We start from the raw sequence: 57,671 nt of genomic DNA on the forward strand, positions 1-57,671 counted from the left end.
CTCTGCTAAAAAGAGATATCACCATCCATAATGAAATACATGATGAGATATCCATTGAATATTACAGTGCATATCAAGCAAATGCAATCATCGGTCTAATTATTCAATGGTATCGCCAGGATTTTGTGGACAGCGCAAGTACCTTAAATAAACAACTGGCTGCTATTTTGCGAATTGGTGAAAAGTAATGAATGATGGCATAGAAGAGTGGAACAAAATAGGCGAGTTAATGAGCGATATACTAACTAAATGTCAATAAAATTTAGGTATCATAGTAAATAATGTATAGCTCTCGGCAAAATGAGAGGTTGATTTCCGTTCCGACTGAGCGCTTTCCTGGGGGCGTCCGATGAGCCGCTTGGGTCAACAGGATGTTGGTCACGAAGGCGTTATCACAGGATGTGATGCTCTTAGCCTTCGTTCCTCTATTTGCTCGCTCCAGGGTCTCATCTGTGACGCTAATCCCCAAGGAGTCGCTCAGTCTCCACTCCAATCAACCACTTCGCAAAGTATGTGTCTTCTAGCATGTATTATGTCACTGTTATAAGTCTATTCTGATTGATTATGCTGAGTTTTAATAGCGTTCACTTTTGACACACACATAAAATTTATAAAAGTTATTCGTTATTGTTGATGGGCTAGCCTGGAACGGAAATCATCTTCATTTAAAGCTCCATAACATACACAAAGATATCCTTTATCATTTTGTTTTTTAACTCTATCAGCGATGTACTAACTCATCATTAGTACATCGCTTTTTTGACAATTTTATTGAACAGTAGCAGGGACTATTTGCTCGCTTTCGCTTTTTACTTTTGATTTTTTAAAAGCAACGACGATGGCGGAAATGGCCAATGTTACTGCAATGATCATTCCTAACGAGCTACAATTACTCATTAAATTATCAGTGCTTCCACCAAAAATAATTGTGTAATAGCCATCTGCTCCGTAACTAGCTGGAAGAAGCGACGCTAGTTTGTAGTAAAAATCAGATAGCATCGCTTGTGAAACAAGAGCACCTGAAGTAACAAGCTGCATAGAAAGAGCGCAAATATTAAAAATCATACCCAAGTTACCAAAAATGATGATAAAGGCTTGTGCTAGGCAGAGGAAAGCCCAGAACATTAATGCTTGAAAAAGATATACTGTTAAAAAATTTACTTGACTTGAAATATTAAATAGATGCATTAAGCCAATCGTTAATAGCGGAAGGGCAAAGGCGACACTAGCATAGAGTCATTTCATATGCAATATAAATACTGAAGGACAGTGGAAATCAATAAACGTTTGGATGACCAAAGATTGCTTTTGTTAATGCCAAGAACTGCTTAGATGTTCAGTTATCCAGGAAAATCACTCGTAGTGAATCAAAACAACCTCATAGTGCTACACTAAGAATATAATAACTTTTTATGGAAAAAATAGCGTTGACAACTATATCGTCAGCTGATATATTTTATATGTATCAGCTGACGATATATTGTTAGACGATATAAAAGGGGGATTCGTATGACGCAAGAGCATCCGCCATTAACAGAAGGCGTTTATTATATTTTATTAGCGTTATTTGATGCTAGGCATGGCTACGGCATCATGCAACTGGTAGAGGAAATGAGTAATGGTCGAGTTCGTCTTGGAGCGGGAACGATTTATGGAGCAATCAAAACATTGCTCGAACGAGGGTGGATTGAGGCGCTAGATGGTGACGGCCGAAAAAAAGAATACATCATTACAGAAAGTGGAAAGAAAGTTATTAAATACGAAATTTTGAGATTAAGGGAACTTTTTGACAATGGTATCCGTATAACAAAGGATGATGGAACAAATGGATAAATATCGATGAGTCTTTAACCCGTATGATATTGAGAAATGAGTTAACGATATGGCAAGCCAAGGTTGGCATTTAAAAAAGTTCACTTGGATACGTTTTACGTTCGAAAGTGGGGAACCAGGTAGCTATATTTATCGGCATGATGAATTGGAGCGATTTGGTGCCTCATACGAAGATGAATACTTAGAATTTCTAAAGTCCTCGGGAATTACAGGTAGATCGTTCTGGCTGTATCGTATTCTTCAGGAAGCCAGATGATGGACCTTTTGAACTTTACTCTGATAAGAAAAATAAAATTAGTAAGTTTTCTCAAAAAAATTCGGTGCTACTATCGCTTATCCTTCTTAATTTGGTTTTGGGATTAATTGGTCTGAGTGGGATTTTTTTAACACAGGCAATAGAATGGATTAAATTATCAAAGAATATCAGTAATATTCTTTTGGTCGTGTTATATTTTATACCATTCTTAAAACTTGTGCGTGTGCGTAATAAATTGAAGAAGGATTTGGATTTGTTCACAGATTAGTTTAGGAGATGTCTGAGAAGGGTAGTTACAATAGAGCTAATTTTATAAGAAAGTTACTTTTTCTTCGAATTATTTTCCGGGAAATCAGAAAAATTAAATAATTCAACAGGGAAAAGGTAACGTTATTATGACTACTATAGTAAGACGATATTTAACCATGAGTTCGCATCAGTTGCATAAGATTAATAGATGGGAGGTGGAACTTTATGAATAAAAGAGTGTATCATTTTTTTTTCGATCATGAAAAAGAAGAAGCATGGGTTAATGATATGGCGGAACAAGGTTGGCATCTAAAGCGTACAATGGTGGGTTACTTTATTTTTGAAAAAGGGGAACCTGGTCAATACATTTATCGCAATGAACTAGTTAAAGGTAAAAAGCAGGACTACTATGATTTTTTAGAGACGATGAATATTGAGTTTGTTTCAAAATTTGGATGTTGGGCATATTACCGAAAGAATAAATCAGAGGGGCCATTTGAATTATTTTCAGATAGTTCTTCGAAAATAAAGTATTTAAAATCAATAAGCCGTCTTTTTATAGCAGCAACATTGCTAAATCTTTTTTTTGGATTTATCAATCTTTATATTGGACTTGGTGAATCTACAGAAAGATTCTTAAACATGGGAGTATCATTCATAAATTTTGTAGTCGTAATGATCATGTGTATACAGATTATTAAAAATGAAAGGCGTAAAAAAGGACTGCAACGAGAATTACATATATTTGAAGCGTAAGGGGGAAAAAAGATGACATTACAATTAGAACAAGTCACAAAGAAATACAAAGATTTCACAGCGGTCGATAATCTGAATTTTACCATAAAAAAAGGTGAGATTTTTGGGCTGATTGGTCAAAATGGAGCCGGCAAAACAACGACATTCCGAATGATTTTAGATTTACAGGAGACAACGGCTGGAACGATTACATGGGATGGCAAACCCGTTAATGCTATCAACCGTGATGTACTCGGCTATTTACCAGAGGAACGAGGCATTTTTCCGACGATGAAGGTGGAGGATCAACTTTACTTTTTTGGCGAGCTACGTGGCATGAAGAAGTCGGAGTTAAAGAAGGAGATTGACTATTGGATTAGCCGATTTGAGCTCGAAGATAGAAGGAAAGATAAGGCTGAAACTTTATCAAAAGGGAATCAGCAAAAAGTACAACTGATTGCTAGCTTTATTCATAAACCGCAGTTCTTAATACTAGACGAACCATTCAGTGGACTTGATCCTGTGAATAAAGATTTACTGAGGGATGCTATATTGCTTTTAAAAGAACAGGGCACAACGATTTTGTTCTCCAGTCACCAGATGGATAATGTAGAGGAGCTATGCGATCATCTTTGTCTATTAAAACGTGGAGTTTCTCTATTTTCAGGTAGTCTACTAGATTTAAAGAAACAATACGGAAAAACTAGATTGGCAGTACGTACAGAGTGGTCGACAACTCAATTGTTGACACTTGAAGGAGTCAAAGATGTCAGAGTGGAGAAAGAGCAAACTGTGCTCACTCTGGAGGATGAGAGCTATGCACAAAGTATTTTCGAGAAGCTTTCCAATGGTAAATATATAGAAAAATTCAGCTTAGATTATTTATCGTTAGATGAAATCTTTAAAGATAAGGTAGGTGGCAACGTTGTCGAAGTTTAATTTATTAATGAAACAGCTTTACAAATCAAAAATAAAATCAAAATCCTTTGTTGTAATGACAGTCATTTATATACTCGGGATGTCCGTTGCAGTTTTTTGGTCAGATATTAAAGAGCTTTTTACAGGTGATGATCATGTGCAACAAATTGCGATTGTCAACGAAACAACAGCCGATTTAAGCAGTCTCTTTGTATCGAATGGCGATATGGAATTTATACAAAATGAATCGAATATATCGGAGCTAGAGAAAAAGGTCAAAGACGAAAAGCTAGATGCCGTTGTTAAAATAACAGATCAAGATGGACAACTACATGCTGAAATTTCTACTTTCACTCCGTTGAAATTAAATGATCAAGGTGCGATAAATTCGATACTGCAACTTGCTGGCCAAAATTATGCTGTACAACAGTTATCATTAACGCCCGACCAAGCAGCTCAAATTATGAGTGCAAAAACGATTATCGGTGAGAAAAACTTAAATAAAGAGTCTAATGGTGGTAAAAGCGAAGAAGAAAAACAATCAGGACTAGTGGTATCTTATGCAGTTGGAATTTTAATCTATTTCTTTATTTCTACATTCCTATCTATGATTACAACGGAAATTGCTACTGAAAAAGGTTCACGTGCAATGGAAATGCTACTAGTTAGTGTAAAGCCAGCTACCCATTTTAAAGCAAAAATTGCTGGTGTGCTTTTACTCGCATTAACACAGATGGGTATTATTACAGTTGTCTTCCTAATCTATGCGAAATTTGCGAAGAACGGTTTTGTTTGGGATATGGCAGCTAGCATTGTTAAAGAATTATCGATAGGTTATGTGATATACGCCATTTTATTCTTACTACTAACAATTATTCTTTACTTAATTGTAGGAGCATTATTCGGTTCTTTAGTGTCTAAAGTTGAAGAATCAGGTCAAGTATTAATGCCAGCCATGATGATTACTATCATTGGTTTCTATGTTATGATAACGGGAATGGGTAATCCAGATACAATGATCATTAAGGTATTCTCTTATATTCCATTTACGTCTGGAATGATCATGCCGATGCGTATCGGGGCTACTGATATAGGTGTAACGGTACCACTTTTATCGTTAGGTATTTTAATCGCAACAATTATTGTGACTTACTTATTCAGCATATCATTCTATAAACGCAGCGTGCTAACTTATAGTTCAGGTGGCGTTATCCAAAAAATTAAGACAGTACTAAAAGTGACAACATGATGATGAAAGCAGCTACATGAAGTAGCTGCTTTTTCAGTTCTAACATTCCAATAATAGAAAATGGTGTAAAGTATTTCGTGTGTACAGTCGAATTTCCTAATGAAACAAGCTATAATTTATAGTAGAGAGTGACGTTTTGTTATCTCAAACAAGGATTGAAGCTTTATTAACAAAATCATCTATATAACGTCTTGCAACATAAGAGAATCAACTAGAGCATCACGGGGGTTCCCCTATATTTAGCAACTCTTATTTGGCAAGGCCCGACTAAAATGAAACTTTTTCAGCTTGGAATCGTATGTAAGTAAAAGAGATAAATCGCAGGGGGTAAAACTTTATGTCTGAATTCGACAACGACCTATTAAAATCAAAGGATCCATTCGCATCAGAAAATCCATTATTACAACCCAATCCATTATTACAGGTGGAGCAAGAGCAAAAACCAGTACTTGTTTCTGAGCAGGAGCTATCACAAATTGCACAGAACCAACTTAAATTAAAGCAAGATCCTGAGGTTCATTCATTAGCACAAAAAATTGATGTGAAAGATCAAATTGCTATGCTAGAGCTTGGAAAAGAAACAGCGAATGGTATTTCTACCTTTTCAGATAAAATGCTAGCAACGATGAAAACAAGTAAGCTTGAGGAATCAAGTGTATTATTAAATAATTTAAATAGAATTATGGATAAATTTGATCCTCAAGATTTTGCGGAGGATAAAAAAGGTGGCTTCCTTACGAAGCTGTTCAGTAAAGGAAAGGAACAATTAGAAAAGTTTCTATCCAAATATGACAGCATGAACAAGGAAGTTGATGTCATTTTCCGTGAGGTTCAAAAATACGAAGGTGAAATGAAACATAATACAGTTGATTTAGAAAACTTATATGATCAAAACTTAAACTATTTCCAAACGTTAAGTAAATTTATTGCAGCAATTGAAGTAAAAACAGATGAAGTACGTTCATCATTACCAGTACTAGAACAAAAAGCGCAAACAGGCGATCAATTAGCAGCAATGGAATATGAAACAATGGTACGTGCCGTTGATTTACTAGAACAACGTCGTTATGATTTAGAAATGGCGCAACAAGTGTCATTCCAATCTGCTCCACAAATTCGATTAATGCAGCAAGGAAATAACCACTTAATTGCTAAAATTAACTCTGCATTTGTGACAACAATTCCTATATTCAAGCAAGGGCTTATTCATGCGGTGACGTTAAAGCGCCAAAAGCTTATTTCTGATTCAATGAGTGAATTAGACCGTCGTACAAATGAAATGCTTGTCAAAAATGCAGAAAATATTAGTAAAAATAGCGTTAATATCGCGCGTGCGGCTGGTAGCCCAAGCATTAAAATCGAAACAATTGAAACGACATGGCAAACAATTATGTCTGGTATTCAAGAAACGAAGCAAATTCAAGCAGAAACAGCTAAAAATCGTGAGGATGGCCGTAAACGTATTGAACGTCTGCAGCTAGAATACGAAAAACTGAAAAAAATGTAATCGTGAAACTTCTTGCAATCTTACTTTGCAAGAAGTTTTTTTGACAAATCAGAAATTCTTCATTATGATAAGGTAAATGAGAATGATTATCAAATGAGAAGGAAGCGGAAAAATGCTAAACAATGCAATTCGATTACATAAAATAATCAATCATGGAGTAAATAAAAGATGATGAGCAAAATGAATCCAACTTTATTATCCTGTGAGCCTTTAAAGGATGGAACACTTGCGATTAATACGACAGAAAACCTAATGCTCGTGTTAAAAAGTCGCTACCATGAATTAACGCATATTGAAGAGCTGTACAATGCCATGCATATAGATTTAGATGAAAAGCACACTATTTTAGAGCAAGAGAGAAAAATTTTAAAGAAACAAAATTTAGAACTTGTGGAAGACATGCAAAAAATAAAGCAGCAAAACGCCGTCTTACAAAAAAAGTTGACAGAATATAATTGTGTCGTAAATGAGCTAAAGGAGCATCGTCGACAAAATACAGAGCTACTAATTGAGCTGAGTAAATACACTACCTTGTCGAGGGAAACACTTTCAAGCCCATTAAAATCTATGATTCGTGATATGCGAGAGCAGGGAGTAGGGATTAAGGAAATCCATATTCGTATAAAACGACAAATCAATCCAGATATCAGCTATAGTATGGTACGTAAATATATCTCAGAGCTTGAATCCAAGAATAAAGCATAGCACCCAAATCAAATTCGTCATTTACAGTTAACAATCAAAGCCCTATAATTAGTCTATTCTTTAATTAGGTAAATTTTATCGATTTCAACAAGAGTAGGAGAGTTAGAGGCAATGTCAAATGAGAAAAAAGGGGTTTTGGCGGCATTTTTTGCCTATGCTTTGTGGGGTGCATTTCCGCTTTATTGGAAATTACTTGAGCATGTGCCGAGTTTGGAAATTTTACTGTCACGCGTCATTTGGTCCTTTGTCTTTACAGTACTAGCAGTAATAGTATTTGGAATGCGTAAGGAACTTCTCGCAGACTTAAAATATTTGTGGTCACACCAAAAGCATTTTTGGCAACTTGTTGGGGCTTCATTTGTTATTTCAATGAACTGGTTTTTATATATTTGGGCAGTTACTCATAACCACTTAATAGAAACGAGCTTAGGCTATTATATTAATCCTTTACTGTCAGTGATATTTGGGGTTGTTTTCTTTAAAGAAACACTTAGTCGTACGCAATGGGCGGCTACCGGAATTGCCTTTATTGCTGTCATTATTTTAACGATTAATTATGGATCAATTCCATGGGTAGCACTTCTTATTGCTTTATCCTTCGCCATTTACGGTGTTCTGAAAAAGAAAATTAAGCTTGATGCGACAAGAGGTCTAGCCATTGAAACGTTATTTATTCTACCGTTTGCATTAGGCTACTATATTTACCTTTTTACAACGAATCAAGCATCATTTTTACATGTTGATGTGCAAACAGACATCCTCATGATTGTGAGTGGTATAGTGACAGCCGTGCCATTAATTTTATTTGCAAAAGGTGCACAAAATATTCCACTCTATTTATTAGGCTTTATTCAATACGTATCACCAACGATTGTGTTAGTTTTAGGGATCGTGCTTTATAAAGAACCGTTTAGTCAAATAGAACTATTAGCATTTAGCATTATTTGGGCAGCCTTACTACTGTTTTCGGGCTCGAAAATCATTGAAGTGAGAAGAGCACATCATAAATCAGCCTAAAAAAGGACTTGTAGACATTTTCTACAGGTCTTTTTTGCATAGCTGAAAGGAATTATATAAGGGGACGGGACCATCGTTACTGTATAACTATGAAATATTTGTATGGTAATATATTTTGGGTATTTAAACTAGAAGGAATAAAAAGTAGGAATTAAAATGAATCACCCGTATAAAAAGTATGCAACTACAGAATTATGGCACGTTATTTAGGAAGCTATAGAAGACTAGTTGTTAATCAAGATGTAGAAGAAATGACAAGAAGAGAATATATAGTTGGTTATCTTTGTGCAAAACTTAGTCATATGGAAGGAGATTGAGCACGGTACGGTTGAGATTTCTTTTATTGTAAGACAAAAATAAGTAACTTTACTTTTTTGGCAGCATATAGTAATATTATGTCAATCAATTAGATAACAATGATGAATATTTTAAATTAATGAGAGGTGCTTTTGATGAGTGCGGTAGGCTCTAAATAGGAACAACTAAATGAAATAAATTTAATGACGACGGGGGATTTACGTCATAAAGTGACCCCTTATTTAGTCGTGGATTTATTTCGATACCTATGAAGATACCTACAATACTTTATAAAGCGTGGAATGCTCTGAATGTACTTCATTTTGTTGAAGTTTTTTCACGATGCTTCTTACACATGCCTTGTAATGTAAAAAGCTGTGGGATCCCCACAGCTTTTTTGTCTTTTTTAATTGAATAAAAAATCATTGATATCTAAATGAGTAGGTATCTTCATGAACGATTATGGAAAATCAACGTGAGGAGAATTTAGAATGAATCATACTACTTTTGAGAAGTTACAATACAATGAATTGAAGGATATCGTTAAATCATACTGTGTCAGTGGGTTAGGGAAACAGTTATTAGATAAATTAACGCCGAGCTCAAATTTGACAGTTGTTAAAAATCGTTTGAATGAAACGACTGAGGCACGAGCAATTTTAGATGCGGAAGGTCATGTCCCGTTTTTAGGGGTATCTAATATTGACAATACGATTAAAAAACTTGAAAAGGGCATTATTTTAGACCCTAGTGAGTTAGTAAGCATCTCAGACTTTTTAAGAGGCTGTAGAAAAATTAAAAAATTTATGCTGGAAAAAGAATTTTTTGCACCAGTACTTGCATCCTATGCTATTTCGATGTCTGAATTTAAAAGTGTGGAAGAAGAAATTAACTTTGCGATTAAAGCTAATCGTGTTGATTCAGCTGCTAGTAGAGAATTAAAGCGTATCCGAAATCATATCGAAACAACAGAGGAAAAAATTAAAGACCGCTTAGCAAAATTTTTAAATAATAGTGCAAATAAAACATATATCCAGGAATTTTTTATAAGTAAAAAGGATGATCGATACACGATTCCTATTAAGGCTTCCTATAAGAATCATGTGCAAGGGACGGTAGTAGAAATTTCATCAAAAGGTGCTACGGTCTTTATGGAGCCAAGTGCTGTCGCTAAATTAAATGTGGAATTGGCCACTTTGAAGGCAGAGGAAGCGGTGGAGGAATATCAGATTTTAGCGACGTTATCAGGATTACTGATGGAAAATATTCGTGAAATCAACATCAACATGGAGTTAATTAGCCAATATGATATGGTGTTTGCTAAAGCCAAGTTTAGCAAGCATATTGGAGGCGTAGAACCGAGTTTAAATGATGTTGGCTATGTGAAGCTCGTCAATTGCAAGCATCCACTGTTAATAGGTGAGGCGGTGCCACTTCATTTTGAAATTGGTAAAGACTATCGCAGCTTAATCATTACAGGACCGAATGCTGGCGGAAAAACAGTTGTTCTAAAAACTATTGGCTTGTTAACATTGGCTACAATGTCAGGCTTCCATATTGTTGCGGATAAAGGTACTGAAATAGCTATATACGATCATATTTTTGTAGACATTGGTGATAATCAAAGTATTGAAAATGCACTTAGTACGTTTTCATCCCATATGAAAAACCTTTCAGATATTATGAGGGCATCCAATAATAATACTCTTTTGCTGTTTGATGAAATAGGTAGCGGTACGGAACCAAATGAAGGAGCAGCGTTGGCGATTTCCATTTTAGAGGAGTTCTATCACATGGGCTGTATAACAGTAGCAACAACTCATTATGGAGAAATTAAGCGTTTCTCAGAAATGCATAGTGATTTTATGAATGCGGCGATGCGTTTTAATAGTGAAACATTAGAACCATTATACAAATTAGTGATCGGAACATCTGGAGAAAGTAATGCTCTATGGATTTCTAAGAAAATGAATATACGTGAAACGGTATTACAAAGAGCGAAAGGCTATATTGACAATAAGGATCATCATTTAGAACGAGTAAATGACAGAAAAATCAGGAAGGCCAAGATTGAGAATGAGAAAACTGCAGTAAAGTGTGAATTTAAAAAGGGAGATCGTGTGAAGTTGTTAGATCATGATGACGTTGGAGTCGTTTATCAAGAAATGGATAATTTCTATAATGTTGTCGTGTTATATGAAAGAGAATTCATAAAGGTAAATGTTAAGCGCTTGGCATTAGACCTACCAGCAACAGAATTATACCCAGAAGGATATGATTTAGAGAGTTTATTTGTGGATTATAAAGATCGAAAACTTCAGCATGATATAGAGCGCGGTTCGAAAAAAGCCCTTCGCAAGATTCAGAAGGAAATTAGAAAAGATAAATTGAGCTAATAAAAAAGGGATTGCACATAAATGTATGTTTAATGTGCAATCCTTTTTATTTATTGAACCGAATTTATTTGTGCTTTAATTGAATAATAAGTTTCTTCAATTTTTTGTTTATAAGGTAGATCGATTAAATCCTGAGAATCCTTATAGGCCCTTTTGGCGATTTCGTAGGCAGTTGTTAACTCACCGAAATGTGCATAGCAAAGTGCTTTATAGGAAAAGCACTCATTTAAACTTAATATGTCAAAGGGATGTAAGATGAATGGAGGATTATTTGTAAACTGTTCAAATGCTTCCTTAGCTTCTTCATATTGACCTAGTAAATATAAGGATTTTCCTTTTTCTGAATAGTAAAAGTTTTTTTCGAAAATAACCGAGCTATTATGCATAAGTGTACCAAAACGCTCTATTTCTTCTAGGGCCTGCTGATAATCGTGCGTGTAATTGTTATAATAATGCGCTCTTAATACGAAAATCAAAGCATCCACACTCAGTTGTTCGGCAAAAATCCGATACTGCTCAAGCTTCTTCAGCATATGCTCTACTTGCTCGAAATCATGGTCAATCATGGCACAAAACGCCCCAATACGATACATATCATCTATATAAGAGTAAAATTGATTTTTATGTGCATTGGTAATGGTCTCATATATAAGCTGTTTACCTTCTTCATATTCGCCAATTGCTAACTGAAAAACGCTAATATAATAAGCCATTTTCACAGTATCTCTCGAATCTAATTGGTAATTTTCCTGCTCAACTTCTTCTTTCGCCTGCAAAATACAAGAATAAGCCATTTTGTACTTTCGTTCTTCCGATAATATGCCCAACTGTAATATATAGGTTTCAAACCAATGACTTAGTAAATTAATTTCTTTAAACATAATGCGTGCCTGTTGAAGCGGTGATTCCCAGGTAGTTAATCTCGCATGATGTTGTGCTGCTGCATATATATACAGTAAACGCCCTGCCTCATAACTAAGCGAAAGCTCTTCTACATAAGGCTTAATCATCTCTACAATTTGCTGTACATTATCTGTATTACCAAGTTTTAATTCAGCAAATAAAATTTCTACCTGCTCTAAAAGATGACGTATGGAAGAGGGGGTTACTTGTTCAAGCAATTCACTAGCTTTTACGCCTAAACGTTCCGCTATATAATCGAGACTTTCCATCGAAGGCTTGGCCTTATCATTTTCAATTTGGCTTAACATACCTTTTGTTAGACGATCACCAGCAAGTGCCTCTAATGTTAATTTTCGTTCCTTCCTTAATTTGCGAATTCGTGTGCCTAAAGAGTCCACTGCCTTGCCTCCTTTTTAAAACATGTCCTTTGTTTAATTATATTAAACTTTTTGTTGCGTGAAAAGAGGAAGATATGTTATATTTTGTTTAATTAAATTAAACTTTTTAACCTAATTAAAAATATGGAGGGATTTTAGATGAATGAAGCGGAAAAATATAAAAGGGCGACGTATCATTTATGGACATTTACAGCTAGTAAAATGATTTCGTTGTTAGGGTCTCATGTATTATCATTTGGAATTGGTTTATATATTTTAGCACTGACAGGGTCAGCGATGAGTTTTGCGACAACGATGATTTGTTCCATTTTGCCTCGTGCATTAGTCGCACCTCTGGCGGGTTATGTAGCTGATAATTATTCAAAAAAACGCACAATTTTATTAGCACAAGTAGGTACAATATTGACCGTTGTTGGGTTACTACTCTATACAGAAATGGTCGGTTTGTCGGTTTATGCTATTTATATTGCAACAGTTTTTAATACAATATGCTCAGCCTTTTCAAGTGTAACGTTTTCTTCGTCAATCGCTACACTAGTAAATCCAGAACGCCTACAAAAAGCAATGTCATTTAATCAAATGTCAGTGTCGATCGCAGCAATTGGAGGACCAGTAATCGGGGGAATGATGTATGGATTTTTCTCCATGGAAGCATTTTTACTTCTACACATGGTGGCCTATGTGATTGCATTCTGTTTAGAAGCCACAATGAATTTTACTCTCTATAGTACAAGAAATCAGAGTGCAGAGAAGGAAAAAATGTGGGCTGGGCTAGTTAGTGGCTTTCATTATATTAAGCAACAAAAAGTTGTTAAAACAATAATGTGGATTTCATTATGGATTAATTTGTTTTTCTCTGCCATCGTTGTAGGGGGGACTTATATTATAATTGAATTATTAAAAGTTAAATCAACTCATTTTGGTTTTATAGAAGCTTCAGGTGCAGTTGGTATGCTTGTTGCTTCCGTCTATTTCGCAACACGGGCAGAGGTCAAGGCCCCACTACGTTTTTCTAAATTTAGCCTATTACTGTTGGCTAGCAGTTTAGGGTTGGCAGTTGTCCCATTAGTAACGAATTTCTCCTATTTAACCATTGTGATCTTTTATCTTGTCATCTATTTTATTTTCGCTATTTTTGAGATGGGGATTAACATGCCAATTATGGTTTATATGCAAAAGTTAATTTCAGAAGAATACCGTGGACGTGTGTTGGGATTAATGGAAACAATGGCAATGTCAATGATGCCGATTGGAATGGTTGTTTACGGCATTTTGTACGATTCATTCCCAGCCACGATTATTTTACTTGTCACAAGTGTGATTATCGTGACGATATCACTAGTTATGCTACGAACATCTGTCTTAAAAGAAGCACATCCAGAGTTTTATGAACAAAAGGTAGTGACTGAGAGTGTAGCGAATTAATGTCTCGCTTTGAAGGTAAGGGTGGTAACAGCGATTCATAACCATTCATCAGCTGAAGAAGAAGCTGAAATTGGCGGTATATGTATATTGGATGTGTTCAGAGGACTATCGCTTGCAAATGAGTTAGTAGATTACTTAGTAAAAGAAGCTAAAAAAAGTAATTTAAAAGAAATCTACTGTCTACCATTTGAAGAGTTAAAGTGTTTTTATGGGAAATTTGGTTTTGAAGAATTTGACTATGAGGGAAAACAAATTAACAATCATATATTAAAGAAGTATCAATGGTGCTTAGACAACTATGAGAAAAAGGTTTTATTACTTAAATTATAATACTTCCTCTTCAAGAAACGGATGCGATTCTTCATTATGAGGGGCTTTTTCTTGTGCTGCTATCGGAGCAGGCTAGTGAAATAATTAAAATCAACTTTTATACATTATTAAATTTTAATCTTAAAATAATTGGAGAAGTTAGGATGTCCATAATAGAATTTTTATATAACGTCGCTTATTATTAATTAGAGGACACCTCCTAATAAAAATGGGTATTACGAAATTAATTATTTAGGAGGAGAAAAAATGCGTTCAGAAAAAGAAATGATGGAATTAATATTACGAGTTGCCGAGAAAGATGAAAGAGTACGAGCTGTCGCAATGAATGGTTCTCGAACAAATTCTAATGTGCCTAAAGATACTTTCAGAGATTATGATATTGTTTATCTTGTATCTGACTTACAATCGTTTCTAATCAATCCTAATTGGGTTAATGTTTTCGGGAAAAGAATAATAATGCAAACACCAGAGGATATGGCAATGTTTCCACCTGAATTGGGTGGAAGATTCACCTATCTAATGCTATTTGAGGATGGTAATAGAATTGATTTAATGCTGATTCCGAGTGAGGAAAAAGATATTTATTGTTCTGAAGATAGATTAACAGTTATTTTATTAGATAAAGATGGCAATATGCCTAAGCTTTCTGAACCAACAGATAAAGATTACTGGGTAAAAAAGCCTTCTGCTGAATTTTTTGCTGATTGTTGTAATGAATTTTGGTGGGTTTCTACTTATGTCGCAAAAGGATTATGGAGACAAGAAATACTTTACGCCTATGATCACTTAAATAGTGTAAGAGAAATGTTACTAATAATGCTTGAGTGGAAAGTTGGTATAGAAACCAATTTTTCTTTGAGTGTAGGAAAAAACAGTAAGTACTTAAAGTCCTACCTTGATAACGAAATTTGGGAAAGATTGATGAAAACATATCCAAATGGAGATTACGAACAAGTTTGGAATTCGTTGTTTGAAACAATTGACTTGTTTGAGCAAGTAGCTATTGAAGTAGCAAGTATTCTCGAATATCAATACCCTTTTGAAGATGCGAAAAAGGTAAAACAATACCTTACCAAAAATTAAACTTAATATTTGTGAAGGTATACACTTAAACTAATGGGGCTTTACTTCAATAAGAGGTAGAGCCTTTTTCTACTTAAACTAAAGACGCAATTTAGTTGAATAAGAAGGACATATATATGGTAATATTTATTTGAAAAATATGGAGGGAATTATGAGTAATTCTATTAATTATAAAATATGGACTGTTTGTATGATTCAAAGTGAAGAGAAGGTTTTACTTCTGGATAGACAGTACGACAATTTCAAAGGGTTTATTCCACCGGGTGGTAAAGTTGAGTTTCCTGAAAGCATTGTAGAGAGTGCTATCAGAGAAGTAAAAGAAGAAACTGGGTTAGAAGTTAGAAACCTTATTTATAAAGGGCTTTATGAATATGTTAATCCAGTCGCTAAAGATAGATATATGATATTTAATTACATAACAAAGGATTTCGAGGGTGAACTCTTGGAAGATGCTCCAGAGGGGAAAGCGGTTTGGGTAGATATAGAGAGCGCATATAAACTTCCTATGCAGACATCGATACGGAGAAGATTTCCTTTATTTTTTAAAGATGGAACATTTGAGATTCAAGTTGAATGGAACCACGAAGAAAATAAAGAAGGGAAAGTTACTATACATAACACATAAAACTTCTTATTAAACTAAAGGGGGCGTTACTTGAAGACCATTGAGCCGTTTAGACAGTTCTTTTTTCTTATTGAACTAACGGAACAGAATAGTTCAATAACTACTTGAGAGATTATGAAAATAATGGGTAAGGTTATTTTTAGGAAACTTCGTAATATATGTAAACGTTAAGTCTAAAAAGGGGCTGATTTAATGTTATTAGATGTTTTTAATTATCTAAAATTTTCAATGGGTGTTTTTATTTTTAGTTTGTTAGTTACATTAATTTTAATATTATTAAAAAAATCTGTTGTAAATGGATATTCGGTCATTATGTTGGCCTTTGTTTCTTGTATCGTATCAGGGGTACTTATGATTATTGCGGGATACATAGCTGATGAAGTTCCATCGGGTGGAGACCCAATCACCTTATATATGTTTTTAGTTGTTCTATTACTAAGTATGGTGAATATGATTTTTGTTTCAAGAAAACGAAGGGAAATATAGTAAATAAAATAGTAGATAATCAACAAATTTTGTGAAAAATTGTACTTAAACAAACGGGATGCGTTAATTAAAGATCATAGAGTTGCATTGGCAGCTCTTTTTTCTTTATTGAATTAACGGAGCAGGTTAGTTGAATAGAATTAAACAATTTTATTATTAAATTTTGAGTGCAAACATATTTAAATGGATAAGAATTAAACAACTTTAAAGAGCCTTACTACAATTTAGCATGTAGCAAGGCTCTTATATTTTTATAAGAAAATTAAATAACTTTATGCGACAGCTACAAATGATTTCTGCGCGAAAGCGAAGCGACAGCAGCAATTACACCAAGGCGAAATTGATTTACTGATCCTCAATTACTATATAAGTGGCTTTCATTGGCCCATGTACACCAACAATAAGAATCATTTCGATATCTGCTGAATTACTTGGTCCTGTAATAAAGTTGATACAGGAGGCAATTTGCTCGCCATTTCGGATTTTTTCGCTAATTAAGCGGGCTGCTTGAGTCATTCGTGGAACGATCGTACTTTTAGGGATTAAAATAATAGAGTTCTCGGGTAAAAAACTGACGGATCTACCTTTATCCTTACTACTAAAAAGTACAGCAGTTCCTGATTCTGCTAATGTTATTTCACTAATCGTAATGCCGATGTTAGCTTTTTCAGCCTGTCGAATATTTTCCTCTGGCTGCTCGGAATTCCATTCGTACAGCTGAATATTTACTTGAGGCCATTGCTCGGTCATTAGTGATGATAGACCAAAGCTCTTAAACCGCTCATCTTTCCATGTTATAACAGATTGACTTCCATAATTATCAACTACTTTTTGTAAGTCTGTTGGAAGATTTGCTGTATTTGAAATGACAATATCCGTATGAATATTTTTGCATTGTTTAGCTAAAACCTCTACTAACTCATCTTTTGTTTTATCTTTTAGGACGCGATCTTGTGGGTGATATTGCCATGTAGGACGCGCAATTTCTGTTTTTGGCGCACGTCCAAGCTGTTTCGCAATGTTTGCTAAAAATACATCTCTATTTTCAATAGTACCTGCCATTATTCATCGCCTCCTCTTTGGCGGTGTTTAAACCAGTTACGGAAATTATCTTTATTTGGTGCTGGAAAATCCCTTGCTTCTGTCCATGCTTTTAGTGGGCCTGGGCCATTTGAGATTTTCTGATCTTTTGTAAATGGCGCCATTGCTGGTGAAGCCATTTTTGTAGCCATTTTATATAAGGTAGGGGAGGAAGCTCCTAAACCAAAGGCCTTCATTAATAGCTTTTCTGATACAGGAGCTTTCCCTTCGTTTTCAACAATTACTTGGCGATGTCTATGAATAAGCTGATGTAACGGTATTTTGACAGGACAAGCATCAGTGCAGGCGCCGCATAATGTGGAGGCATATGGTAACTCTTTAAAATCCTCATAGCCGCCTAATAATGGTGAAAGAACGACACCTACTGGCCCAGAATAGATAGAACCATAAGCATGCCCACCAACATGACGATAAACAGGACAAGCATTAACACATGCTGCACAGCGAATACATTGTAAAATAGGCTGGAACTCACTCCCTAAAATATCAGAACGTCCATTATCGACGATGACTAAATGAAATTCCTCTGGTCCATCTGTGTCACCATCATCTTTAATCCCCGTTAATGTTGTAATATAGCTTGTTAATTTTTGTCCAACTGCGCTTCTAGTTAATAAGCTGACTAGCACTTCCATTTCTTCAAATGTAGGAACAATTCTTTCCATCCCCATTACCGTAATTTGCGTTTTCGGCAAGGCTGTTACTAAATCTGCGTTCCCTTCATTCGTCACGAGTGTTATCGAGCCGCTCTCTGCAATAGCAAAGTTACAGCCTGTAATGCCTATATCTGCTGTTAAATATTCATGCCTTAATTTTTCACGTACATATAAGGCTAAATCCTCAGGTTTTTCACTTTTCTCATAGCCTTGTTTTTCTTTGAAAATATCACGAATCTGTTCTTTATTTTTATGCAAAGCTGGAGCAACGATATGAGAGGGTGGCTCGTGATCATCTACTTGCAAAATGTATTCTCCTAAATCTGTTTCAATGACTTCGCACCCGATTTCTTCTAAAGCTGCGTTTAAATCAATTTCCTCAGTCACCATAGATTTGGATTTCACTATTTTAGCGGCATTTTTCTTTTTAGCTACACCTTGAATATAGTCTGTCGCTTCTTTCGCGGTTTGCGCAAAGTAAACATGTCCACCTCTGTTAGCGACATTTTCACTCAGCTGATATAAGTAATAATCTAAGTTCGCAAGCACATGCTTTCGAATTTCTTCTCCATGAGAGCGCCATTCCTCCCAATGTCCGAGCTCATCAGCCTGTTTTAGCCGACGTGTTTGAAAGCGTTCCTGTGCGCTTGACACAGCTCCGCGCATAAATGTATTTTCTAATTCTTTCGATACTCGATCATTAAATCGTTCATCACTTGTTTTCATGGACATTTCTTTTACCTCCCTCTTAGCGGCAATTTAATACTTCCGCAATATGCATGACTTTAATAGGCTTACCTTGCCGATTAATTCGGCCACCGATATTGATTAAGCAACCCGCATCGGCACCGATTAGAATGTCTGCCCCTGTTTCTTCAACATTCTGTACTTTCTCATTGACCATTGCGCCTGAAATATTGCCCATTTTTACTGAAAACGTTCCGCCAAATCCACAGCATCGATCTTTTCCTGGAAGTTCTACATACTGTAAGCCTTTCACTTGATTTAATAATTTTAACGGTGCTTCTGTAACACCGAGTAGACGTGTCATATGACAGGAGGTATGATAAGTAGCCTTGCCCTCTAAATGTGCACCTACATCCTCGACCTTTAATACATGTACAATAAACTCTGTAAATTCATATGTTTTATCTGCCAATGCTTGCGCTTTTGGCTCCCAAACAGGATCGCCCTTAAATACTTCTGGATATTCCTTAAACATATAAGCACAAGAACCAGAAGGGGAGACGACGTATTCGGCATGTTCAAATGCTGTGATCATTTTTTTTATAGCATTTTTAGATTCTTTTACATAGCCACTATTGTAGGCAGGCTGCCCACAGCAAATTTGATTTTCAGGAAAGTCTAGGTCACAGCCAAGCCTTTCAAGAACTTCAACAACAGCTTTGCCTACATCACCTTGAAACATATCAACTAAACAAGTCGCAAAAAGTGTTACTTTCATGAGTATCGCTCCTTTTTGTCTCTATTACTCCTCAAATAACTAATCAACAGGTCATCTGATGACTTGGTGATAAATATTTTATTTTTATAATACTACAACTTTTCAGACGAATGAAAGGTGTTTGTTGAAATTTTCAAAAAATAAATAGCTGCCTATTATAAAAACTAGGCAGCCATTGTTATTTTATGGATTCAGTTGTTTCGAAATATTGCAATAAGACCTTTTCAACATTATTTAAATGCGATGCCATAGCATGTTTTGCAAGTTCTTCATTTTGCTGTTTTATTGCGAGGAAAATTTGCATATGTTCGTCATATAGCATTTCACTTGTTATTTTTTTTGAGTACAACCAAATTCTACGTGTCTCTTTCATCGTTTCGATCATTAAAGCTGAAACCTGGTCTAATATAGTTGCCAGCAAGGGATTTTGAGATGCTGCAGAAATGGCCGAGTGAAATTGAAAATCCGCTTTTTCACCTAGCTCTCCATCACCTTGTACATGTTTCATCTCATCTAAAATTTGCATCATTGACTGTAGGTCCTCGTCTGTTCGATGAATGGCTGCGCTAGCCGCTGTGCCTACTTCAATAATTTTGCGTACTTCTAACAAATGTGAGATATCTTGCTTATTTGTTAAAATGGCAGTTGATAATGGAAAATCGAGCTGATTGAATTGATTACTTTTAACAAATGTACCTGAACCCTGTTTAATTTCAATAAGCCCCATTGCTTTTAAAGCGGAAAGAGCTTCTCGGATGGCTGATCTACTTACTTGTAATTGTTCGGAAAGTTGTTCAACTGAATCGAGTCGGTCACCAGGCTTTAGTTCGCCAGCTCTAATTTTTTCATAGAGGATTTCGGACACTTCCTCATATATTTTTTTCGGTTTAATTTTTCTTAATTCCAAGGACTACACCTCATTTATCTCTATCAATGGCTCTATTGTTTTTTTATTATACATGAAGAAAGGAAATTTTCTCACTATTTAACCGTAAATACTTTTTGTAAATAAAAATAGGTTCTTCATGTCGGAATTTAATACTCTACAAAAAAGCTGTGCACCTGCATCATAGCTCTGCGCAATGCAGAATAATGATGAATTTTGTTGACAGATAATATAAGGGGGGCGCATAATGCAAAAGTATATGAACAACTACTCGTTGATATAATAAAGTTTGAACATTAAATTTGTATGAAAATATGATGGAACTTCACTTTTTCAACACCTTTTTGCCATGAAACGTTCACAAACAAGAAGGGCGCAATTTACAGTGATTTTTGGTACGATGGAGACAGTAACTGTAAGGAGCGAGTGAGAAAATATGGAAACTGATATTAACGTATTTCTAGCTTTAGGTGCAGGGTTTTTAAGCTTTATTTCACCATGTACTCTACCGCTGTATCCAGCATTTTTATCATACATAACAGGTATGACATTAGACGAGCTAAAATCGGAACGAGGTATGATGCAAAAGCGTGCAGTTTTGCACACCCTGTTCTTTTTACTAGGATTTTCAATCATCTTTATTTTGATTGGTCTAAGTGCATCATTAGCAGCCGAGTTCTTCCTTAATTATAAAACATTATTACGTCAGGTTGGAGCCATTTTAATCGTTGTATTTGGATTAATGATTGTGGGATTACTACAAATTGACTTTTTAATGAAGGACCGAAAATTCCAATTTAAAAACCGACCATCTGGTTATTTTGGATCGGTATTAATCGGAATAGCCTTTGCGGCTGGTTGGACGCCTTGTACAGGTCCAATTTTAGCATCGATTATTGCATTAGCAAGTGCAAATCCAACAGCAGGATTTAGCTATATGTTAGCTTATTATTTAGGTTTTGCGATTCCGTTCTTTGTGTTATCTTTCTTTATAGCACGTATGACTTGGATTCGTACACACAGCCAAAAAATCGTGAAAATCGGCGGCTATATTATGATTGTCGTTGGTGTATTGTTATTCTTTGACGGATTATCGTATTTAACACGCATTTTACAGCCTATTTTTGGTGGATTTACAGGCTTCTAATCTGCTAAACTAAAGAGGCAATACCGTACTTTAACGTGGAGGGAGATGAACATGTGCCTACAGTTTTAGTAGTGGATGATACGCTTTTTATGCGTGTTGCAATAAGTAATATGTTTACTGAATGGGGTTATGAGGTAGTCGGCAAGGCAGTGAATGGTAAAGAAGCTGTGGCGATGTATCGTGAGTTACAACCAGATCTAGTAACGATGGATGTAACAATGCCCGTTATGACAGGTATAGCAGCAGTAAAAGAAATCATCCCTGAATTTCCAGATGCAAAAATAATTATGATTACAGCTTTAGGACAACAGAAGTTAATCGTAGAAGCAATTGAAAGTGGTGCAAAGGATTTTATGACAAAACCTTTCGAGCCAGAAAGATTAAAAGCTGTAGTTGATCAATTACTTGGATAAAATTGTTAACGACATTAGAGGAGGAAATTTTATGTTTGACAATATCCCTTCTCAATATTATGTAATAGGTTCAACCATAATGGCCATTTTTATGGGTACCTTTGTCATGGTTATTCGTATGCGTGCATCTAAGAAACCGACAAATGAGAAGAAAATTATCATTCCACCTATTGCGATGTCTTCAGGTGCGTTAATGTTTTTATTTGAACAGTTTCGAGTGCCACCCATGCAAATTCTTGAAGCGGTAGCAGTCGGCGTGGTGTTCTCAACAATCTTAATTGCCACTTCTAAATTTGAAGTAAAAGGTCAAGATATTTATTTAAAACGTTCAAAAGCATTCGTTTTTATACTAATCGGACTATTAGTGTTCCGTGTAATTGCAAAAATGATATTAAGTAGCTCCATTGACGTTGGTGAATTAGCAGGAATGTTTTGGATTTTAGCATTCGCTATGTTACTCCCTTGGCGAATCGCAATGCTTATTCAATTTATAAAAATCAAAAAAACAATTCCGCTGAAGAATATTTAATGGAAAACTACACTAGAGATTTTATCTAGTGTAGTTTTTTTATTGAACGCAATTTGGCTGATGGATAGAGCGGTTCGAATGACGGAATGAAAGATCCAAAGTGAAGGATATAAAACAGAGCGGATCGAATTGCCAGAGTGACGGAAAGAGTTGTCCGAGCGACGGAATGAAAGGCAAAAGCGACGGATGAAAGAGTCAAAGTGAAGGATAGAAATCAGAGTGACGGATAGAATCGTCGAAGTGACGGAAAGAGTCGTCCAAGCGACGGATAGGATTGCCGAAGTGACGGAAAGAGTCATCCGAGCGACGGAAAGTAAGACAAAAGCGACGGATGAAAGTGCCAAAGCGAAGGATATAAAACAGAGCGACGGATAGGATCCAGGAAAAACTTATTGAAAAAACTTATCTAAGGGCAGAAAAACGCTGCACATCTAAAATGTGCAGCGTTTCTTTAATCAAATAGATGTTCATATGGGGCGATGTCAATTTTCATTTCATCTAATTTTTTACGTAAAAATTTATGGTCACGCTTTGGCGTTGCTTGAATGTAGCCACGAATAATCAAATCGTGGTTAATAGAAGGTGCTTTTTCTTCTAAAGCAAGCTCGCCAATTTTTCCTGCTATTTTTTCCTTTGCTACTTGTCTAAATAGCTCAGGTACAGGGCTTACAAGTTCATATAAAAGCTCCTTCTCAGGTTGTCCCCATAAATGAATGGTTTTATCTAAATAATACTCTTGCCAATCTAAATCGGATTTACCATCCTGCTTCGGTAATGCCTTTAAAAATTTGCGGAACATGAAAAATCCGCCTATCGCCATAAATGAAATAAGTACAACTACCCAAAATAGGATAAACCATAAAAACCAACCATTTAACAAATCGTTCACCTCTTTGCCTTCTCTCACTCTATTATAAAAGCTTACATAAAAAAATTCATCCTAAATGTCCCTTTTTTAGCAATAAGTCAGTATATATTGAGTAAGAAAGGAGGTGACCTCCATGGCAAAAGTCAATTTCTTAGGTGCTACACTGCGTTTAAAGTATGTCGCTGGACACAATGCCCAAAACGAGCCCATGTTCACAACAAAAACGTACCGCAATTTAAACAGCTCGCATACGGCAGAGGATTTAGTAGAAGTAGCATATGCCATTGCAAGTCTATCTTCACACGCACTAGACAGCATTGTAAAACAAGAAACAACAGATTTATCCTAAGGAGGGAAAGCTATGACACAAGTTTTAGAGCTGCAATTTGAAACAGCGGCAGGGAAAACGGCAACATTTGCGATTGATGCACCGAAGCCAAAGGTAACAGCGGAAGAAATTCAAAAAGTAATGCAAACGATCATCGCTAAAAACGTTTTTGATGGACAAGCTGGCACTCTCGTTGCGATGAGTGGGGCTCGCATCGTTGATCGACAAGTAACAGAATTTGATTTAGAGTTCGAATAACCAAAAAAATGGTCTTTGCAGAATGTACTGCAAGGACCATTTTCAGCAATGTCAGTCTTATGTATCTTGCAGGGAAGGAGGGACCAACATGGAACAGTGGTTAAACATGATATCGGATATCGGTTTTCCTATCTTAGTGTCGTTTTATTTACTGCACCGGGTAGAAGTGAAATTAGATGCAATTCATGATGCGCTTGTTTCCTTAAAGTGAAATCGATTTCACAAAGATGTACGAAAGCTGTCACTTGAGTGTCCTTGTCAATATTTACATCGTACGATAGGATGGGGATAGTGTAAGTAGGGAGCGTGTTAAAGATGAGAAATAAAATAATTGGACTTGTTCTACTTTTTGCATTAGCAGCTGTGCTTAGTGCATGTGGAAATTCAAAGTTTAAAGCAGATTATAACATGGAATTACCAGATTTTGAACATGTCAATCAACGTGGAGAAACAGTTTCTTTAGAGAGTTTAAAAGGAAAACCATGGATTGGTATGTATATTTTCACGAATTGTACATCAATTTGTCCACCAATGTCTTATAATATGACGCAAGTTCAAGAGAAGCTGAAGAAAAAAGGTGTGGAAGATTATAATATTGTTGCGTTTTCAGTTGATCCTGACGTAGATAAACCACAAGTATTAGCTGATTATTTGAAAAAATATAATGTTCCAGATCAATCAAAATGGAATCTACTTACTGGTTATTCACAAAAATATATCGAGCAGTTCGCTGTAAAATCAACAAAAATAATCGTCAGAAATGATCCTAACAGCGACCAAGTCGTTCATGGGAATCAATTTTTCTTAGTCGATAAAGATGGTGTAATCGTAAAAATGTATTCAGGATTTGCGGAGAATCCAGAGGATGTCCCAATTGACACAATTGCATCAGATATAGAAACATATATTGATGAAAATTTATAATGGATAGAAGGAAACCGTCTCAATTAATGAAGAGACGGTTTTTTTTGTTGAAATTTAATCTTTTATAACTGTAGCCTCGTTTATAGTGTAGAAGGAGGGAAAGATTTTGTCTGATACAGAATATTTAGAGCAACTAATGGAACTACATACAGATCATTTATTTCGAATCGCTTACTACTATACGAAAGATCTACGAATAGCTGAGGATATTGTTCAAGATGTATTTATTAAATTTTATCATCACCAAAAGCATTATGAAGAAAGAGGAGAAATGAAGGCTTATTTAGCACGCATGACCATTAATAAATGTAAGGATTACTTAAAAAGCTGGGCTTATCGAAAAATTACATTTCAGCATAATTTTTTTGCCAAACAAAAAACTGTTTTACAAGATACACTCATTCGTCAAGATGAACAAGCTCTTTTAGATGAAGCCATTTTACGGTTACCAATAAAGCAACGTGAAGCAATTGTCTATTTTTATTTGGAGGAGATGACGATCAAGCAGATAGCAGAACTACTGGCAATTCCTGAGGGTACCGTTAAATCTCGTTTAAAGAAAGGGAAGGAATTATTAAAAGTAGACTTACAGCATATTGAATGGGAGGTACTTTTCCATGGATAAGCATACAATGCACGTATTGAAGGATGTCTCAGCACATAAAGAAGCAATCATTCAAAAGGTTCGACAACAGGTTCGGCAAGAGCCGTATCCATCAAAAAAACTTTGGCCGCATCGTGCACTGGCGGTCATGATGACATGCTCTATCTTACTATTTATTGCATGGCAAGCTTCGAAACCGATGGATCATTTAACGACAGAAATACTTCATGAAGAAGAAAAACAATCATTCACTGATTTATTTAAAACAGAAGTTGAAGGAACAGAGACAACGTTCAGTCAGTATTTTCAAATAGCAGATCAATTTATTCACCGCGAAAATATCAAATTTTATGCACCGCTTCAAGGCTTCGAGGCTATGCAAGCAGTGGCAGCTACTATGGGGAATGCTGTCCATTTAATAGACCCTGAAGATCTTCCGTTTAAATCAAATCTACAAGAGGTCTATGCGGTAACATCAGAGATGCAAGATGGTAGCCTGCAAAAGCAATTTCAATTTAGTTATAAAGAAAAGTCTCTCACTGGAGTGGATCGTCAATATATTATTTTGACAGTAACAAATGTAAATCATAATCCAGTAAACTATAAAGTTACGGAAGATAGTCAGGAGTTTTCAGGGGAAATCACGAATGTAGGTTTGAATTTTATGGATCCTTTGTATTATCATGCGATGACACCGGATAAAGGTTTCGCGTATGTATACTATAATTATGATGAGGCAGACAAGCGTATTTATCAAATGAGTACAAAAGCCAATGAGTTTTATACGTATTATAATGGCTATGCATATCAAATAGGCTATCAATTAAATGGTGATCAACAGGAAGCACAAGAAAAAATGGTTGCTCTTGCGAGGGAATTTATCTCGCACATAAATTCAGCGAAAGCAAAGAAGTAATGTGGAAAATAACTGCCTGCTAAAGCTCGATTGGTGAGGGGGGAGCGATCAGTGGTGATAAAGAACCCCTCGTGAGTAAGTAATACTTTATTTTTGGCAACAACTAGTTACCAAAATGACACATCTCATTCAGTCTATATTAAAATAGTAGAAAAGGGATGGGGGGTTCAACAATGACAGTAGCGCAAACGTATTTAAATGTTGTCCAGAAAAGATTTAGAAGTGTCAAAGAGCTAGGCGATAAAACACTCGACCAACTGGAAGAGGCCCAATTGCACTGGGCGTATAATGAAGATTCAAATAGTATCGCAGTGATTGTAAAACACGTTAGTGGAAATATGATATCGAGATGGACTGACTTTCTTACGACAGATGGTGAGAAATCAACGAGAAATCGTGATGATGAATTTATGGATAGCCTTCAGACAAAAGAAGAGGTAATGACAGTATGGGAAAAGGGCTGGCAAGTATTTTTAGATGCTTTACAAAAATTAACGGAAGCTGATTTACAAGGGTTTGTAACGATAAGGGGAGAACGACATTCCGTGATAGATGCGATTGAAAGACAAATGTCCCATTATTCACAACATGTCGGTCAAATCGTTTGCATTGCTAAGCAAGTAAAGGGTTCTGAGTGGCAAACAATAAGTATTCCAAAGGGACAATCTCAGCCTTTCACAGAATCAATGTTAAAAAAACATCAACAATAGAAATGGGGCCGTCTCACTAGTGTGAGATGGCTTTTTTGATGGAATATACATACATATCTTTGTTTAAAAATCGCAAAACTTTATTATATTCAGAAAATAAAATTGACGTGTATCTTTGAAGCGTGTTATGTTTAATACAAAATTTAATATGTAACATTACAAGTTTGAGTGAAAAAACTTTTTCACTTAATTTAAAGGAAAATGGGTGTAAATCCCATGCTGTCCCGCAGCTGTAAATGAGGAGTTTTGTTTCAAATACCACTGAGTAAGTACTCGGGAAGGTGAAGCAAAATGAAGATTCATAAGCCAGAATGCCTGCTTGTAGTATGATTCATTGTAGATCTACGAAAGATAGGGAGATGGATGGAAGGCTTTTAATAATGAGTTTTTCTATCCTTATTCACGTGGAATAAGGATTTTTTTTATGCCTTTTTCTAATCTAAGTAATTTACATCAAAGTGAGGTGTAAATAAAGAGAGAGCAAAGTAATGACGATTACTTTGTATTTCAAGTTAGAAGTATAGTGGAGAAACATATATATTTTAATTTTCTAACACCCAAGAATAGACAGGAGCAATCATAATGATATTTTTTAAAAAATTATTACCGTTCATTCTAATACTGATGTTAACGATTTTAGCAGGCTGTTCAAGCTCGAGTGAAGGTAATGGAAGTAAAACTTCTAGCAAAAATAATAATGAAGGAAAAATGATAACAATTGGCTGGCCGCTAGATATAGGGCCTTTAAATCCGCATACCTATTTACCAAACCAAATGACTGCGCAAGCAATGGTATATGAATCATTAGTAGAATATAACGATGACGGGACAATATCGCCGAAATTAGCGGAGAGCTGGGAAATTTCTGACGATAAAACAGCTTACATATTTCATCTTAGACAAGATGTAAAATACTCTGATGGGACAGTCTTTAATGCAGATAATGTTATTCGTAATTTTAATGCAGTTTTAGCAGATCGTGATACACACTCTTGGATGGGAATGGTGAATCATATTGTAGATGTTGTGAAAGAAGATGACTATACAATTCGTCTTCAATTAGATGCACCCTATTACCCTGTATTAAATGAACTGGCTTTTGTGCGACCATTTCGCTTCTTAGGGGATAACGGATTCCATGAGGGAGATGCAACAAATAAAGGTATTAAAGCTCCGGTTGGAACAGGTCCATGGGTATTAACCGAATATAAAAAAGATCAATATGCACTTTTTAGCCGCAACGAACATTATTGGGGTGAAAAGCCACTAGTAGACAAAGTAAAAGTGAAAATTATACCAGATTCAGAATCTATTTCACTGGCATTTGAAAATGAAGAATTAGACTTAATTTATGGTCGTGGCATTATTAGCTTAGATAACTACACTTTCTTAAAAGACAGCAATCAATACAAAACGGCTGTATCTGAACCTTTATCTACACGTGCATTACTTTTTAATACACAATCTGGTCCTTTAGCAGAATTAAAAGTACGTCAGGCTATTCAATACGCTGTTAATAAAGAACAAATGGTTGAAAGTATTACCCATGGTACAGAAAAGGTTGCCAATACACTGTTTTGGGATGCTATTCCATATGCCAATATTGAGTTAAAACCAATCCTATTTAATCCAGAAAAAGCCGAGCAGTTATTAGATGAAGCAGGTTGGACATTAAAAAATGGTGATAAAATCCGTTCTAAAAATGGGCAACCTCTTACATTAGATTTAATCTATATTGCCACAGATGCTATCCAAAAACCCATGGCAGAATTAATGCAAGGGGAATTAGCTAAAATAGGCGTTCAATTAAAACTTGAAGGCGCTGATGTAATGGTAGGGCTCCAAAAATTAATGGATAATCAAGTAGATATTAATTTCTGGCGCACAAACGGTCCACCAACAGACCCACACAGCTTCGCAAACGAATCAGCAACACCGAATGCAAATGGTGTTTATGAAGCGAAATTAGGCCTAGAAAATGCAACACAAATTGATGACAAAATACATCAATTATTAATTGGGACAGATGAAGCGGAACGTGTGCAATTGTATAAAGATATTTTAACAATGTTCCATGACCAAGCATTATTTTATCCAATTTCATATGAAACGAATAATGTTATTTACCATAAATATTTGAAAGATTTTAACCCCCGTGCATCTGAATATGATATTCCTTATGCTCAAATGGATGTAAAGTAAGAGAATGAAAAGAGAGTGGGTCTATTATGACTCCTCTCTTTTTGCACTATGAAGACTAGGGAAGTGATGAAAAAATGTACGAATCAATTTGGCTTTTTTGTCTAAAACGAGTAATTACATTACCATTTGTTTTACTAGGAGTTTCAATCATGACCTTTTTATTTATTCGTTTTGTTCCAGTAGAGCCAGCGGAGGTCATACTTAGACTGTCAGGAGTCGCCCCGACAGCAGAAGCAATACAGGCGCTACGATCGGAATTAGGCACTGATCAATCTTTGTCTATTCAATATTTTATATGGCTAAAAGGTGTGTTACACTTCGATTTTGGTACATCGTTTGTGAGTAAATTACCCGTTGCTCAAGAAATAGTAGAAAAACTACCGGCAACTTTTCAATTAGCCCTAGCTGCATTTGTATGTATTCTTTGCTTTAGTATTCCTCTTGGTATTATAAGTGCTCTTTATAAAAATTCCGTATTTGATAGGATTGTAGGCTTATTATCTATTATCAGTGTATCCATCCCAACTTTTTGGGTAGGTTTTTTTCTTCTGTACTTATTTAGTTTGAAGCTTGGCATTTTCCCGACAAATGGTAAAGGGACGATGTTACATATAATTTTACCAGCCGTATCTTTGGCATTACCAACTCTTGGGTTGTTTGTTCAAGCAATTCGTACAAGTGTCATAGAAGAATTACAAAAATATTATGTTCAGTATGCACATTTACGGGGGTTAAAACAATCTGTTATTCTCAGTCGACATGTCTTCAAAAATGCTGCTATTCCACTGACGACGATGCTTGGTATGACACTTGGGAATTTATTGGGTGGGGCAGTTATTGTCGAGCAGGTATTTAGCTGGCCTGGTTTAGGTCGCTACTTAATAGAATCAATTATTAATAGGGATTATCCAGTTGTGCAATGTTATGTTCTTATAATTGCTATCATCTATGTTTTTGCTAATTTATGTACAGATATATTACATCGAGTTCTTGACCCGCAGCTAATGATGGTGAGGGGGAGAGAGTAGAGTGATTAAATTACATAAAAGTTTAAACGGTAAACAATTGACTAGTATATCTCTTCTTACATTTATTGGGATAATGGGGCTTTTTGCGCCGTTGATCATGCCGAATGATCCTTTTTTAGTAGACGTCTCTAAGAAGTTTTTAGAACCATCATGGGCATATCCTCTCGGCACAGATCATTTAGGTCGATGTATACTTTCACGTATACTGTTAGGTATTCGCTATTCTTTAGGGTCAGCTATATTCATTCAATTAATAGCAAGCTTTTTTGCTATATGTATCGGGGCAATAGTGGCTTTTAAGAGAGGGATCATTGATTATTTATTTATTCGCATCTGTGATGTTTTATTAGCTTTCCCAACGCTTGTTCTTGCATTTGGACTACTAGGTATTTTGGGTCCAAGCTTAAGAAATGTCTTATTGGCCCTTATTGTTACTCAAACTATTTATTATTCAAGAATTTTAAGAGGCCTATTTATAAGCGTTCGTGAAAAAGAATTTATAAAAGCTGCAAAAATTAGTGGAACTTCAGGAGTGAAGCTAATCCTACGTCATTTCGTGCCAAATATAATGGCGCCGATGCTGACTATTATTTCTTTCGATTTAGGAAAAGTCATTTTAGAAATTGCTGGCTTTTCATTTATTGGATTAGGTGTTCAAGCTCCTACTCCTGAGTGGGGAATGATGATTAGTGAGGGCAAACAGTATATTCGACTACATCCTGAGCTTATGCTTTATCCAGGTGCGGCCATAATCATCGTAGTCCTATTATTTACTATTTTATCTGGTCATAACAAGAAAGTTGGTCATTGAAAGGGATAGCTATGGAAAGAAAAATCTTATTACAAGTCAAAGATTTAAATGTGCAAATAGGAGAGCAGGAAATCCTATCTGCTATTAATTTAACTGCAAATAAAGGACGTATATTAGGGCTTATCGGTGAAAGCGGTAGTGGTAAGTCAATGTTATGTCAAGCAATTATGCAATCTCTTCCGGCTATGGCAAAATCGACGGGCCAAATTTTATATCAAAATACTGATTTAACATCTGTAACCAAAGAAAGATTAAGAGATTACCGAGGAAGGCACATATCGATGATTACACAAAATCCATTGGTAGCGTTTGATAGTAATCAAACAATAGAAAGGCATTTTCGGGAAACAATAAAAGCGCATTACGTCATGAATAAAAAAGAAATAAGACAGGTAGCTATTTCCGCAATGAATAAAGTAAATTTACCTAATCCGGAAAAGCTATTGCAATATTATCCTTTCCAATTAAGTGGAGGGATGTTACAACGTGTTATGATTGCTCTTTCTTTTGCGATGCAACCTAAATTATATATTGCCGATGAACCTACAACAGCTCTTGATACAGTCAATCAAAAGAAAATACTATCATTGTTCAATCAAATTCGAAATAACACCGATGCAGCGATTATTATCGTCACACATGATCTTGGTGTTATTGCTGAAATTGCCGATGAAGTTGCTGTTATGTATAAGGGAGAACTCATCGAGCAGGCGAATGTCTTTGATTTTTTTGACGCGCCACAGCATTGGTATACAAAGAAACTTTTACAATCGAGAATCACTTTTTAGAGGAGGTAGTAGATGGCTCTATTAGAGGTGACGAATGTTGAGAAGTACTATCATCAGAGACAGTCATTTATACAAAAAAAGCAAGAAGCACCAGTATTACAACAGGTTACATTTTCACTTCAGGAAGGCGAATGCTTAGGAGTGGTCGGTCAAAGTGGCTCAGGAAAAAGTACATTAGCTCGGATCATTTTGGGCATAGAGAATCCAACGAGTGGGATTATACGATTTAATAATGTGAATTTATATCAAGCTAGCTCTAAAGAAAAAAAGGAAATTCGCAGAGATTTACAAGCTGTTTTTCAAAATAGCTTTAACTCCTTTAATCCAAAGCAAACTATTGCAGAGATAATAGAAGAACCATTTCTTAATTTCGAGAATTTTTCCAAAAGCGAAAGGCAACGTAAGGTCGAGGAGCTACTGAACTGTGTTGAGTTAGAAAGCAATAATGCCAATAAATATCCTTCACAGCTTAGTGGAGGTCAACAGCAACGCGTAAATATTGCTAGAGCAATTGCTATAAACCCCAAACTTATTGTGTTAGATGAGGCTATCAGTAGCCTCGATATGATATTGCAGAAAAATATATTGCAACTACTACAATCACTACAAAAGCAACTGAAGCTATCTTATATTTTTATTTCTCATGATTTACATGTAACACGCTTTATATCAGATAGAATACTAGTGATGCATAAAGGTCGACTTGTTGAGGAAATAAACAAGGACGATCCATTTAAACACCCCGCTTCACTCGAACTATTCAACGCTATTCTGCCTATGCATCCCAGGGACAGACAAAAGACGTGCTAGCCTAAGAGAAGAATCAAAAAAATAAAAATCGTAGCCAATTTTATAGCTACGATTTTTTGCTGTTTTTCTATGCAAAATAAAGCTGATACATCGAAGCTTCTTCGTCAATAGATGTTGTGATTTCAAAGGCTACTGCTGTGTTCGCTCATTAGCAATGATTTCGTACATAAATCGTATGAGAACCATTAATTTGCATTACCATCTATGTATTCATCCGAGGCCAAATAGGAGTGGCAACCGCTTTTAATGCAGTCACTATCTGTTTTTCTTCTAAAATGCAGCTAGAGGAATAACCTTCACATCTAGATTGGCTATATTAAAAATATGGCATCTCTAATCTAGTGATGTGCCAAAAAAAGCCCCATTAACTACTAAAAACAGCCATATAGAATTTACAGAAGTCAAGACATTTGGAGATGTGTTTTAATTTTTGTAAAATTTTAGTGTTAATTTATGAAAAAAGACGCACTTCTTATAGGATAAAAGGTATGATTAGGCTATACTTAAGAGGATTAATGTTAATAGTGGAATAGAGGGAGTCGTATGAAATCAACGGTAGAACGAAAACTGCAATTTGCTTTTGGTATAGTTTTAGTATTTCTATTACTAATTACTAGTATTGCCATGTACTTTTTAAATGATAATAAACACACACTTGCGGAAATCGAAAAAAATACGGAATTAATGAACTTGTATAATGATATTTCCTTTCAAACGGTTCGTGCAAATGCTGCCATTCGAGGGTATATGTTATATGGTAAAGAAGACATGCTCAACAACCATCTTGAAATACGAGAAACTTTACATAAATCTATTCAGCGTATTGAAGAACTTGAACATAAAAATACGGACTTTGAACAGTTTTTAAAGCAGTTAGAGGCATGGGAAGAGCCTTTAGATGAACAAATTGTACCGCTTTTTCAAAGTGGTGAAAAACAGCAAGCCCAGCAGTTGGCATTACCGGTTTTAGGGAAAGGTTCTCTAAAGCTTGTTGAGTTTGGGAAAACGATGGCAACCGTTCAGCAGGATGAAATGCAGGCTCGTATAGAGGCTACAAAGCAAAAAGGCGACAGAAGTGGCAAAGAGATTGCTGTACTAGCAATGGTCTCCTTACTTATAAGCATTATAATTGCGACAGTTTTTGGTCGAAGAGTAGCGAAAAATATTCAACAAACAGTAATAGAAATGGACAAATTCTCAACTGGCAATCTACAAACGCACCTGCAATTTAAAACAAAAGATGAGTTTGCCCAGCTGGCAGCTTCCTTTAATTCAATGGCGGAAAAACTTAGACATACGATGAAGCAAGTTGGTAATTCATCTGAACAGGTAGCAGCAACATCCGAGCAGCTCACAGCGAGTAGTATGGAAGTGACACAGGCAACAGAAGTTGTCTCAGAATCGATCCAAGATATTGCACACGGTATTGAAGAACAGGATACATTGACAGGTGATGTACGAAACTTATCCTCACACATTTTGAAAAAAATGAATGACATATCAACAAGTATTGATCATGTGAACGATGCAACGGTGGAAACTAAAAATATGGCTAGCATAGGACGTTCTTCAGTTCGTAATGTCATTGAACAGATGAATGACATTGCGGATAATACAGCAGAGCTAAGTACACGTGTTAAAGACTTAGATGACAATACAGCAGCAATCGTCTCAGCAGTCAATGTTATTAAAAATATTGCTACCCAAACAAATCTATTGGCTATCAACGCCTCTATAGAAGCTGCGCGCAGTGGTGAGCATGGTAAGGGCTTCGCTGTAGTAGCAGAAGAGGTACGGAATCTAGCAGATGAATCGAATTTAGCAGCAGTAGACATTGAAAAGGTTGTTTTGCAAATTACTGAAGATACAAGAATTATCGAGGAAGATATGATCAGTAGTAATGATTCAGTAATGCTTGGTCGTGAAAAAGTAAATGTGGCAAGAGATAATTTCATACAAATTGACGATGCCATTAATGATGTGCAAGCGCAAACCGAATCAGTTACAGCGGCTATTCGAACAATCCATCAAGATATTGAAAAACTTGTTAAAGAAATCGACTTCATTAGCGAAGTATCCATGAAATCGAGTAGCAATGTTCAAAGTGTTGCAGCATCCTCTGAGGAACAAAATGCAGCGATGGAAGAAGTAGCAGCAGCCTCTACACATTTGGCAAAAATGGCGATTGACTTACAAGAATCAATTCAAACATTTAAATACTGACACAAGAACCCCTATGAATCATACATAAAGAATGATTCATAGGGGTTCTATGTTTAGTGGATAGTGGCGTGGAGAGCGCGATTTATGTCGAGAAAATCAAAAAAATGAAAAAAAGTGTTAGAATTTAAGTATTTCGTCCGATAAAAACAATAGAAGAAAATTTAATCGATATGAGGGGGGAGGTTGTGTGTTGGGGGCATTCTTTGAATCTAAAAAGAAACCACAAAATTGGACAAAACACATTTTAAGAACTCGTAAAGACAAAAGGAGAGCTGTTGCATGAAACGATTATTTGGAAGCTTTAAGGGGAAGCTCTACACATTATTTGCTCTTATCTTACTAATCCCAGTTATTTCTGTAGGAAGCTTATCGTATCTTTCAGCAAAAAATTCGATAAAAGAAGAAATACTTTTTAGTGCAGATGAAAGTGTTAAAATTTTGAATACGTTAATTGATAGTGCTATTAGCACAAAAATAAATGAAATCGCTACCTTTAGCGAGGAAATAAATTCTTCTAAGTACGAACAGAAGGAAACTACAATACTACCGAATTTTCAAGAATATATGAAGCTGAGTCCAGATGTTTTAAGCATTTATCTTGGAACAAATGACGGAGAAATATTTGTAGAACCAAAATCGAATAGCGCTGATTACAATCCTTTGGAAAGAGATTGGTATAAAGAAGCTATGGCTTTGAAGGGAGAAACTTTAATAACGAATCCTTATAAAGATGTAGCGACAGGAGATATGGTTGTAACAATTGCTCGTCAGCTAAAAGATCAATCTGGGGTAGTGGCAATTGATTTGAAATTGACAGACCTTCAAAAAGTTTCGGACTCTATAAAAATAGGGAAAAATGGATATCCTTCTATTTTTGGTGAGAATAATTTGGTCATTTCACATCCGACTTTAGAACCGGGTGGCGAATTAAAAGAAAGCTTCCTCGACAAAATATACGACGACAAATCGGGAACGTTTGAATATGTCTTTGACGGTGATGACCGTATTATGTTCTTTACAACGAATGAACTGACAAATTGGAAAATCACAGGGACAATTTTTGCAAAGGAAATTGACCAATCAGCATCATCCATTTTGAAAAATACGTTTCTCGTATTAATTACTGCGATTGTAATCAGTTCGATTGTATTCTTTTTTGTTATGAAGACCATTATAAAACCGATTAGATTACTAAAAGATAGTGCAGTAACCATTAGTAAAGGTGATTTAACAGAGAAAGTGACAATCACTTCCCATGACGAGATTGGACAGCTAGGTCAAGCTTTTAATGATATGCAAGACAGTTTAAGAACTCTTATTCAAAAAATTGAACAAAATGCCGAAGAGGTAGCTTCGTCGGCAGAAGAGCTAACAGCCAATGCTAACCAAACGAGCATTGCTACAGAAAAAGTGGCCATTTCAATTCAAGATGTTGCTTCAAGCGCAGACACGCAAACGACGAGTGCGAATAAGAATGCAGAATCGTTACAGGAGCTTTCCAAGGCTATTCTTCATATTGCGGAGATCTCTTCTACTGTGACAGATCTTTCACAGCACGCGACGCTACAAGCAGATGAAGGTGGACAGGCAGTCCAGGATACAAAAGATCAAATGCAGTCTATTCATGTATCTGTGACCGATTCAAATACGAAAATTCAAACACTACATGAACGCTCTAAGCAAATTACATCCATTTTAGATGTAATTACAAGCATTGCAGATCAAACGAACTTACTTGCACTCAATGCAGCGATAGAGGCAGCAAGAGCAGGGGAGCACGGAAAAGGCTTTGCTGTTGTGGCTGATGAAGTAAGAAAGTTAGCGGAGCAATCGCAGGAATCTGCAAAGCAAATTTTCGAGCTAATTAATAGTATTCAATTAGAAACAGAACAATCCGTAAACATCATGGCAAAAGTTACAGAAGATGTTCAAAATGGATTACAAGTATCAGATGAAGCCATTACTAAATTCCAAATGATTAAAACAAGCATGGATAAAATTACTCCTAAAATGGAAGAGGTATCTTCTGCTTCTGAACAGATGTCAGCAAGTGTACAAGAAGTAACAGCCGTTACGGAGGATTTGGCATTCTCAGCACACGGAAATGCGACTGCTTCAGAGGACGTTGCAGCGTCTACAGAGGAACAATTGGCTTCAATGGAAGAGATTAATGCTTCTGCACAAGCGCTTGCGTATATGGCAGATGAGTTAAAACAGCTCATTAGTCAATTTAAATATTAATAGATATACGAAAAAATGCCATTCCTCCTTTGAGGGGTGGCATTCCATATTATTAAAACTATTGTGTCAATGAGATGAAGGTTTCATTTTTAATAAAGTATGGCTCTTCGGCAAAGAAAAAGAGAAATCGAAAAGTAACGATTTCTCTTTTTTCTTGTTTGACCAAGTCATTCTATGTTCTTTACCTTATTTAATAATGGTAGTCTATTTCCGGAGAATTAATGGCGTCAATACAAAGCCTATTTCGTTTTCAACCTTTTATTTACTACGGAAAGAAAATCGAATGAAACGAAAATTAGTCTTTAAGAATCCAAAAACAGATTCTACATTGATTTTTCGTTGTCGATAGATGGCACCTGGTTTTTCTTCTGAAAGCTTATAATGAAGCCTAGTTAAATCAAAAAAATGAAAAAAGTTGTTTTAAATTTAAGTATTTTGTCCGATAAAAACATAAGAAGAAAATTTAATCGATAAGAGAAGGGGAGGTTGTGTGCTAGGGGCTTCTTTGAGTCTAAAAAGAAACCACAAAATTGGACAAAACACATTTTATGAACTAGTAAAGAGGGGAGCTGTTGTATGAAACGATTATTTGGAAGCTTTAAGGGTAAGCTCTACACGTTATTTGCTCTTATCTTACTAATCCCAGTTATTTCTGTAGGAAGCTTATCGTATCTTTCAGCAAAAAATTCGATAAAAGAAGAAATACTTTTTAGTGCGGATGAAAGTGTTAAAATTTTGAATACGTTAATTGATAGTGCTATTAGTACAAAAATGAATGAAATCGTTACTTTTAGCGAGGGAATAAATTCTTCTAAGTACGATCAGAAGGAAACTAAAATACTACCAAATTTTCAGGAATATATGAAGCTGAGTCCAGATGTTTTAAGCATTTATGTTGGAACAAATGACGGAACATTTATTCAAGAACCAAAAATAAATAGCGCGGATTATAATCCTTTAGAAAGGGATTGGTATAAAAAGGCTAAGGAATTAAAAGGCGAGACTCTAATTACGAATCCTTACATAGATGCAGGGACTGGAGATATGGTCGTAACAGTTGCTCGTCAGGTGAAAGATCAATCTGGGGTAGTGGCAATTGATTTAAAATTGACAGACCTTCAAAAAGTTTCAGATTCTATAAAAATCGGAAAAAAAGGATTTCCTTCTATTTTTGGTGACAATAATTTGGTCATTTCACATCCGACTTTAGAACCGGGTGGCGAATTAAAAGAAAGCTTCCTAGACAAAATATACGACGACAAATCGGGAACGTTTGAATATGTCTTTGACGGTGAAGACCGTATTATGTTCTATACAACAAATGAATTGACGAATTGGAAAATTACCGGCACAATTTTTGCGAAGGAAATTGACGAATCAGCATCACCTATTTTGAAAAGAACGTTTCTCGTACTAATTGCTGCGATTGTAATCAGTTCGATTGTTTTCTTTTTTGTCATGAAGGCCATTATAAAACCGATTAGATTACTAAAGGATAGTGCAGTAACCATTAGTAAAGGGGATTTAACAGAGAAAGTGACCATCACTTCTTATGACGAGATTGGACAGCTAGGGCAAGCCTTTAACGATATGCAAGACAGTTTAAGAACTCTTATTCAAAAAATTGAACAAAATGCTGAAGAGGTAGCATCGTCGGCAGAAGAGCTAACAGCCAATGCCACTCAAACGAGCACAGCGACAGAAAAGGTGGCCATTTCGATTCAAGATGTTGCTTCAAGCGCAGATACGCAAACGACGAGTGCCAATAAGAATGCAGAATCGTTACAGGAGCTTTCCAAGGCCATTCTTCATATCGCAGAGATCTCATCTACTGTGACCGATCTATCACAGCATGCAACGTTTCAAGCAGATGAAGGTGGACAGGCAGTTCAGGATACAAAAGATCAAATGCAATCTATTCATATTTCGGTGACCGATTCAAACACGAAAATTCAAACGCTACATGAACGCTCTAAGCAAATTACGTCCATTTTAGATGTGATTACAAGTATTGCAGATCAAACTAACTTACTTGCTCTTAATGCAGCGATTGAGGCAGCAAGAGCAGGAGAGCATGGAAAAGGCTTTGCAGTTGTTGCTGATGAAGTAAGAAAGCTGGCGGAGCAATCACAGGAATCTGCACAACAAATTTTTGAGCTAATCCATGGCATTCAGTTAGAAACAGAACAATCCGTAAACATCATGGCAAAAGTTACAGAGGATGTTCAAAATGGACTACATGTATCAGATGAAGCTATCACGAAATTCCAAGTGATTAAGACAAGCATGGATAAAATTACTCCTAAAATGGAAGAGGTATCTTCAGCCTCTGAACAAATGTCAGCAAGTGTACAAGAGGTGACAGCTGTTACGGAAGATTTGGCATTCTCAGCAAAAGGAAATGCAGCTGCCTCAGAGGATGTTGCAGCGTCTACAGAGGAACAATTGGCTTCGATGGAAGAAATTAATGCTTCTGCACAAGCTCTTGCACATATGGCAGACGAGCTAAAACAGCTAATTAGTCAATTTAAATATTAATAGAATCAGGCATAACAAAAAAACGCCATTCCGTTTGAGGAATGGCGTTTTTGAATAATTATCGATCTTCTTCCCAGCATTCTGTATTTTTCAATGTTGGGATTGATTTTGCATAAAATACAGGGTTTTTGCCAGTTTTCCGTTGCATAGTAAAGTCGTCTAAAACACGGAAGGCAATTTTACCAAGTAATATAATAATCGTAATATTGATTATAGCCATTAGTCCCATGAACAGATCTGCTAAGTTCCAAACAAGCTCTACTTGCGCAAGAGAACCAAACATAACCATTGCAAGAACTAAAATACGGTAGATAAACATCCAACTTTTATGAGCATTCATAAACTCAATATTAGATTCACCGTAATAGTAATTCCCGACAATAGAACTAAATGCAAAGAAAATAATAGAAATAGCGATAAAGTAAGGAGCCCAATCACCTACATGTACAGCTAAGGAATTTTGTGTAAGAACAATTCCATTACTTTCACCAGTATTATATAGACCCGCTAAAATAATGATAAACGCTGTTGCAGAACAAATCATAATTGTATCAAAAAATACACCTAAGCTTTGCACTAATCCTTGCTTTGCAGGGTGAGAGGTATTTGCTGTAGCGGCGGCATTAGGAACACTACCCATACCGGCTTCATTAGAAAATAAACCACGACGTACACCTTGCATAATAGCAGCTCCAATCGCACCACCAGCAGCTTCCTGAAGACCAAACGCTTCTGTGAAAATCAGTTTGAAAACGGCAGGTACTTCAGTCAGATTCGTTACAATAACAAAAAGGGCTACAGCTAAATAGAAAACTGCCATCACAGGTACAAGTACTTGCGTAACTTTTACGATTCTATGTACGCCACCAAAAATAATCATGGCCGTTAACACAACTAGAATAATACCAATGATAGTAGGATTAATATTAAATGCCTCACCTACAGAAGTTGCAATCGTATTCGATTGTACCGCATTAAATATAAAGCCAAAGCTTAACGTTAAAAGAATACCAAAAATAACCCCTAATTTACGTTGACCTAACGCTTTTTCCATATAATATGCTGGTCCACCACGGAACGTATCGCCATCCTTTACTTTGTACACCTGTGCAAGCGTACTTTCAATAAAGGCAGTCGCCATTCCTAAAATAGCAATAATCCACATCCAAAATACGGCTCCAGGTCCACCTACTCCAATTGCTAATGCAACGCCTGTGATATTACCTGTACCTACACGTGAGGCTGCGCTAATCGTAAAGGCTTGGAACGGAGAAACACCTGACTCTCCCTCTCTTTTTTCAACTATTAAACGAAACATTTCAGGGAAAAGTCGAATTTGGACAAATTTTGTTCCAAATGAAAAATACAATCCAGCAGCTATTAACAATGTAATAATGCAATATGTCCATAAAATATTATTAGTATCACCTACAATATTCGTTAACCATTCCATTTGCTTTCCTCCAATCTCAATACGCTTCAGTTTACACTGTTTTTTTGTAATATATCCATTTTTTGAAAATACTGAATTTTAGAAAATGATTTCATTACTAGATATTTTCCAATAGTAGAAGTATCTAGTTTGAATGCAAGTGCAGTAAAGGACTTACTTATACATTAGAATAGAAATAGATTATTGTGATGAACCATTTGTCGAAACTTTACAGCGAGAAAATAATATAATGATGTAATAGAAAAATGCATGTGTAATGAAAAGGAGATTAAGTATGGCATTTTATTTTCTTTTATATTGGCATTTTCTGCTGATGGATATGGTGATTATGATAGTTGCAGGAATTGTCACTTTTTTATTCCCTAAGTTTCCATCTATCGTTGTATTGATCATTAGTGGTTTAATGGGCTTTGTGTATTCTATATGCATTGATTTTAAGGATGGTATTTACTTTTTTATTAGTATAAATGTTGTTGTTGCTTCTATACCCATCTTATTAATTAGATATTTGTTATTTTTGAAAAGAAAAGCTGAAGAAATGGAAGTGGAATAAAGCTAGTAAAGTTTATTTTTTTTGAAAATTCCCTTATTTGCCCTTGGATTTTTAGTATAATAATTAAAATTAAAGGCTCATCACCAAAAGGTGGGTATGACGTTTGTTAAAACATATATCAACCGTATGTAGGTATGATGATAGTCAAATAAATAAATGGGGGAATATGCGTGAAAACAATTGGCATGATTGGCGGAATGAGCTGGGAGTCTTCTGCACAGTATTATCGTCTTATGAATGAAGAGGTTAAGCAACAATTAGGAGGCTTGCATTCAGCAAAATGCATTCTGTATAGTGTAGATTTTCAAGAAATTGAGCATTATCAAGCTGAGGGAGAGTGGGAGAAGGCTGGGCAAGTGCTGGGAGAAGCAGCGCAATCCCTAGAGAGTGCAGGGGCAGATTTTATTATCATTTGTACAAATACAATGCACAAGGTTATTGATATCATTGCGGCAAAGATCACAATACCGATTTTACATATAGCAGATGCGACTGCAAATCAAATAGAAAAAGCTAGTTTACAAAAAGTTGCCCTTCTTGGGACAAAGTACACGATGGAGCAAGATTTCTATAGAGCTAGAATAGAGGAATTTGGCATTGAAGTGCTTGTTCCACTTGCTAAGGAGCGCGCTGAGGTCAATCGTATCATTTATGAAGAATTATGCTTGGGTCGAATTGAACAAGCATCGAAGGACTATTATTTACAGGTGATAGAGAGTCTTGTGCAATCAGGAGCACAAGGAATTATATTAGGCTGTACAGAGATTGGATTACTTATTAAACAAGAAGATGTGAACGTACCTGTTTTTGATACAACAGTTTTACATGCACAGGCTGCTGTAAATATGGCGATTCATAAGGAGGACTAATATGCCAAAAAAAGTACGAGAAATGGGGATCGTCGTTGGCACGTTATCAACTGGTGAGAAAAATTGTATTACCGATGTAGCTGGCGTGCGTGTAGGTCATGTAACGCTCGATGAGAAAATGAATCAAGAAGGCGCTTATGCCTGTACAGGGGTAACAGCGATTTTACCGCATGATGGTAATTTATTTCAGCAAAAGGTTACTGCTGCAAGCTATGTGCTAAATGGTTTTGGGAAAACGACAGGGCTCGTTCAGGTGAATGAGCTAGGGGTTATTGAATCACCAATTATGCTCACGAATACATTTGGCGTTCCGGCTGTAACACAAGGAACGCTACAATTTATGCTAGATACGAATAGTGAAATAGGTCATTCAACAGGAACTATTAATATCGTAGTCGGGGAATGTAACGATAGCTATTTAAATTCTATTCGAGAATGTCCTATCACACCCGAGCATACTGTGGAAGCGATTCGCAAGGCATCAAATGAAACAGCGGAGGAAGGGGCAGTTGGTGCCGGAAAAGGAATGATGTGTTTTGGCTATAAAGGTGGGATTGGCTCATCTTCCCGAATCGTGACACACGCGTCAACAAACTATACGATAGGTTGTATGGTACTTAGTAATTTCGGACAAAGCTCAGAGTTTCTAGCTCATCAATATACTACTTCAAATGTTCAAAATGAATCGGCATTATCTCCGACAGATGGCTCCATTATCATCGTACTTGCCACAGACGCACCGCTTAGTAGTCGTCAGCTGACACGTGTTATTAAACGCTGTGGTATCGGACTGGGACGTACAGGCAGTCATTTTTCACATGGCAGCGGAGATATAGTTATTGGCTTTACAACAGCCCATCATATCGCTCACCAATCAGATCAGCTCGTCGAAACACGTACACAGCTACGTGAGGATCACCCTATCATGAATCAATTATTTGCAGCTGCTGCAGAAGCAACAGAGGAAGCCATTTTAAATTCACTATCTCAGGCACAGACTACTGTTGGTAGAAATGGACATAAAGTTGAAGCCTATCAATTTTAACTCTATGGATGATGGGATGTCATTAGATAACATTGTAGAGCAAATCAATTTTAGCCCATTACTACCAAATGATATACAAATGCAAACTATCTATAATTTTTCATTACGTCAGGAAACAAAAGATAATCGCAGTTCTATTTACTTTAATGCGAAACTTCATAATAGCATTATTCGAGTAAAACAATTTTTTTATGATTGGGCATTCCCTTTTATTTATGCAGATACGAATTTAATTAAACAAGGTAAGCCTTTTATCATTCATAATAGAGTAGGCTTTATTGGTATTGATTATAAAAATAATAAGGCATTAAGCTATTCTGTAGGATTTACAACTGTGGAGATATCGGTTTTTGAAGGTGATGCCACGGACGATGAGTTAATAGAATATCTTTCAAATTTAATGGTAATAAACCTTGAACTGTCACAAAAATCATTTGCTACTGTAAGTTATACAGCAAGATATGATCAAGGAAAATGGGGAGAAGATGAAGTAGCAAGGGTAAAATGGTTTAAACCTGAGATAATTAATTTGAAAAATACTTTCTCAGAGACATTATTAGATTATAAGCTAGACTCGGTTGGGATTGGTAAAGAAACGAATGAAGTTCAATTACTATATCGACAAAAAGAAAACCTTACTGATGGGTGTTGGATTTCAATAGCACCTCTTACTTTAGAACAAGATCTACCTAAAACTTTAGGAAGAAATATTGGAACTCGTCAAAAATGGAGATTTAGATTATTGAAAATTCCATATGAAAATAGAAAAATTGAAGTATATTATGGAGTTCAAGAAACTAAATATCCAGCAAGGTGGTTCTGGTTTAGCTTTGATAATAAAATTATTCAATGTCATATTCGTTCTTCCGTAAATGAAACCTCATCTTTAGTGCGTGAAATATTAATAAAAATACTATTTAGTTGGCTTGTTTAGTAGAAATAACTAGAAGAGTTTACCTTCATTTTGATCAATATCAAAATGGAGGTTTTTTTATTACCAATATAATTTGATTCAATTAACTAAGACTCATCACCGAAAGTTGTGGAAGACATTTGGAGTGGAGACTGGGCGACTCCTTAGGGATTATTAGCGTCACAGATGAAACCCTGCAGTCTAGTAATTCTGAAACAACGAAATGCTTATAAATATTTTCAATAATTAATCACTTTCTCTTGATTTAAAGATAATAACCTTTAATTAATATTTTACTTATAGATTATAATGTTATATGATGTAATCAAGAAAAATGAAAGAGGTAACAAATTGAAAAAACTAAACAAACAATCTTCCGTTCCTCTGTATATTCAATTGAAAGAAGTACTTACAGAATATATAGAGAAAAATATGACAATTGGGGAAGTTCTTCCAACAGAAAAAGAGCTAGAAAAACTTTATGGTGTTAGTAGAATGACAGTCCGAAATGCTATAGATGAATTACAAAGAAGTGGTGTTGTTGTTAAGCAACAAGGAAGAGGAACTTTTGTTAACAATAACAAAATGACACAAGATATTGGAACTATTTTTAGCTGGACTGAAGAAATGAGGATTAAGCAGAAAAAATCTTTAACTTTGGAAACAACTATTCAGGAAGTAGAACCCTCAAAAAAATTGCGTGACTCTTTAAAACTGGCACCAGACGAAAAAGTTGTATCTATTGCAAGGGTACGAGCAGTCGAAAATGAGCCAGTTGTTATAATGATTAATTATTTAAAAAACAAGTATGTCCCTAATTTAGAAAAAAATGGTCTGTCTTCTGATTCTTTATATAAGGATTTAGAGGAAATATACAACATTTTTTTAGAAAGTGCTGAGGAGGTTATAACAGCTAGGTCTGCTACCTCATATGAAGCAACTAAATTGAGGGTTCCGGAAGGCACTGCTGTCTTACATGTTAGAAGAACTTCATTCATAAAGAACAAAGTCCCTGTAGAAGTAGTAGATATGGTTGTACGTGGCGATAGATATGAGTATTTTGTTGAACTAGAAGGTCGAAGAAAAAAACACATCATTCCATAAACCTTAAGGAGAGATACAATGTTACCAATAAAATTTGAACAAATTGCATTAGATGTGGAGCTTACATCTCCCGAAGAAGCCATTCAATTTGCTGGAAATTTACTGCTTCAATCTAACAGTGTTGAACAAAGTTATGTAGAAGAAATGATTAATGGTTATAAAAAGTTCGGTTCCTATATTGTGTTAGCACCTAACATAGCTATTCCACACGCAAGACCTGAATTCGGGGTAAACGAACAATGTATAGCTTTTGTGAGAGTCAAAACTCCTCTATCTTTTGGACATCCACAAAATGATAACGTAAAACTTATTATTCCGATTGGGGGTGTAGACAAACAATTTCACTTAGATATGTTAAGAGATTTAAGCGCCGTCTTGATGAATGAAGATAAAGTAACTAGGTTAAAAGAGTCAACTGACACAATGGAAATCTATAATATATTGAAAGGAGCTAGCTAAAATGTTTATTTTGACTGTTTGTGGGATGGGGTTTGGAACAAGTTTAATGTTACTAATGGAAATTCAAGATTTAGGAAATAAAAATGGTTTTACAATTGAGGGAGAAGCTACCGATTTAAGTTCTGCAAAAGGGAAAAACGCCGATTTGATAGTAGCATCAAGCGAAATAGCACAAGAACTTGAAAATAATGATATACCTGTAGTATCCATCATTAATTTACTGGATAAAAATGAAATTGAAGAAAAAGTACTGCCATATATTATGCAAATCCATACACGAGGAGGATAAAAAATGCTAAGTTTTATTACTGGAGTTTTATCAACCCCTGCCTTTATTTTAGGAATAATCGCAGCTATTGGACTAATAGCCCTCAAAAAATCTGGATCTGATATTATTAAAGGAACTTTAAAAACTATTTTTGGCTTCATCATGCTACAACAAGGGGCAAGCATCATTGTAAATAGCTTAGTGCCATTTAGCCAAATGTTTGAAAGCGCTTTCAATTTAACTGGCGTTATAGCAGAAGATAATGCTATAGCTGCTGCTGTGCAAAATGTTCTTGGAACAGAAACTTCTTTAATCCTAGTTTTTGGTTTTATCGTCAACGTTATACTAGCCAGAATAACAAAATGGAAATATATCTTTTTAACTGGCCATATGATGTTCTCTTTCGCTGCGACAATGGCAATCGTTTTTGATCAAATGGGTATTCACGGATGGAAAGCTATTCTACTAGGTTCATTAATTCAAGGGATTTCCAGTGTGCTATTTCCTGCATTAGCACAACCTTTCGTAAGAAAAGTAACTAATAACGATAGTGTAGGATTTGGATTTTGGGGGAGTTCCCTTGTTTGGATAAGTGGTTGGATTGGTGGGAAATTGGGGAATAAAGAACATTCGGCTGAGAACATGAATGTTCCAAAGCAGTTAGATTTCTTGAAAGAAATGTCAATTTTAATGGGAATTGTTATGTCTGTTATTTATTTGATCACTTCATTCTTTGTCGACACTAAACTTATGAATGAGCTTTCGGGTGGTCAAAATATTGCTCTCTTCGCAATCATGCAAGCGTTTACATTTGTTGTCGGTATTCTTGTATTATTACAAGGAGTTAGAATGTTCCTAGGTGAGCTAGTACCTGCTTTCAAAGGAATTAGCGAAAAACTTGTTCCAGGTGCAAAACCAGCACTAGATATCCCTATTTTCTATTCTTTTGCACCAACAGCAACGACTATCGGATTTTTATTTGCCTTAATAGGTGGATTGGGGGCAACACTCATTTCTACTATGCTACCTGTTGTGGTCTTACCTTCCGTGATTGGTTTATTCTTTATGGGAGGAGCTGCAGGTGTATTCGGGAATGCAATGGGGGGACGTCGTGGTGCCGTAATTGCTGGAGTGGTACTAGGATTTACATTTCAAATGATAGTGGCCTTAGCTTATCCAATTATTGATTTGAGCGGTTATGGCATAAGCGGATTGTGGTTTGCTTCTACGGATGCTATCGTCGTCACTTTACTTATTAGATTAATCGGCACCCTGTTTGGTATAGCAATATAAGATCCAAAGGAGTGATAAATATGACTGACAAAATTAGAACTGTTTTAGGAGATATTGGCAAAGAAGCACTAGGGTTTACTTATACCCATGAACATTTATGGTGTTGTCCTCCTCCACAACAAAAAGACCGTGACTTCGAACTAACAAATTACGAAGCTTCTCTGGAAGAATTAAAAACATTTAAAAAAATCGGGGGTGAAACTTTGGTAGATGCTTCTACGCTCGACTATGGAAGAGATGGTAATATACTTAAAAAAATGGCTGAGGAAAGCGGCATTAATGTATTAGGGGTCACGGGTTTCAATAAACATATCTATTTTGATGATTGGGTTGAAACAGAAAGTATCGATCAAATTGTAGATAGATTAGTTCAAGATATACAAGTTGGAATGGATGGATCCGATGCAAAAGCTGGAATATTAAAGGCTGGATCATGGTATAACGTTATACATCCACTGGAAGAAAAAATAACACGAGCTGTCGGAAGAGCCCAAAAAATAACTAGTGCTCCTGTATGGTTACATACTGAATCCGGAACACTGGGAGTAGAAATGTTAGATATTTTAGAGGAAGAAGGGGTAGACTTGCATCTGGTTGCTGTAGGACATAGCGATAGAAATGCTGATCCTTATTATCACTTAAATATTTTAGAACGCGGATCCTATATCCAATTCGATGGACCCGGGAAAGTCAAATATTATCCAGATAATATTAGAATAGATTTAATTAAAAATGTTCTAGCACATGGATATGGTCATAAATTACTCATATCAGGAGATATGGGGAGACAAAGCTATTTACATGCTTATGGTGGAGGTCCTGGTTTTAAATATATTAAACAAAAATTCATTCCTAGAATGTTGAACGAACGAATTTCCCAACATGCTATTAATCAAATCTTCTATACAAATCCAGCTGATTGGTTAGCGAAATTTTAGGAGTGATTAAATGAAACTTGATAATTTAATGGCAATAATAAGAGATGTTTCGCCAAATGATATTGTTCCAATAGTTCAGGCCTTACTTGATGAAGGGATAAAGAATTTAGAAGTCTCATTAAGTAATGAAACGTTGGGTATAGGATGTATTGAAAATTTAGCCTCTCATTTTACACCACAACAAATTTATTTAGGAGCAGGTACTGTTCTAAATGAAGAACAGTTGTATTCAGTAAAAAATGCTGGAGTTCAGTATATTATTACGCCTGGTTGGAATAAAGAACTAGTGAAGAAAGCTTTAAAAACAGATTTAACAGTATATCCAGGAGTTTATACTCCTGGAGAAATTGCCGAAGCTTTAGAACTGAACATTGACTACCTTAAGCTATTCCCTATAAACGGTCTCAATGAGAATTATTTAAAAGCTATTAGAGGTCCGTTTCCAAAGGTAAATATTATGGCTGTTGGTGGAGTTACGCCGGAAAATATTAAATTCTACAAAAAATTAGGTATACATCACTTTGGGATTGGCAGTGAACTAGTTCCTAGAGGAGCAACTCAAAATGATATCCCTGTTATTAAAAGTAATGCTAAATTATTTATTAGTTCAATAAAGAAAGCGAATGAAATTGATGGGAAATCAACCGAAACTAATGATTAATATGACACGAGACGAAGTAAAAAAGAGTTTAGCTGAATTTCCAGTTGTAATATTACCTTTAGGTGCAACTGAACAACACGGTCACCATTTACCTTTAGGTGTAGATATTTACCTCTCCGAATATTTTTCGAAGGAAGTAGCCAAAGCAACTGGTGCTCTTGTAGCACCAACACTTCCTTTTGGCTATTCATGGGTTTGGAGAGATATTCCCGGAACTATATCGCTACAACAAGATTTAGTAGAAGCTGTTATCAAAGATGTTGCTCATAGCGTATCACGTTATGGAGGAAAGATGCTTGTTTTAATAAATGGGCATGATTCTAACAACTCATCTATGAAGTATGCAGTTAGAGAGTTGGATGAAGAGCTTGATATGCCAGTCATTTACCTCTTCTATCCTCGATTGAGAGAAGTAATTAAAGAAGTATGTGAGTCTCCAACTTGGAATGGTATGATTCATGCGTGCGAGTTTGAGACCTCATTAATGCTCCATGTTAATGAAGCACTAGTTGATATGGACAAAACTGTTAAGGAATATCCTGAAACACCAAATCTCTACGGAGCATCTACAATTTCACTTGGTGATTTAAGTAAAAGTGGTGTATTCGGAGATGCCACTCTTGCTACAAAAGACAAAGGTAAGAAGATGGCAGAAATATTTACTGATAAAATGATTAAACTAGTAAATGAAGGCTATAAAGAATTTGTTATAAGAGAATAATAGTGTGCATACAAAAAGACCTCAGATAAATTTCATAGAGATATAATCTGTTAAACTACTGACCTAGAGCAGCTTCAAACTGTTCGTAAAATGGTAATTTCACTATATCATATTCGACCTTGCGAAAAAATGAATATTTCGTTAGGTCTTTTTTGTGCGAAAATTTATCTGAAATCACTTGAGGTAAGAAAGCACCCAGTCGGAGCGGAAAATTAACCCATGTTATGGTGATGAGCTCTAACTAAGGAAATCCTTGAAGATGCTTATTCGTCATTTTTTATTATATTTCGGTAATCTTCTACCCTATCCATGAATAAAATCTTAAATAGGTGAAAAAACATTGTCTTTCGACTGCTTGCATCAATTATTTGGCGTATGTTGTTTGAAAAGAAGAAAATAGCTATTACTCTGTCATATTTCTTTTTTTATCTGGTCAATAAATTTAAGGTATGATACATTCGATAAAACTGAATTATCTAAAAATTTTATCGAAACCTGAAATTGGAGGTGTGACCTATACATGACACCATTTTTCAACCCATTGAGGTAGATAAAACTTCAATGAGGGCATCAACACCAACAATTTGTGAAAATGGCGAACCGATCATTCAAATTGGAGAAGAACATTCAAGAATTTTTATTGAGCCAATTTACTATCATCAAAAAATACTAAACAGTTTACAAGTTATTTATTTACGTCAGGGTGTATATGAGCGATTAACACAAGCGCTGTTATTATTACCTAAAAATTTTAGTCTTATCTTATATGATGGCTATCGTCCATTCCAAGTGCAGCAATTTTTGTTTGCGAATTTTTTAAGGCAAATAGCACAACTTTTTCCTCATATTACTGAGCAAGAGGTTGTAAGAGAAACGCGTAAGTATGACGCTATTTTGAACAACATCCAGAGGAAGATTGGGAAGCTTGTGTTCATCGGCGTCTTCTGTATAACTGTTTGACAATGGTTGGCTTTACGAATTATTCAGAGGAATGGTGGCATTACGATTTTAATAATGTTTCATGAGGAAGACGTGTAGGTGCGCAAGAAGCTAGTTATGGAGCTGTGGAAGCAATGATCAAAGACAATAAAGTAAAGGAGTTTCGATTTCTATGAAGGTCTATATTAGTGCAGATATTGAAGGGATTACTGGCACAACTGCTTGGAGTGAGACGGAGCTAAACGCGCCAGATTATCAGTTTTTTCAAAAGCAAATGACAAAGGAAGTAGAAGCCGCTATTGAGGGGGCTATTCTTGGTGGAGCAACCGAAATTTTATTAAAGGATGCTCATGATTCAGCACGTAATCTTGATATATCTAATTTACCAGTAAACTGCAAGGTTATTCGAGGTTGGACGTATGACCCGATGTGTATGGTTGCGGGACTTGATAAGAGCTTTGATCGCGCCATTTTTATTGGCTATCACAGTAAAGGGGGAAGTGCGCGGAATCCTTTAGCACATACACTTTGTGTTTTTGCGGATGTGAAAATTAATGGGGAGTACGTGAGTGAATTTTTAATTAATACGTACGCGGCTGCTTTGCATGGTGTTCCAGTTTCGTTTGTTAGTGGAGATGTGGGGTTAACAGAGGAAATTCAATCGATCAATGATCATATCATCACATTTGCCACAAAAGAAGGGATAGGAAATGCGACCATTAGCGTGAGTCCACAGCTGACGATTATGGAAACAAAACGACTTGTTGAGGACTCGATGAAGGTGGCACGTGAAGATTTACAAGTGACATTACCAGAGCGCTTTGTAGTGGAAATCATTTATCGTGATCATACGCGGGCATATCGAAACTCGTTCTATCCGAATGCTACGTTTAAACCACATAATACAGTGGAATTCGTAACGGATGATTTTTATGAGGTGCTTCGAATTTTACAGTTCTTAACATAAGCAACGAAAAGGTAGGTGAATGAATGAAAATAAAAAATATTATCGTAGGGAAAGTAGAGGCACCACTTATAACACCGTTTAAAACAGCTTTAAGAACAGTGCATAGCATTCACAATATTGCTGTCTATGTCCATGCAGATAATGGGCAAATAGGCATCGGTGAAGCGGCACCGACCGCAGCCATTACTGGTGAAACACTAGGGTCTATTTCTCACGCTATAGAAGAGTATATTAAGCCAGCTATTATCGGAATGGATATTGAAGAATTGACAGAAATCATGGAGCGAATTGACAACAGTATTTATCAAAACACCAGTGCAAAAGCTGCGGTAGATATGGCGATTTATGATTTGTTTGCTAAACGCTATCAAACACCGCTGTATAAATTATTAGGGGGCTATCGGAAAGAATTAATAACAGATATTACGATAAGTGTAAATGATGCTGAAGAAATGGTGAAGGATAGTATAGCCGCTGTACAACGAGGTTTTCAAATTTTAAAAATCAAGGTGGGGAAAGATCCAGCAGGTGATGTAAAGCGAGTTATTGCCATTCGTGATGCAGTTGGACACGCCATAACATTACGAGTGGACGCGAATCAGGGCTGGACACCGAAGCAAGCTGTACAAATTATTGGTGCACTGGAAGATGCAGGTGCAAATGTTGAATTGGTTGAGCAGCCTGTTTATTGCCATGATCTAGTAGGAATGCAATTCGTGACGGCTAATACACTAACAAATATTTTGGCAGATGAAAGTGTTTTCTCTGCAAAAGATGCCTATACAATTATTGAAAAGCGAGCTGCGGATTTGATTAATATTAAGCTCATGAAAACAGGAGGCATTTATCAAGCACAGAAAATATGCCATATTGCGGAGGCAAACGACATACCATGCATGATTGGCTGTATGCTAGAGACAAAAATTAGCGTAAGTGCCGCTGCACATTTTGCCGCATCACAGAAAAATATCACGATGATAGATTTAGATGGACCTAGTTTATGTTTGAAAGATCCTATTGCCGGTGGGCCAATATTTGAAAATGAACGCATTAGGATGACGGATGCAGCTGGGATAGGATTTTCATAATTTAGGTTAGTAGGGAAGGTCTCATTCCCCACTGATTGTTAGTCTTCACCAAAATGGTTTTTACGGGCAGTTGATCTCCCCACTTATATGTTTTGAATCTTGAAGTGGGCGTCTTGTACCTGACGCTTTCGCTGACGGTACAGATCAATTTCTGCCAGTTTATGCGAGATAAATTAGATTACTAGGGGGATGCTTATGATGAAAAGGTATTGGTTGCTTCTCGCGAGTCTTGTCGTAATGCTTTGTGCAGCCTGTAGTGACGATTCTTCAAATGAAAAAAAATCAGAGTATCGTGTTGTTTATTCGGGGGAAATAAAAACGTTAAATTACTTAAAGACCTCTGAAACCAATGAGTTTGCTGTAGCAGCGAACTTGATTGATGGATTAATTGAGTATGATAAGTATGGTGTTGTACAACCAAGCATAGCCAAAGAATGGTCATCAAATGACGATGCTACCGTTTGGACGTTCAAGCTTCGTGACGATGCAAAGTGGATGACACATGACGGTAAAGAGTATGCAGATGTTGTTGCTCAAGATTTTGTAGATGGCTTACATTATGTGCTTGATGCAAAAAATGAATCATCAACAGCTTGGATTGCGACGGTCGTAAAAAATGGGGAAGCCTTCTATAACGGTGATATGACAGATTTTACGAAGGTTGGCATAAAGGCAATAGATAAACATACAGTAGAATACACTTTGGAAACGCCTACACCTTATTTCCTTTCTATGTTGAACTATGTCTGCTTCTTCCCGGTTAATGGTAAGTTTATAGCAGAAAAAGGTGATAGTTTTGGTACAACGCGTGAAAATTTCCTTTATAATGGATCCTTTATTTTAGATAAATTTGAACCGCAAAATGAGCGAGTACTTGTGAAAAATGATAAATATTGGGATAAAGAAAACGTACTGATTGATCGTATTCGCTATAAATACAATAAAGAAGCGGCTACAGTAGAACCAGAATTATTTTTACGAGGAGAAGTCGATTCAGCGAGTATTCCAACTTCTATTATTGATGAGTGGTTTAAAGACGAAAAGAAAAAATCACAAATACGACAAACACAAAATAACTTCTATACGTATTTCTATGCATTAAACTTTAACCCACAATTTGATGCGGAATATGAGCCTGAAAATTGGAAGAAAGCGGTCAATAATAAAGATTTCCGAAAATCATTGTTCCATGCGCTCGACCGTGTATCTGCAATGCTAACTTTAGAACCTTATAATCCAAAAGATTTGCTTAGCAACACAATTACTCCTAAAAACTTTGTCAATGTGGAGGGGGTTGACTATACACAGTTAGCACCGTTAGCTGATATTTCAAAAAATGACTCCTTCAACAAGGAGAAGGCATTGGAATATAAGGAAAAAGCGAAAAAAGCGCTAGAAGGAAAAGTAACTTTCCCAATAAAAGTGTTAATGCCTTATAACTCCGGCGGTCCAGATTGGGCAAATCGTTCACAAGTAGTTGAACAACAGCTTGAAAAATTATTAGGTACTGATTATGTAGACATTATTATAGAAGCAGGACCATCAACAGGCTTTTTATCAGAGGTTCGTAAACCTGGTAAATTTGCATTACTAGAAGCAAACTGGGGTCCAGACTACGCTGATCCTTCAACGTATACGGATCCATTCACTGCAGACGGTACTTATAATAAACCAGAGCTAGCTGAAGGTTATACAGAAGCAAATGGAAAATCAAAATATCAAAACTTAGTGGACGAAGCAAAAGCGACAATCGATGCAGCCAAACGTTATGAATTGTTTGCTAAAGCAGAAGCGTTCTTAATTGATGAGGCATTTGTCATCCCTTATTCAGTAGGTGGTAGTGGCTATGTTGCTTCTAAATTAAATCCATTTGAGGCGCAATATTCTCCATTTGGCGTGACTTCCGAGAAATTTAAAGGTCAGCATATTTTAGACAAACCAATGAGTAACGATGAGTTTAAAGAAGCTTTAGCGAAGTGGGAGCAAGAACGTGCGGATGCGTTAGCTAAAGCGGCGAAATAATTGAAAATTCAATCATTTTTATCTTTGTCCCCATGATTGTTAGTTGAAACAATCGGACTTTAGGGTAGTTAATGCTGAAAAAAACATAATTGCTCCATTCAATTTAAATGTTCAAAAGCAATGCGTATTGATGAAGGAGATACCGAAAAAGAAAAGTCGGGATCTCCTTTAGTCTTTCTGAAGAAGGAGGATGAAGTGATGCTATGGTATATAGGTAAACGTTTATTACAATCAGTTTTAACACTGTTTATTATTATTACGATTGTTTTTTTATTATTACGATTAATGCCTGAAGAAGGTTATTTAGGAGCAGCAGCGAATAAGATGTCACCTGCTCAACAAGAGATATATTTAACGAATTTAGGTTTGCGTGACCCATTACTTGTACAATTGGGGAACTTTTACACGAATCTGTTTCAAGGTGATTTAGGTAAATCCGTTACATATCGTACAGATGTACCAGTCGTCACGATTATTGCAGATAAGATTATGTATTCCTTGTTATTTGGTTTAGGTGCGGTTTTACTATCTCTTCTAATTGGGGTTCCGCTCGGAATATTGATGGCCCAAATGAAGGGGCGCTGGTTGGACCGTTTGGGAACTGGCTATATTGTCATTGTTGTTGCAGTGCCAGCCGCCGTTTATTATTTAGTCATTCAAATGTATATTACGGAAATTTTTCATTTACCAATGCTTTTTGATGAGTATAATCCCATTACTTGGATTTTACCACTAATATCAATGGCACTAGCGCCGACTGCTTCCTATGCCATGTGGATGCGCCGTTATATGGTGGATGAACTAAACAAAGATTATATTAAGCTAGCGAGAGCAAAAGGAGTTAAAGAGCGTACATTAATGTTTAAACATGTACTACGAAACGCTTTTATTCCGATGGCACAGTATTTACCAGCAACTATTCTTTTTACTATTACAGGTTCCATCTACATTGAATCCTTATACTCCATTCCTGGGATGGGGGGCTTACTCGTAGATGCTATACAGCGACAGGATAATACGATTGTACAAGGCTTAGTGCTTGTTTTCTCTTCACTTGGAATTATCGGACTCATTTTAGGTGATATTGCAATGGCCCTTGTTGATCCACGGATTAAATTAGGGAAAGGGGAGAGTGTACGTTAATGGGAATGTATTCTGAAGAAATAAACAATATATCAAACAAATCACGTGAAACATTGTTCGAGTTTGCGGAAGTAGATGAACGTCAAGCTGAAGAAACAGCCTATTCTAATTATTCCTATTGGCGTTCAACATGGAAATCCTTTTTGAAAAATCGCATCGCTGTCTTTTTATTAGTTGGCGTCCTTATTATCGTAGGTTTCACCATTTTACAGCCATATTTACCAGCGCAAAAATCACCGACTGAAATATATTTAGATGAGCAGACAGGCCTCCAAGCACGTAATATTGCACCAAATGCAGAATTTTGGTTTGGGACAAATTCCATAGGGCAGGATTTATGGTCACGTATTTGGGCAGGGACAAGAACCTCGTTATTTATTGGCTGTGTCGTTGCTTTAGTAGAGGCTATCGTTGGTATTACAGTCGGTACACTTTGGGGCTTTTCGCGTAAATTAGAGTTACCCATCACACAGCTTTACAACGTCGTTGATAACATACCGACGACCATCGTACTTATTTTAATGTCCTATATTTTGCGACCAAGTATTTCAACGATTATTATTGCCATGTGTATTACTGGCTGGGTAGAAATGGCAAGGTTTATACGCAATCAAATTGTGATTTTACGAGATCGTGAATATAACTTAGCCTCAAAATGTTTAGGAACACCTGATTACCGAATTATCTTAAAAAATCTATTACCCTATCTCATTTCTGTCATTATGCTACGAATGAGTTTAGCTATACCATTTGCAATAGGCTCGGAAGTCTTTTTAACATACATCGGATTAGGACTACCGATTAGTGAGCCTTCTTTAGGAAATTTAATCAATGAAGGCCGCGTGCTCATGATGTCTCCAGAATTAAGATATCAGCTTATTTTCCCAAGTATTGTATTAAGCATCATTACGATTGCATTTTATATTATAGGAAATTCATTTGCAGATGCAGCAGATCCGAAAAATCACGTATAAAGGGGGATGATGGAAGTGACACAAACTAAATCACCTATTTTAACTATCCAAAACCTTGTCATTAAATTTACACTTCGTGGCAGAGTGCTAACGGCCATTCGTAATATTTCCCTTGATTTATACAAAGGTGAAAGTCTTGCGATCGTTGGCGAATCAGGCTCAGGAAAATCCGTTCTCATGAAATCAATCATGGGCTTGCTCGATAAAAATGGCTACATTGATCAGGGGCAGATCCTCTACAATGATCAGGATTTGGCGCAGTTTAGAACCGAGAAGGAGTGGCTAAGCATTCGTGGAAAAGAAGTGGCAATGGTGACACAGGATCCAATGACATCATTAAATCCGCTGAAAACGATTGGCAAGCAAATCGAAGAATGTGTTCATTTACATCAAAGCTTAAAGG

58 protein-coding genes, 1 pseudogene and 1 riboswitch (1 of these 60 cut by a window edge) are annotated in these 57,671 nt (G+C 36.0%); of the genes and pseudogenes, 51 read left to right on the forward strand and 8 right to left on the reverse strand.

Annotation, left to right across the window (positions count from 1 at the left end; all coding sequences use genetic code 11):
• A pseudogene (locus ACFXN8_RS00910) lies at positions 1-188 on the forward strand (TetR/AcrR family transcriptional regulator); the annotation flags it as partial.
• 580 nt (positions 189-768) lie between these two features.
• Here ACFXN8_RS00910 and ACFXN8_RS00915 read toward each other — a convergent pair.
• A complete protein-coding gene (locus tag ACFXN8_RS00915) occupies positions 769-1,188 on the reverse strand; it encodes an ABC-2 transporter permease (protein ID WP_386842030.1) in 420 nt (139 codons plus the stop codon).
• 321 nt (positions 1,189-1,509) lie between these two features.
• Between ACFXN8_RS00915 and ACFXN8_RS00920 the strand changes: the two genes are divergently transcribed.
• From ACFXN8_RS00920 to ACFXN8_RS00960, 9 genes are all read left to right on the forward strand, one after another.
• Positions 1,510-1,833 (forward strand): PadR family transcriptional regulator, encoded by a 324-nt coding sequence (locus tag ACFXN8_RS00920; protein WP_386842032.1) that lies wholly within the window; start codon positions 1,510-1,512, stop codon positions 1,831-1,833.
• Positions 1,834-1,882: 49 nt separating this feature from the next.
• Positions 1,883-2,089: a DUF2812 domain-containing protein gene (locus ACFXN8_RS00925; RefSeq protein ID WP_376071926.1), complete on the forward strand. Its 207-nt coding sequence runs from the start codon at positions 1,883-1,885 to the stop codon at positions 2,087-2,089.
• A 474-nt stretch (positions 2,090-2,563) separates the two neighbouring features.
• On the forward strand, positions 2,564-3,094 hold the full coding sequence (locus ACFXN8_RS00930; protein WP_386842034.1) for a DUF2812 domain-containing protein: 531 nt from the start codon (positions 2,564-2,566) through the stop codon (positions 3,092-3,094).
• Between the two features lie 12 nt (positions 3,095-3,106).
• A complete protein-coding gene (locus tag ACFXN8_RS00935; protein WP_386842036.1) occupies positions 3,107-4,012 on the forward strand; it encodes an ABC transporter ATP-binding protein in 906 nt (301 codons plus the stop codon).
• On the forward strand, positions 3,990-5,240 hold the full coding sequence (locus tag ACFXN8_RS00940) for an ABC transporter permease (RefSeq protein WP_386842038.1): 1,251 nt from the start codon (positions 3,990-3,992) through the stop codon (positions 5,238-5,240). The genes ACFXN8_RS00935 and ACFXN8_RS00940 overlap by 23 nt, the downstream gene beginning before the upstream one ends.
• Positions 5,241-5,577: 337 nt before the next feature.
• Positions 5,578-6,747, forward strand: coding sequence for a toxic anion resistance protein (locus ACFXN8_RS00945; protein WP_386842040.1), 1,170 nt, complete (start codon positions 5,578-5,580; stop codon positions 6,745-6,747).
• A gap of 168 nt (positions 6,748-6,915) precedes the next feature.
• A complete protein-coding gene (locus tag ACFXN8_RS00950; protein ID WP_386842042.1) occupies positions 6,916-7,452 on the forward strand; it encodes a hypothetical protein in 537 nt (178 codons plus the stop codon).
• A gap of 111 nt (positions 7,453-7,563) precedes the next feature.
• Positions 7,564-8,469 carry an EamA family transporter RarD gene (rarD, locus tag ACFXN8_RS00955; RefSeq protein WP_386842044.1) on the forward strand — a complete coding sequence of 302 codons (906 nt, stop codon included), beginning with the start codon at positions 7,564-7,566 and terminating at the stop codon, positions 8,467-8,469.
• Between the two features lie 788 nt (positions 8,470-9,257).
• Complete coding sequence (locus ACFXN8_RS00960) at positions 9,258-11,162, forward strand: endonuclease MutS2 (RefSeq protein WP_386842046.1); 1,905 nt, start codon at positions 9,258-9,260, stop codon at positions 11,160-11,162.
• 50 nt (positions 11,163-11,212) lie between these two features.
• Here ACFXN8_RS00960 and ACFXN8_RS00965 read toward each other — a convergent pair whose 3' ends face one another.
• Positions 11,213-12,463, reverse strand: coding sequence for a helix-turn-helix domain-containing protein (locus ACFXN8_RS00965; protein WP_386842048.1), 1,251 nt, complete (start codon positions 12,461-12,463; stop codon positions 11,213-11,215).
• Between the two features lie 138 nt (positions 12,464-12,601).
• Here ACFXN8_RS00965 and ACFXN8_RS00970 point away from each other — a divergent pair, with 138 nt between their 5' ends.
• From ACFXN8_RS00970 to ACFXN8_RS00990, 5 genes are all read left to right on the forward strand, one after another.
• Positions 12,602-13,888 (forward strand): MFS transporter, encoded by a 1,287-nt coding sequence (locus ACFXN8_RS00970; RefSeq protein ID WP_386842050.1) that lies wholly within the window; start codon positions 12,602-12,604, stop codon positions 13,886-13,888.
• A 21-nt stretch (positions 13,889-13,909) separates the two neighbouring features.
• Positions 13,910-14,218, forward strand: a complete 309-nt coding sequence (locus tag ACFXN8_RS00975) for a GNAT family N-acetyltransferase (protein ID WP_386842052.1) — start codon at positions 13,910-13,912, stop codon at positions 14,216-14,218.
• A 246-nt stretch (positions 14,219-14,464) separates the two neighbouring features.
• Positions 14,465-15,301 (forward strand): aminoglycoside 6-adenylyltransferase, encoded by an 837-nt coding sequence (locus ACFXN8_RS00980; protein ID WP_386842054.1) that lies wholly within the window; start codon positions 14,465-14,467, stop codon positions 15,299-15,301.
• A gap of 151 nt (positions 15,302-15,452) precedes the next feature.
• Complete coding sequence (locus tag ACFXN8_RS00985) at positions 15,453-15,926, forward strand: 8-oxo-dGTP diphosphatase (protein ID WP_386842056.1); 474 nt, start codon at positions 15,453-15,455, stop codon at positions 15,924-15,926.
• Positions 15,927-16,118: 192 nt separating this feature from the next.
• Positions 16,119-16,412, forward strand: a complete 294-nt coding sequence (locus ACFXN8_RS00990; protein WP_386842058.1) for a hypothetical protein — start codon at positions 16,119-16,121, stop codon at positions 16,410-16,412.
• Positions 16,413-16,757: 345 nt separating this feature from the next.
• Here ACFXN8_RS00990 and ACFXN8_RS00995 read toward each other — a convergent pair whose 3' ends face one another.
• The 4 genes from ACFXN8_RS00995 to ACFXN8_RS01010 form a co-directional block, all read right to left on the reverse strand.
• A complete protein-coding gene (locus ACFXN8_RS00995; RefSeq protein ID WP_386842060.1) occupies positions 16,758-17,474 on the reverse strand; it encodes a LutC/YkgG family protein in 717 nt (238 codons plus the stop codon).
• Positions 17,474-18,901, reverse strand: coding sequence for a LutB/LldF family L-lactate oxidation iron-sulfur protein (locus ACFXN8_RS01000; protein ID WP_386842062.1), 1,428 nt, complete (start codon positions 18,899-18,901; stop codon positions 17,474-17,476). Before ACFXN8_RS01000 ends, ACFXN8_RS00995 begins: the two co-directional genes overlap by 1 nt.
• A gap of 16 nt (positions 18,902-18,917) precedes the next feature.
• Positions 18,918-19,634, reverse strand: a complete 717-nt coding sequence (locus tag ACFXN8_RS01005) for a (Fe-S)-binding protein (RefSeq protein WP_376071973.1) — start codon at positions 19,632-19,634, stop codon at positions 18,918-18,920.
• 178 nt (positions 19,635-19,812) lie between these two features.
• On the reverse strand, positions 19,813-20,541 hold the full coding sequence (locus tag ACFXN8_RS01010; RefSeq protein ID WP_376071976.1) for a FadR/GntR family transcriptional regulator: 729 nt from the start codon (positions 20,539-20,541) through the stop codon (positions 19,813-19,815).
• A 415-nt stretch (positions 20,542-20,956) separates the two neighbouring features.
• Between ACFXN8_RS01010 and ACFXN8_RS01015 the strand changes: the two genes are divergently transcribed.
• From ACFXN8_RS01015 to ACFXN8_RS01025, 3 genes are read left to right on the forward strand one after another with little or no spacing between them, the layout of a single operon-like run.
• Entirely contained in the window at positions 20,957-21,667 is a 711-nt protein-coding gene (locus tag ACFXN8_RS01015; RefSeq protein ID WP_386842065.1) for a cytochrome c biogenesis CcdA family protein, read from the forward strand.
• Between the two features lie 35 nt (positions 21,668-21,702).
• Entirely contained in the window at positions 21,703-22,080 is a 378-nt protein-coding gene (locus ACFXN8_RS01020) for a response regulator (protein ID WP_386842067.1), read from the forward strand.
• Between the two features lie 31 nt (positions 22,081-22,111).
• On the forward strand, positions 22,112-22,609 hold the full coding sequence (locus ACFXN8_RS01025) for a CcdC family protein (RefSeq protein ID WP_376071985.1): 498 nt from the start codon (positions 22,112-22,114) through the stop codon (positions 22,607-22,609).
• A 451-nt stretch (positions 22,610-23,060) separates the two neighbouring features.
• On the opposite strand, the gene ACFXN8_RS01030 is transcribed toward ACFXN8_RS01025, so the two are convergent.
• Entirely contained in the window at positions 23,061-23,489 is a 429-nt protein-coding gene (locus tag ACFXN8_RS01030) for a DUF2621 domain-containing protein (protein ID WP_386842157.1), read from the reverse strand.
• 121 nt (positions 23,490-23,610) lie between these two features.
• Here ACFXN8_RS01030 and ACFXN8_RS01035 point away from each other — a divergent pair, with 121 nt between their 5' ends.
• The 15 genes from ACFXN8_RS01035 (at position 23,611) to ACFXN8_RS01105 (ending at position 39,858) form a co-directional block, all read left to right on the forward strand.
• Positions 23,611-23,826, forward strand: coding sequence for a DUF1659 domain-containing protein (locus ACFXN8_RS01035; protein WP_053592915.1), 216 nt, complete (start codon positions 23,611-23,613; stop codon positions 23,824-23,826).
• Between the two features lie 12 nt (positions 23,827-23,838).
• On the forward strand, positions 23,839-24,063 hold the full coding sequence (locus ACFXN8_RS01040; RefSeq protein WP_376071999.1) for a DUF2922 domain-containing protein: 225 nt from the start codon (positions 23,839-23,841) through the stop codon (positions 24,061-24,063).
• 88 nt (positions 24,064-24,151) lie between these two features.
• On the forward strand, positions 24,152-24,274 hold the full coding sequence (locus ACFXN8_RS01045) for a YvrJ family protein (RefSeq protein ID WP_082337366.1): 123 nt from the start codon (positions 24,152-24,154) through the stop codon (positions 24,272-24,274).
• A gap of 104 nt (positions 24,275-24,378) precedes the next feature.
• Positions 24,379-24,987 (forward strand): SCO family protein, encoded by a 609-nt coding sequence (locus ACFXN8_RS01050; protein ID WP_386842070.1) that lies wholly within the window; start codon positions 24,379-24,381, stop codon positions 24,985-24,987.
• Positions 24,988-25,093: 106 nt separating this feature from the next.
• Complete coding sequence (locus tag ACFXN8_RS01055; protein WP_386842072.1) at positions 25,094-25,612, forward strand: RNA polymerase sigma factor; 519 nt, start codon at positions 25,094-25,096, stop codon at positions 25,610-25,612.
• On the forward strand, positions 25,605-26,507 hold the full coding sequence (locus ACFXN8_RS01060; protein WP_386842074.1) for a hypothetical protein: 903 nt from the start codon (positions 25,605-25,607) through the stop codon (positions 26,505-26,507). The genes ACFXN8_RS01055 and ACFXN8_RS01060 overlap by 8 nt, the downstream gene beginning before the upstream one ends.
• Before the next feature lie 173 nt (positions 26,508-26,680).
• Positions 26,681-27,217 carry a DUF1572 family protein gene (locus tag ACFXN8_RS01065; protein WP_386842076.1) on the forward strand — a complete coding sequence of 179 codons (537 nt, stop codon included), beginning with the start codon at positions 26,681-26,683 and terminating at the stop codon, positions 27,215-27,217.
• Positions 27,218-27,360: 143 nt separating this feature from the next.
• Positions 27,361-27,554: riboswitch (cobalamin riboswitch) on the forward strand.
• Positions 27,555-27,799: 245 nt separating this feature from the next.
• Entirely contained in the window at positions 27,800-29,419 is a 1,620-nt protein-coding gene (gene nikA / locus ACFXN8_RS01070) for a nickel ABC transporter substrate-binding protein (RefSeq protein ID WP_386842078.1), read from the forward strand.
• Between the two features lie 74 nt (positions 29,420-29,493).
• The gene (nikB, locus tag ACFXN8_RS01075) at positions 29,494-30,447 is read left to right on the forward strand and encodes a nickel ABC transporter permease (RefSeq protein WP_386842080.1); all 954 of its coding nucleotides are present in this window, start codon (positions 29,494-29,496) and stop codon (positions 30,445-30,447) included.
• 1 nt (position 30,448) lies between these two features.
• The gene (locus ACFXN8_RS01080) at positions 30,449-31,258 is read left to right on the forward strand and encodes an ABC transporter permease (protein ID WP_386842082.1); all 810 of its coding nucleotides are present in this window, start codon (positions 30,449-30,451) and stop codon (positions 31,256-31,258) included.
• Positions 31,259-31,269: 11 nt separating this feature from the next.
• Positions 31,270-32,046, forward strand: a complete 777-nt coding sequence (locus ACFXN8_RS01085) for an ABC transporter ATP-binding protein (protein WP_386842084.1) — start codon at positions 31,270-31,272, stop codon at positions 32,044-32,046.
• A 12-nt stretch (positions 32,047-32,058) separates the two neighbouring features.
• Complete coding sequence (locus ACFXN8_RS01090; protein WP_386842086.1) at positions 32,059-32,856, forward strand: ABC transporter ATP-binding protein; 798 nt, start codon at positions 32,059-32,061, stop codon at positions 32,854-32,856.
• Positions 32,857-33,399: 543 nt separating this feature from the next.
• Complete coding sequence (locus ACFXN8_RS01095) at positions 33,400-35,079, forward strand: methyl-accepting chemotaxis protein (protein WP_386842088.1); 1,680 nt, start codon at positions 33,400-33,402, stop codon at positions 35,077-35,079.
• A 279-nt stretch (positions 35,080-35,358) separates the two neighbouring features.
• The gene (locus ACFXN8_RS01100) at positions 35,359-37,320 is read left to right on the forward strand and encodes a methyl-accepting chemotaxis protein (protein ID WP_386842090.1); all 1,962 of its coding nucleotides are present in this window, start codon (positions 35,359-35,361) and stop codon (positions 37,318-37,320) included.
• 576 nt (positions 37,321-37,896) lie between these two features.
• Entirely contained in the window at positions 37,897-39,858 is a 1,962-nt protein-coding gene (locus tag ACFXN8_RS01105; RefSeq protein WP_386842092.1) for a methyl-accepting chemotaxis protein, read from the forward strand.
• Positions 39,859-39,916: 58 nt separating this feature from the next.
• Here ACFXN8_RS01105 and ACFXN8_RS01110 read toward each other — a convergent pair whose 3' ends face one another.
• The gene (locus ACFXN8_RS01110; protein ID WP_386842094.1) at positions 39,917-41,311 is read right to left on the reverse strand and encodes an alanine/glycine:cation symporter family protein; all 1,395 of its coding nucleotides are present in this window, start codon (positions 41,309-41,311) and stop codon (positions 39,917-39,919) included.
• A 274-nt stretch (positions 41,312-41,585) separates the two neighbouring features.
• Here ACFXN8_RS01110 and ACFXN8_RS01115 point away from each other — a divergent pair, with 274 nt between their 5' ends.
• The 18 genes from ACFXN8_RS01115 to ACFXN8_RS01200 form a co-directional block, all read left to right on the forward strand.
• The gene (locus tag ACFXN8_RS01115) at positions 41,586-41,864 is read left to right on the forward strand and encodes a hypothetical protein (protein WP_386842096.1); all 279 of its coding nucleotides are present in this window, start codon (positions 41,586-41,588) and stop codon (positions 41,862-41,864) included.
• A 170-nt stretch (positions 41,865-42,034) separates the two neighbouring features.
• Entirely contained in the window at positions 42,035-42,733 is a 699-nt protein-coding gene (locus ACFXN8_RS01120) for an aspartate/glutamate racemase family protein (RefSeq protein WP_386842098.1), read from the forward strand.
• Between the two features lies 1 nt (position 42,734).
• Entirely contained in the window at positions 42,735-43,778 is a 1,044-nt protein-coding gene (locus tag ACFXN8_RS01125; RefSeq protein ID WP_386842100.1) for a DmpA family aminopeptidase, read from the forward strand.
• Between the two features lie 16 nt (positions 43,779-43,794).
• The gene (locus tag ACFXN8_RS01130; RefSeq protein WP_386842102.1) at positions 43,795-44,712 is read left to right on the forward strand and encodes a hypothetical protein; all 918 of its coding nucleotides are present in this window, start codon (positions 43,795-43,797) and stop codon (positions 44,710-44,712) included.
• A gap of 330 nt (positions 44,713-45,042) precedes the next feature.
• Positions 45,043-45,795 carry a GntR family transcriptional regulator gene (locus ACFXN8_RS01135; protein WP_386842104.1) on the forward strand — a complete coding sequence of 251 codons (753 nt, stop codon included), beginning with the start codon at positions 45,043-45,045 and terminating at the stop codon, positions 45,793-45,795.
• 18 nt (positions 45,796-45,813) lie between these two features.
• A complete protein-coding gene (locus tag ACFXN8_RS01140; protein ID WP_386842106.1) occupies positions 45,814-46,254 on the forward strand; it encodes a PTS sugar transporter subunit IIA in 441 nt (146 codons plus the stop codon).
• Position 46,255: 1 nt separating this feature from the next.
• Positions 46,256-46,543, forward strand: coding sequence for a PTS sugar transporter subunit IIB (locus tag ACFXN8_RS01145; RefSeq protein WP_370044906.1), 288 nt, complete (start codon positions 46,256-46,258; stop codon positions 46,541-46,543).
• Between the two features lie 3 nt (positions 46,544-46,546).
• Complete coding sequence (locus tag ACFXN8_RS01150; protein ID WP_386842108.1) at positions 46,547-47,815, forward strand: PTS ascorbate transporter subunit IIC; 1,269 nt, start codon at positions 46,547-46,549, stop codon at positions 47,813-47,815.
• 20 nt (positions 47,816-47,835) lie between these two features.
• Positions 47,836-48,753: a phosphotriesterase family protein gene (locus tag ACFXN8_RS01155; protein WP_386842110.1), complete on the forward strand. Its 918-nt coding sequence runs from the start codon at positions 47,836-47,838 to the stop codon at positions 48,751-48,753.
• Positions 48,754-48,763: 10 nt separating this feature from the next.
• Positions 48,764-49,414 carry a bifunctional 4-hydroxy-2-oxoglutarate aldolase/2-dehydro-3-deoxy-phosphogluconate aldolase gene (locus ACFXN8_RS01160; RefSeq protein WP_386842112.1) on the forward strand — a complete coding sequence of 217 codons (651 nt, stop codon included), beginning with the start codon at positions 48,764-48,766 and terminating at the stop codon, positions 49,412-49,414.
• Positions 49,386-50,135, forward strand: coding sequence for a creatininase family protein (locus ACFXN8_RS01165; protein WP_386842159.1), 750 nt, complete (start codon positions 49,386-49,388; stop codon positions 50,133-50,135). The genes ACFXN8_RS01160 and ACFXN8_RS01165 overlap by 29 nt, the downstream gene beginning before the upstream one ends.
• Before the next feature lie 561 nt (positions 50,136-50,696).
• Positions 50,697-51,095: a M15 family metallopeptidase domain-containing protein gene (locus tag ACFXN8_RS01170; RefSeq protein WP_386842114.1), complete on the forward strand. Its 399-nt coding sequence runs from the start codon at positions 50,697-50,699 to the stop codon at positions 51,093-51,095.
• A gap of 151 nt (positions 51,096-51,246) precedes the next feature.
• On the forward strand, positions 51,247-52,041 hold the full coding sequence (locus ACFXN8_RS01175; RefSeq protein WP_386842116.1) for a M55 family metallopeptidase: 795 nt from the start codon (positions 51,247-51,249) through the stop codon (positions 52,039-52,041).
• A 23-nt stretch (positions 52,042-52,064) separates the two neighbouring features.
• Complete coding sequence (locus ACFXN8_RS01180) at positions 52,065-53,129, forward strand: dipeptide epimerase (RefSeq protein ID WP_386842118.1); 1,065 nt, start codon at positions 52,065-52,067, stop codon at positions 53,127-53,129.
• A gap of 198 nt (positions 53,130-53,327) precedes the next feature.
• Positions 53,328-55,151: a peptide ABC transporter substrate-binding protein gene (locus tag ACFXN8_RS01185; protein ID WP_386842161.1), complete on the forward strand. Its 1,824-nt coding sequence runs from the start codon at positions 53,328-53,330 to the stop codon at positions 55,149-55,151.
• A 198-nt stretch (positions 55,152-55,349) separates the two neighbouring features.
• The gene (locus ACFXN8_RS01190) at positions 55,350-56,294 is read left to right on the forward strand and encodes an ABC transporter permease (protein ID WP_386842120.1); all 945 of its coding nucleotides are present in this window, start codon (positions 55,350-55,352) and stop codon (positions 56,292-56,294) included.
• Positions 56,294-57,268 carry an ABC transporter permease gene (locus ACFXN8_RS01195; protein WP_376072050.1) on the forward strand — a complete coding sequence of 325 codons (975 nt, stop codon included), beginning with the start codon at positions 56,294-56,296 and terminating at the stop codon, positions 57,266-57,268. The genes ACFXN8_RS01190 and ACFXN8_RS01195 overlap by 1 nt, the downstream gene beginning before the upstream one ends.
• 6 nt (positions 57,269-57,274) lie before the next feature.
• Positions 57,275-57,671: the 5' end (the start) of an ABC transporter ATP-binding protein gene (locus tag ACFXN8_RS01200; RefSeq protein ID WP_376072052.1), read on the forward strand. Its footprint extends 668 nt past the window's final position; 397 of the gene's 1,065 nt are visible here — the first part of the coding sequence; it begins with the start codon at positions 57,275-57,277; its stop codon lies off the right edge, out of view.

It is taken from the genome of Lysinibacillus sp. NPDC059133 (assembly GCF_042755925.1).
Lineage (GTDB): Bacteria > Bacillota > Bacilli > Bacillales_A > Planococcaceae > Lysinibacillus.

What these genes read in the sequence shown, in the direction of transcription:
- ACFXN8_RS00915 (WP_386842030.1), bottom strand. Translation starts at nt 1,188, where the DNA reads ATGCATCTATTTAATATTTCAAGTCAAGTAAATTTTTTAACAGTATAT.
- ACFXN8_RS00920 (WP_386842032.1), top strand. Translation starts at nt 1,510, where the DNA reads ATGACGCAAGAGCATCCGCCATTAACAGAAGGCGTTTATTATATTTTA.
- ACFXN8_RS00925 (WP_376071926.1), top strand. Translation starts at nt 1,883, where the DNA reads ATGGCAAGCCAAGGTTGGCATTTAAAAAAGTTCACTTGGATACGTTTT.
- ACFXN8_RS00930 (WP_386842034.1), top strand. Translation starts at nt 2,564, where the DNA reads ATGAATAAAAGAGTGTATCATTTTTTTTTCGATCATGAAAAAGAAGAA.
- ACFXN8_RS00935 (WP_386842036.1), top strand. Translation starts at nt 3,107, where the DNA reads ATGACATTACAATTAGAACAAGTCACAAAGAAATACAAAGATTTCACA.
- ACFXN8_RS00945 (WP_386842040.1), top strand. Translation starts at nt 5,578, where the DNA reads ATGTCTGAATTCGACAACGACCTATTAAAATCAAAGGATCCATTCGCA.
- ACFXN8_RS00950 (WP_386842042.1), top strand. Translation starts at nt 6,916, where the DNA reads ATGATGAGCAAAATGAATCCAACTTTATTATCCTGTGAGCCTTTAAAG.
- rarD (WP_386842044.1), top strand. Translation starts at nt 7,564, where the DNA reads ATGTCAAATGAGAAAAAAGGGGTTTTGGCGGCATTTTTTGCCTATGCT.
- ACFXN8_RS00960 (WP_386842046.1), top strand. Translation starts at nt 9,258, where the DNA reads ATGAATCATACTACTTTTGAGAAGTTACAATACAATGAATTGAAGGAT.
- ACFXN8_RS00970 (WP_386842050.1), top strand. Translation starts at nt 12,602, where the DNA reads ATGAATGAAGCGGAAAAATATAAAAGGGCGACGTATCATTTATGGACA.
- ACFXN8_RS00980 (WP_386842054.1), top strand. Translation starts at nt 14,465, where the DNA reads ATGCGTTCAGAAAAAGAAATGATGGAATTAATATTACGAGTTGCCGAG.
- ACFXN8_RS00985 (WP_386842056.1), top strand. Translation starts at nt 15,453, where the DNA reads ATGAGTAATTCTATTAATTATAAAATATGGACTGTTTGTATGATTCAA.
- ACFXN8_RS00990 (WP_386842058.1), top strand. Translation starts at nt 16,119, where the DNA reads ATGTTATTAGATGTTTTTAATTATCTAAAATTTTCAATGGGTGTTTTT.
- ACFXN8_RS00995 (WP_386842060.1), bottom strand. Translation starts at nt 17,474, where the DNA reads ATGGCAGGTACTATTGAAAATAGAGATGTATTTTTAGCAAACATTGCG.
- ACFXN8_RS01000 (WP_386842062.1), bottom strand. Translation starts at nt 18,901, where the DNA reads ATGTCCATGAAAACAAGTGATGAACGATTTAATGATCGAGTATCGAAA.
- ACFXN8_RS01005 (WP_376071973.1), bottom strand. Translation starts at nt 19,634, where the DNA reads ATGAAAGTAACACTTTTTGCGACTTGTTTAGTTGATATGTTTCAAGGT.
- ACFXN8_RS01015 (WP_386842065.1), top strand. Translation starts at nt 20,957, where the DNA reads ATGGAAACTGATATTAACGTATTTCTAGCTTTAGGTGCAGGGTTTTTA.
- ACFXN8_RS01025 (WP_376071985.1), top strand. Translation starts at nt 22,112, where the DNA reads ATGTTTGACAATATCCCTTCTCAATATTATGTAATAGGTTCAACCATA.
- ACFXN8_RS01035 (WP_053592915.1), top strand. Translation starts at nt 23,611, where the DNA reads ATGGCAAAAGTCAATTTCTTAGGTGCTACACTGCGTTTAAAGTATGTC.
- ACFXN8_RS01040 (WP_376071999.1), top strand. Translation starts at nt 23,839, where the DNA reads ATGACACAAGTTTTAGAGCTGCAATTTGAAACAGCGGCAGGGAAAACG.
- ACFXN8_RS01045 (WP_082337366.1), top strand. Translation starts at nt 24,152, where the DNA reads ATGGAACAGTGGTTAAACATGATATCGGATATCGGTTTTCCTATCTTA.
- ACFXN8_RS01050 (WP_386842070.1), top strand. Translation starts at nt 24,379, where the DNA reads ATGAGAAATAAAATAATTGGACTTGTTCTACTTTTTGCATTAGCAGCT.
- ACFXN8_RS01060 (WP_386842074.1), top strand. Translation starts at nt 25,605, where the DNA reads ATGGATAAGCATACAATGCACGTATTGAAGGATGTCTCAGCACATAAA.
- ACFXN8_RS01065 (WP_386842076.1), top strand. Translation starts at nt 26,681, where the DNA reads ATGACAGTAGCGCAAACGTATTTAAATGTTGTCCAGAAAAGATTTAGA.
- nikA (WP_386842078.1), top strand. Translation starts at nt 27,800, where the DNA reads ATGATATTTTTTAAAAAATTATTACCGTTCATTCTAATACTGATGTTA.
- nikB (WP_386842080.1), top strand. Translation starts at nt 29,494, where the DNA reads ATGTACGAATCAATTTGGCTTTTTTGTCTAAAACGAGTAATTACATTA.
- ACFXN8_RS01085 (WP_386842084.1), top strand. Translation starts at nt 31,270, where the DNA reads ATGGAAAGAAAAATCTTATTACAAGTCAAAGATTTAAATGTGCAAATA.
- ACFXN8_RS01090 (WP_386842086.1), top strand. Translation starts at nt 32,059, where the DNA reads ATGGCTCTATTAGAGGTGACGAATGTTGAGAAGTACTATCATCAGAGA.
- ACFXN8_RS01095 (WP_386842088.1), top strand. Translation starts at nt 33,400, where the DNA reads ATGAAATCAACGGTAGAACGAAAACTGCAATTTGCTTTTGGTATAGTT.
- ACFXN8_RS01100 (WP_386842090.1), top strand. Translation starts at nt 35,359, where the DNA reads ATGAAACGATTATTTGGAAGCTTTAAGGGGAAGCTCTACACATTATTT.
- ACFXN8_RS01105 (WP_386842092.1), top strand. Translation starts at nt 37,897, where the DNA reads ATGAAACGATTATTTGGAAGCTTTAAGGGTAAGCTCTACACGTTATTT.
- ACFXN8_RS01110 (WP_386842094.1), bottom strand. Translation starts at nt 41,311, where the DNA reads ATGGAATGGTTAACGAATATTGTAGGTGATACTAATAATATTTTATGG.
- ACFXN8_RS01115 (WP_386842096.1), top strand. Translation starts at nt 41,586, where the DNA reads ATGGCATTTTATTTTCTTTTATATTGGCATTTTCTGCTGATGGATATG.
- ACFXN8_RS01125 (WP_386842100.1), top strand. Translation starts at nt 42,735, where the DNA reads ATGCCAAAAAAAGTACGAGAAATGGGGATCGTCGTTGGCACGTTATCA.
- ACFXN8_RS01130 (WP_386842102.1), top strand. Translation starts at nt 43,795, where the DNA reads ATGTCATTAGATAACATTGTAGAGCAAATCAATTTTAGCCCATTACTA.
- ACFXN8_RS01140 (WP_386842106.1), top strand. Translation starts at nt 45,814, where the DNA reads ATGTTACCAATAAAATTTGAACAAATTGCATTAGATGTGGAGCTTACA.
- ACFXN8_RS01145 (WP_370044906.1), top strand. Translation starts at nt 46,256, where the DNA reads ATGTTTATTTTGACTGTTTGTGGGATGGGGTTTGGAACAAGTTTAATG.
- ACFXN8_RS01150 (WP_386842108.1), top strand. Translation starts at nt 46,547, where the DNA reads ATGCTAAGTTTTATTACTGGAGTTTTATCAACCCCTGCCTTTATTTTA.
- ACFXN8_RS01155 (WP_386842110.1), top strand. Translation starts at nt 47,836, where the DNA reads ATGACTGACAAAATTAGAACTGTTTTAGGAGATATTGGCAAAGAAGCA.
- ACFXN8_RS01160 (WP_386842112.1), top strand. Translation starts at nt 48,764, where the DNA reads ATGAAACTTGATAATTTAATGGCAATAATAAGAGATGTTTCGCCAAAT.
- ACFXN8_RS01165 (WP_386842159.1), top strand. Translation starts at nt 49,386, where the DNA reads ATGGGAAATCAACCGAAACTAATGATTAATATGACACGAGACGAAGTA.
- ACFXN8_RS01170 (WP_386842114.1), top strand. Translation starts at nt 50,697, where the DNA reads ATGAGGGCATCAACACCAACAATTTGTGAAAATGGCGAACCGATCATT.
- ACFXN8_RS01175 (WP_386842116.1), top strand. Translation starts at nt 51,247, where the DNA reads ATGAAGGTCTATATTAGTGCAGATATTGAAGGGATTACTGGCACAACT.
- ACFXN8_RS01180 (WP_386842118.1), top strand. Translation starts at nt 52,065, where the DNA reads ATGAAAATAAAAAATATTATCGTAGGGAAAGTAGAGGCACCACTTATA.
- ACFXN8_RS01185 (WP_386842161.1), top strand. Translation starts at nt 53,328, where the DNA reads ATGAAAAGGTATTGGTTGCTTCTCGCGAGTCTTGTCGTAATGCTTTGT.
- ACFXN8_RS01190 (WP_386842120.1), top strand. Translation starts at nt 55,350, where the DNA reads ATGCTATGGTATATAGGTAAACGTTTATTACAATCAGTTTTAACACTG.
- ACFXN8_RS01195 (WP_376072050.1), top strand. Translation starts at nt 56,294, where the DNA reads ATGGGAATGTATTCTGAAGAAATAAACAATATATCAAACAAATCACGT.